The organism is Streptomyces sp. NPDC060232 (genome assembly GCF_042726555.1).
Lineage (GTDB): Bacteria > Actinomycetota > Actinomycetes > Streptomycetales > Streptomycetaceae > Streptomyces.
The window spans coordinates 1-57,671 of record NZ_JBHXAG010000031.1 but is presented as its reverse complement, the minus strand read 5'-3'; the positions used below and the strand labels follow the sequence as shown (position 1 = coordinate 57,671).

Below are 57,671 nucleotides of genomic sequence, written 5' to 3'. Positions count from 1 at the left end.
TGGCGCGGCTGGCGGACGCGGACCACCTCGGGGCGGACGGACACCTTGAGGTGTACGAGGATGTGCACCGGGGGCTGCGTGAGACGCTGACGGCGCTGGACGCACCGCCCGTCCCCGGACCGTACGAAAACAGGAGCTGAACCGAACGTGGCAGGAGTGGCACGCCGCCGCCTGGACGCCGAACTGGTACGCCGCAGCATGGCCCGCTCGCGCGAGCACGCCGCGCAGCTGATCGCCGCGGGCCGGGTGACCGTGGGCGGCACCACCGCGACCAAGGCCGCCACCCAGGTCGAGACCAGTGCGGCCCTCGTGGTCCTCAAGGACGACGCCGACCCCGACTACGTCTCCCGCGGCGGGCACAAGCTCGCGGGCGCCCTCGCGGCCTTCCAGCCCCAGGGGCTGCGGGTCGAGGGCCGCCGGGCGCTGGACGCGGGCGCCTCCACCGGCGGCTTCACCGACGTACTGCTGCGCGCGGGCGTGGCCCACGTCATGGCGGTCGACGTCGGCTACGGGCAGCTCGCCTGGTCGCTGCAGAGCGACGACCGGGTGACCGTGAAGGACCGCACGAACGTGCGGGAGCTGACGGTCGAGCAGATCGACGGCGTCCCGGTGGACCTCGTCGTCGGCGACCTGTCCTTCATCTCCATCGGCCTGGTGCTGCCCGCGCTGGTGAGGTGCACGGCGCCGGACGCCGATCTGGTGCTGATGGTCAAGCCGCAGTTCGAGGTGGGCAAGGACCGGCTGGGCAGCGGCGGCGTCGTGCGCAGCCCGGAGCTGCGGGCGGAGGCCGTGCGCGAGGTCGCGGCCCAGGCCGCGCGCCTGGGACTGGGGGTCCTCGGAGTGACCGCCAGTCCGCTGCCGGGGCCGTCCGGGAACGTGGAGTACTTTCTGTGGCTGAGGGCGGGGGCACCGGCGCTCGACCCGGCGGATGTTGACCGTGCAGTGGCGGAGGGGCCGCAGTGACAGATTCTTCGGGGGAACGGACCGTATTCCTGCTCGCGCACACCGGGCGGCCTGCGGCCATCCGCAGCGCCGAGCTGGTCGTCAAGGGACTGCTGCGCTGCGGGCTGGGCGTACGGGTCTTCGACCACGAGGCGGTGGACCTGCCGCTGCCGCCGGAGGTGGAGCTCGTCACCGAGTCCACGCCGGGGGTGCTCGACGGGTGCGAGCTGCTGGTGGTGCTGGGCGGTGACGGCACCCTGCTGCGGGGCGCCGAGTTCGCGCGCGCCTCGGGCGTGCCGATGCTCGGCGTCAACCTGGGCCGGGTCGGCTTCCTCGCCGAGGCCGAGCGTGACGACCTGGACAAGGTCGTGGACCGGGTCGTATCGCGCTCGTACGAGGTCGAGGAGCGGATGACCCTCGACGTGATCGTGCGCACGAACGGCGACGTCGTCCACCGGGACTGGGCGCTGAACGAGGCCGCGGTCCAGAAGGTGTCCCCGGAGCGGATGCTGGAGGTGGTCCTGGAGATCGACGGACGCCCCGTGACCGGCTTCGGCTGTGACGGCATCGTCTGCGCGACTCCGACGGGCTCGACGGCCTACGCCTTCTCCGCGGGCGGGCCGGTGGTCTGGCCGGAGGTGGAGGCGCTGCTGATGGTGCCGATCAGTGCGCACGCGCTGTTCGCGAAGCCGCTGGTGACCTCGCCGAACTCGGTGCTGGCGGTGGAGGTGCAGAACGGCACCCCGCACGGAGTGCTGTGGTGCGACGGCCGGCGCATGCTGGAGCTGCCGGCCGGGGCCCGTGTGGAGGTCCGGCGCGGTGCGGTGCCCGTGCGGCTCGCCAGGCTGCACCACGCGTCCTTCACGGACCGGCTCGTCGCGAAGTTCGCGCTGCCGGTGTCGGGCTGGCGCGGCGCGCCCCACTGAGGGACGTACCTCACCGAAGGACCCGGCCGGCGGCGGGCGTCCACGGGACCTCGCCGCCAGCAAGCCCGGCTGCGGTCAACGGTGTTGCTGCTCCCGGCCCGCCGCGACAGCACTAATAGCACATGCGTTCGGAAAACTCGGGGCGGGTGACGTCACATGGCACCGGGGAAACCTCGGTATCGTCGTCCCGTGCTTGAGGAGATGCGGATACGGTCGCTCGGGGTCATCGACGACGCGGTGGTCGAGCTGTCGCCCGGTTTCACCGCGGTGACCGGCGAGACCGGCGCGGGCAAGACGATGGTCGTCACCAGCCTCGGGCTGCTGCTCGGCGGTCGCGCCGACCCGGCCCTGGTGCGGATCGGGGCCAAGGCGGCGGTGGTCGAGGGCCGCATCGTCATGCGCCCGGACGCCCCTGCCGCGGTACGCGCCGAGGAGGCCGGAGCCGAGCTCGACGACGGCGCCCTGCTGATCAGCCGGACCGTGTCCGCCGAGGGGCGTTCGCGCGCCCACGTCGGCGGCCGCTCCGTACCCGTCGGGCTGCTCGGCGAACTCGCCGACGACCTGGTCGCCGTACACGGACAGACCGACCAGCAGGGCCTGCTCCGGCCGGCCCGGCAGCGGCAGGCGCTCGACCGGTACGCCGGGGACGCCGTCGCCGTCCCGCTGGAGAAGTACGGCTCGGCCTACCGCAGGCTCCGCGCGGTCGCCGTGGAGCTCGACGAGATCACCACCCGGGCCCGGGAGCGGGCCCAGGAGGCGGATCTGCTCCGCTTCGGGCTGGACGAGATCGCGGCCGTGGAGCCGGTGGCCGGCGAGGACGCCGAGCTGGCGGCCGAGGCGGAGCGGCTCGGGCACGCCGAAGCACTGGCCTCGGCGGCCCAGGCGGCGCACGCCGCGCTCGCGGGCAACCCCGAGGACCCCGAGGCCATCGACGCGAACATGCTCGTCGCCGGAGCCCACCGGGCACTGGAATCCGTACGGTCCCACGACCCGGCTCTCGGCGCGCTCGCCGAGCGGATCGGGGAACTGGGCATCCTGCTCTCCGATGTCGCCGGGGAACTGGCGGGCTACGCCGACGACCTCGACGCCGATCCGCTGCGGCTGGCCGCGGTGGAGGAGCGCCGGGCCGCTCTCACCCAGCTGACCCGCAAGTACGGCTCCGAGGGCACCGTGGACGCCGTGCTGGAGTGGGCCGAACAGGGCGCCGCCCGGCTGCTGGAACTGGACGGCGACGACGAGCGGATCACCGAGCTGACCGCGGAGCGGGACGGGCTGCGGGCCGAACTGTCGCTGCTGGCACAGGCGCTGACCGACGCACGGGTGGAGGCGGCGACGCGCTTCGCCTCCGCGGTGACGCAGGAGCTGGCGTCGCTGGCGATGCCGCACGCCCGGGTGACCATCGACATCCGGCAGACCGAGGACCCCGAAGGAGTGGACGTGGACGGCCGCCCGGTCGCCTACGGACCCTCCGGCACCGACGAGGTCGAACTGCTGCTCGCCCCGCACCCGGGAGCCCAGCCGCGGCCGATCGCCAAGGGCGCCTCCGGCGGTGAGCTCTCCCGGGTGATGCTCGCGGTGGAGGTCGTCTTCGCGGGCACCGACCCGGTGCCCACCTACCTCTTCGACGAGGTCGACGCGGGCGTCGGCGGCAAGGCCGCGGTCGAGATCGGCCGGCGCCTGGCGAAGCTCGCCCGGTCGGCGCAGGTCGTCGTCGTCACCCACCTGCCGCAGGTCGCGGCCTTCGCCGACCGGCAGCTGCTGGTGGAGAAGACCAACGACGGCTCGGTCACCCGCAGCGGCGTCACCGTCCTGGAGGGCGAGGACCGCATCCGCGAGCTCTCGCGCATGCTCGCCGGGCACGAGGACTCCGTCTCCGCGCGGGCGCACGCCGAGGAACTGCTGGCGGCGGCGCGCGCCGACGCGTGAACCCGCACACCGTTCGGAGGGCCCGGAACGCATGACGTTCCGGGCCCTCCGCTTGTCCGCGAACGACCGGTTCGGACCTGAAACAGACCGATCGGCACGTCACTCTTCGGATTCCACTTAAGCCGCGTGGGTGAGGCTGGGGGGTGTCCGGCCGTATCTCGCACAGGATCCGCACCCATATGGTCCCGGAACGCGCGTACGGACTGGCATCCTTGGCGAAGTCTCTGACTCCCCTCACCCTGGAGCTTCGGCCCGTGAGCAGCTCCCCGGTCTCCACCTCCGTCGCGGCACAGCCCTACGGGCGCCAGCCGCTGCGCACCGTCCACGTGCTCGGCGGCGGCGCGGGCGCGGGCAGTTGCGCGCACGTCCGATCGCTCGCCACCGGGCTCGCCGCGCGCGGGGTGCGGGTCACCGTGTGCGCGCCCGTCCAGGCGGAGGGGGAGTACGACTTCACCGGCGCCGGGGCGGAGTTCGCGCCCGACGCCGTGAGCGTGCTGCGGGCGGCGTGCGCCGGCGCGGACGTCGTGCACGCGCACGGCGTGCGGGCCGGGTTGCGGGCCGCGCTGGCCATACGCGGGCGGCGGGTGCCGCTGGTGGTGAGCTGGCACGGCGACGGCCCGACGGCGCCCGGCGCGCTCGGGCGGCTGAGCCGGATACTGGAACGGCGCGTGGCGCGGGCCGCCGCGGTGGTCCTCGGAGCCTCCTCGGACCTCGTGGACCTCGCGCGGCAGCGGGGCGCCAGGGACGCGCGGCTGGCTCCCGTGGCGGTCCCCGCCGCCCCGGAGGGGGCGTCGGACCCGGGCAAGCTGCGGGCGGAACTCGGCGTCGTCGAACGGCCGTTGCTCATCGCGGTCGGCAGCCTGGCGGCGCACCGCGGGTACTCGGTCCTCCTCGACGCGGCGCGGGAGTGGCGGGCCCTGGAGCCCGTACCGCTGCTGGTGATCGCGGGAGAGGGGCCGCTACGGGCCGAACTGGCCCGGCGGATCGCAGCGGAGGGGCTCCCGGTCCGGCTGCTCGGACGCCGCCGGGATACGGCGCAGCTGCTGGCGGCGGCGGACCTGGCGGTGCTGCCGAGCCGTTGGGAGGCGCAGGCACTGCCGGCGCAGGAGGCGCTGCGGGCGGGCGTGCCGCTGGTCGCCACGGCGGTGGGCGGTGTGCCGGAGCTGGTGGGGGAGGGCGCGGTGCTCGTCCCGCCGGGGGAGGCGCACGCCCTCGCCTCGGCCGTGGCGGGCCTCCTGGCCGATCCGGCCCGCCGGGCCGACCTGGCCGCCGCGGGGCGCCTACAGGCCGCGACGTGGCCCTCCGAGGACGACACGGTGGCCCAGGTCCTGTCCGTCTACGACGAACTGACGGAACGCCACCGCTAGGGCCTGTATCGAGTTGCCCCGTCGCGGCGTCCGGCACGCACTCCCGCCGCACCGGCCGAAAGCCACGTACGTCCCGTACGAGCGCTTCCGGCCGGCACGCCGAGAGCACGCACCGAACGCCGCTCCTGACGGGCAGCAGTCCCCGGGCCACAGCCCTGCTCCCCCAGCCCTTCAGGCGCGGGTCCGGGCGGAGCCCGGGGAACGGTGGAAGGGCGGGGAGGGGGACAAGCCCCGCAGGGCCACCCCGCCGCTTCCGGGCGCGCCACCGCTACGGGGCTCCGCCCCGCGCCCCGCGCCTCACATGCCGGCGGGGCTGGATGGGCGGGGCTACCCCGCGCTGGGCGAGGGCGGGGTCGCCCGCGGGATCGACGGACGGAGTCCGGCGCAGCGGGCCGAAGCCCGCGAGGGGCGCGTCAGGAAGGGCTGGCGTGGCGGCGGGCGCGGAGAGCCAGGCTCAGGGAGAGGACCGTCTCCGGGTCGTCCAGGTCCGTGCCCAGCAGCTCCGAGATGCGCGCCAGCCGGTTGTAGAGGGTCTGCCGGTTCAGGTGGAGTTCACGGGCCGTCTCCGCCTTGCGCCCCGCATGGGCCAGATACGTCTCCAGCGTCGGCAGCAGCGGCGGCCGCGACGTCGCGTCGTGCGCCCGCAGCGGACCGATCGCCCGGTCCACGAAGGCCGCCAGGTCGGGGTGTTCGCGCAGCCGCCACAGCAGCAGGTCGATGTCGAGGCGGCGGGCGTCGTACCAGGGGCGGGCCGGCAGGCCGTGGGCCGCCGTCGCCGTCTCCGCCGCGTGCCGCAGACCCGCCGAGGCGGCCGCCCAGCCGCCCGCGACGCCGACGACGACGGCCGGCGGGGCGGTGGCCCGGTCCAGGCCGGCCCGTTCGACACCGGCCCGCAGCGCCGCCGCGACCCGGTCGGCGACCGCCGTGCGTTCGGACTCCGCCCGCAGCGACACCAGCAGCGGCACCCGGCCCTCGACCGGGCGGACGCCCAGCAGGACCGGGACCCCGACGGACGACAGCTCCTCCAGGACCGCCCGGGCCAGAACGGCCCAGTTGCCGGACGGGCCGAGGTCCGAGAGCCGCATGACCACCGGCAGCAGCGGCCCGGCGCCCGGCTTGAAGCCCAGCACACGGGCCTGCGCCGGCGCGTCCTCCGCCGAGATGCGGCCCTCCGCGAGGTCCGTGAGGAAGTCGCCGCGGCCGCGCGCCGCCAGCTCCTCCTCCTGCCGCGCCTGCATGAGGACCACGGCCAGCACGCCGGCCGTACGCTCCGCCGCCATCCGGTGCACCGGGAGCAGCGGGCCGGAGACCCCGACCAGGACCACCCGGGCCCGTACCGAGCCCGTGCCGTGGCCGCCGCCCGGTACGTCGACCACCACCGTGTTCGCGGACGGTTCGGCCTCGCGCTGGCCGCGCAGCCCCTCCCACACCTGGAGCGGGTCCGCGCCCGGGTCCCCGGCCGAGCTGGCCGCCGCGTACAGCAACTGCCCGTCCGGGGTCTCCAGGAAGACCGGGTTCCGCGTGAAGTCGGCGAGGATGCGCAGCACCTGCGGGATGCCCCCGCCGCCCAACAGGGCCTCCGTACAGCGCCGGTGGACCTCCTCGGCCCGCTGGAGCAGGGCGTAGTGGCCGTTGACGATCTCGGTGTGGACCTCTTCGGTGACCGTGACGAAGGGGACCTCCCGGTGGAGCTGGACCAGGGGCAGTCCCGCCGCGCGCGCCGTCTCCACGAGCGTCGCGGGCAGCCGGGTGAAGCGCGGTCCCAGCTCGACGACCAGCGCGGCGATGCCCCGGTCCGCGAGGCGGTGTACGAAGGCCCGCTGCTCGGCGGGGCGGGTGCCCAGGCCCAGCCCCGTGGTCAGCAGCAGCTCGCCGCCCTTGAGCAGGGAGGCGATGTTCGGCACCTCGCCCGCGTGCACCCAGCGGACGGTGCGGCCCAGGCGGTCGGCGCACGCCACGACCTCCGGCAGGCCGCTGCGCAGCCCCGGAAGCTCCAGCGCCCGCTGAACCGTGATCCCGCCCTGGTCGTCCATGTCGCGGGACGCTACCAGGGGTCAGGCCGGCCGGATGTTGTGGTTGAAGCGGAAGACGTTGTCCGGGTCGTACTGCCGCTTCAGGGCGCCCAGCCGCTGCATGTTCTCGCTGCCCAGCCCGGAGACCACCCGGTCCGTGCCCTCGTTCCCGGTGAAGTTCAGGTAGACCGCTCCGGTGCTCCAGGGCTCGGAGTCGGACCGGACGTCCTTGACCCACTGCCGGCACCTCTCGTCGTCCGCCGGGTCCTCCCACACCCCGAACGGGTGTACCGCCCAGGGCGCGCCGCGGTACGGCACCGGATAGTCGTCCGGGCCGGAGGCGATGGCTCCGCCCTGCGGGAAGACCAGGTGCTGGGTGCCGGTCGGGACCGGCATCGACTCCGCGCGGGCGCAGAAGACGTCGACGAACTCGTCGGGCAGGCCGGTGAGGTACTCCGCCGACCAGTAGTTCCGCATGCCCGGCGGGTCGTCGATCATGCACTGGAGGTCGGCGTACGGGATGGCGGTGACGATCTCGGACTCGTGGGGGATCGCCAGCAGCGGCTGCGCCAGCCTGCGCATCTCCTCCTCCGGGCCCGCGTAGGTCAGCAGGACCCCGGCCAGGAGCCGGCCGACCAGGTGCGGCGGCACGAACTCCTCGGGCGGCCCGGTGATGTAGAGGGCGGCGCCGGACGCCTCCGGCGGCGCGGCCTCGATCAGGTCCCGGTAGGCGCGGACCGCTTCGGGCCCGCGCTCGGGCAGGTACAGCACGAACGCGATCGACATGTGCGGCAGTTCGTGCAGACGCAGCGTCAGCGAGGTGGCGACGCCGAAGTTCCCGCCGCCACCGTGCAGCCCCCAGAACAGCTCGGGGTGGTCCTCAGCGGTCGCGTGGACCAGCTCGCCCTCGGCGGTGACCAGGTCCACGCCCAGCAGGTTGTCGACGGCCAGGCCGAACTTCCGGTCCAGCCAGCCGGTGCCGCCGCCCAGGACGAAGCCGCCGACCCCGGTGGTGGAGGCCCGGCCGCCGGTGGTCGCGAGATCGTACGGCTGGCAGGCGCGGTCCAGGTGGCTCATCGTGGCGCCGCCCCCGACGTACGCGGCACCGGCCGCCGGGTGGACGGTCACCTCGTGCATCCGCCGCAGGTCCACCACGAGGCCGCCGTCGTTGAGGGCCATGCCGGCGACGCTGTGCCCGCCGCCGCGCACGGCGATGTGCAGGTCCAGCTCCCTCGCGAAGCGGACGGCGGTGACCACGTCCTCCGCGCTCTCGCACTGGGCGATCACGGCGGGCCTGCGGTCGATCATCGCGTTGAAGACGGTCCGGGCCTCGTCGTAGCCCGGATCCTCCGGCGCGAACACCTCGCCGGACAGATCCTCGCGGAGCGCGGTCAGGGCCGCGCCCGCCTTCGAGAGGGGAGCCATGGCTGCCCCCTTCCAACGGACGGAGGGCATAAGACCCTTCCAGCCTAGGCCCGGAGGATCACCGTGGCGCGGTGAGCACCGCGCCCCGCCGTCCCGCCGAGCGCCTCAGCCGCCGTACGCCCCGCTCGCGGTCAGCCGCAGCGCCGTGTCGATCAGCGGAACGTGGCTGAAGGCCTGCGGGAAGTTCCCCACCTGCCGCTGGAGCCGCGGATCCCACTCCTCAGCCAGCAGGCCCAGGTCGTTGCGCAGCGCCAGCAGCCGCTCGAACAGCCGCCGCGCCTCGTCCACCCGGCCGATCATCGCCAGGTCGTCCGCCATCCAGAACGAGCAGGCGAGGAAGGCCCCCTCGTCGCCCTCCAGGCCGTCCACACCGGCCTCCTCGCCCGCCGTCGGGTAGCGCAGGATGAAACCGTCGGGCGTGGACAGCTCGCGCTGGATCGCCTCGATGGTGCCGATGACCCGCTTGTCGTCCGGCGGCAGGAAGCCCATCTGCGGAATCAGCAGCAGGGAGGCGTCCAGCTCCTTCGACCCGTACGACTGGGTGAAGGTGTTGCGCTCCTTGTCGTAGCCCTTCTCGCACACGTCCTGGTGGATCTCGTCGCGCAGTTCCCGCCAGCGTTCCAGCGGGCCGTCCGCGTCCCCGCTCTCGATCAGCTTGATCGTGCGGTCCACGGCCACCCAGGCCATCACCTTGGAGTGCACGAAGTGCCGGCGCGGGCCGCGCACCTCCCAGATGCCCTCGTCCGGTTCGGACCAGTGCGTCTCCAGGTAGCGGATCAGCTTGAGCTGGAGGAGGGAGGCGTAGTCGCTGCGGGCCAGGCCCGTCATGTGGCCCAGGTGCAGGGCCTCGGTGACCTCGCCGTACACGTCCAGCTGGAGCTGGCCGGCGGCGCCGTTGCCGACGCGCACCGGGCGCGAGCCCTCGTAGCCGGGCAGCCAGTCCAGCTCGGTCTCGCCGAGCTCCCGTTCGCCCGCGATCCCGTACATGATCTGCAGGTTCTCCGGGTCGCCGGCCACGGCGCGCAGCAGCCACTCGCGCCAGGCGCGGGCCTCCTCGCGGTAGCCGGTGCGCAGCAGCGAGGAGAGGGTGATGGCCGCGTCCCGCAGCCAGGTGTAGCGGTAGTCCCAGTTGCGGACCCCGCCGATCTCCTCCGGCAGGGACGTGGTCGGCGCGGCGACGATCCCGCCGGTGGGGCCGTACGTGAGGGCCTTGAGGGTGATCAGGGAGCGGACCACGGCCTCCCGGTAGGGCCCGTGGTACGTGCACTGCTCGACCCACTCGCGCCAGAAGTCGGCGGTCGACTCCAGGGCCGCCTCGGCGTCCGGGGCCTCGGGCGCGCCACGGTGCGAGGGCTGCCAGCTGATGCTGAAGGCGATCCGGTCGCCGGGCCCGACGGTGAAGTCGGAGTACGTCGTCAGGTCCTTGCCGTACGTCTGCGCGTCGGTGTCCAGCCAGACCGAGTCGGGGCCGGCGACGGCGACGGTACGCCCGTCGACCTTGTGCACCCACGGCACCACCCGGCCGTAGCTGAAGCGCATCCGCAGGGTGGAGCGCATGGGGACGCGCCCGCTGACGCCCTCCACGATGCGGATCAGCTGCGGCGCGTGGTGCTCACGCGGCGGCATGAAGTCGATGACGCGGACGTTGCCCCGGGGCGTGTCCCACTCGGACTCCAGCACCAGCGAATCGCCGCGGTAGCGGCGGCGGGTGGCACGCGGGGCCTCGGAGCCGGCCGGGAACGCCGGCCCGATCCGCCAGAACCCGTGATCCTCGGTGCCGAGAATGCTCGCGAACACGGCATGGGAGTCGAAGCGGGGCAGGCACAGCCAGTCCACCGCCCCGTCCCGGCAGACCAGTGCCGCGGTCTGCATGTCCCCGATCAGTGCGTAATCCTCGATGCGCCCGGACACGTGCATCTCCAGTCGAACGGCCACGTCCGCCCCGAAGGGCGCTTGCATTGCGCGTTTGCGCGGTCTCCTGTGTGCAGGTATCGCCGCGTGAGCCCATGATTCCGTATATCGGCTCGGTTAGGCCGTCTGACGGACTGCCCGGCGGTGATGTGTGCAATATCCGAGCAGGATATGACGGCACCCTAGTGATCTTCTCCAGGCCGCGGGGAATGCCGTTCGGCCGAACGGGTGAACGGCGGGTTCCGTGCCCCGGCGCACTTCGGCGCTCTGCTACGAGCCGTTGACGGGGCGTGGCCGGAGGCGGACCGGCGCGGGCGCTGATAGGCTGGTACCCCGTGGACCGGTGGTCTGCCTGTGCGAATCAGGGGCCCCGAAACCGCAGCTTCGGCGCCCCCTGAGACCCTTCCGGATCGACGGTGGCCGGCGCCGGACGCACCTCACCTCGCGACCACGGGAGCCCCCTCTTGGCGACGCCGCCCGCTGCTTTTCGAAACAGCACAGCCATGACGACCAAGCACATCTTCGTCACCGGAGGTGTCGCTTCCTCCCTCGGCAAGGGCCTGACGGCCTCCAGCCTGGGGGCGCTCCTGAAGGCGCGCGGGCTGCGGGTCACGATGCAGAAGCTCGACCCGTACCTCAACGTCGACCCGGGCACGATGAACCCGTTCCAGCACGGCGAGGTGTTCGTCACCAACGACGGCGCCGAGACCGACCTGGACATCGGCCACTACGAGCGCTTCCTCGACGTCGACCTCGACGGCTCGGCCAACGTCACCACCGGCCAGGTCTACAGCACGGTCATCGCCAAGGAGCGGCGCGGCGAGTACCTCGGTGACACCGTGCAGGTCATCCCGCACATCACCAACGAGATCAAGCACCGCATCCGCCGCATGGCGACCGAGGACGTCGACGTCGTCATCACCGAGGTCGGCGGCACCGTCGGCGACATCGAGTCCCTGCCCTTCCTGGAGACCGTCCGCCAGATCCGCCACGAGGTCGGCCGCGACAACGTCTTCGTCGTGCACATCTCGCTGCTGCCCTACATCGGCCCCTCCGGCGAGCTGAAGACCAAGCCGACCCAGCACTCCGTGGCCGCCCTGCGCAACATCGGCATCCAGCCCGACGCCATCGTGCTGCGCGCCGACCGCGACGTCCCCACCTCGATCAAGCGCAAGATCTCGCTGATGTGCGACGTGGACGAGGCGGCCGTGGTCGCGGCCATCGACGCGAAGTCGATCTACGACATCCCCAAGGTCCTGCACACCGAGGGCCTGGACGCCTACGTCGTGCGCAAGCTCGACCTGCCCTTCCGGGACGTCGACTGGACCGTCTGGGAGGACCTCCTGGACCGGGTCCACCACCCCGACCACGAGGTCAAGGTCGCGCTCGTCGGCAAGTACATCGACCTGCCCGACGCCTACCTGTCGGTGACCGAGGCGCTGCGCGCCGGCGGCTTCGCCAACAAGGCCCGCGTCCAGATCAAGTGGGTCACCTCCGACGACTGCAAGACCCCGGCCGGCGCCGCGGCCCAGCTGTCCGACGTGGACGCGATCTGCGTGCCCGGCGGCTTCGGCGACCGCGGTGTCAACGGCAAGGTCGGCGCGATCACCTACGCCCGTGAGAACAAGATCCCGCTGCTCGGCCTCTGCCTGGGCCTGCAGTGCGTGGTCATCGAGGCCGCGCGCAACCTCGCGGGCATCGAGGACGCCAACTCCACCGAGTTCGACGCTTCCACCGCGCACCCGGTCATCTCGACCATGGAGGAGCAGCTGGCCTTCGTCGAGGGCGCGGGCGACCTGGGCGGCACCATGCGCCTGGGCCTGTACCCGGCGAAGCTCGCCGAGGGCTCCATCGTGCGCGAGGTCTACGGCGACCAGGCGTACGTCGAAGAGCGCCACCGCCACCGCTACGAGGTCAACAACGCCTACCGCGGCGAGCTGGAGAAGAAGGCGGGCCTCGTCTTCTCCGGCACCTCCCCGGACAACAAGCTCGTCGAGTACGTCGAGTACCCGCGCGAGGTCCACCCCTACCTGGTGGCCACGCAGGCCCACCCGGAGCTGCGCTCGCGCCCGACGCGCCCGCACCCGCTGTTCGCGGGTCTGGTCAAGGCGGCCGTGGAGCGGCAGCAGTCCGCGAAGTGAGCGCCTGACCGCATAACGTAGACGGCCGGGGTACGGAAGATCCGTATCCCGGCTGTCGCGCGTTGTGGAGGGCTTCGGGGCATGAACATCAAGGACACGTCGGAATCCTGGGAGACGCTGTCGAGCCGGCGGCCGTTCCAGGGCGCGAAGACGGCGGTGGACTCCGACGAGGTCCGGATGCCGGACGGCTCCACGGCCCGCCGCGACTACCAGGTGCACCCCGGCTCCGTGTGCGTGCTCGCGCTGGACGAGGAGGGGCGGGTGCTGGTCCTCAGCCAGTACCGCCACCCGGTGCGCCGGCGGCTGTGGGAGCTGCCGGCCGGGCTGCTGGACGTCCCCGGCGAGAACCCGCTGCTCGGTGCGCAGCGCGAGCTCTACGAGGAGGCGCACGCCAAGGCGGACGACTGGCGGGTGCTCGTCGACTTCTACGCCTCCCCGGGCGGGTCGGACGAGGCGATCCGGGTCTTCCTCGCACGGGGCGTCTCGGAGGCGGACGGCGAACGGTACGCCGAGACCGGCTCGGAGGAGGCGGACATGGAGGTGGCATGGGTGCCGCTGGCCGAGCTGGTACGGGGAGTCCTGGCGGGCGAACTCGGCAACCCCGGGCTGGTCACGGGCGTGCTCGCGCTCTCCGCGGCCCTGGCGGCCGGAGACGGCGTCGACTCGCTGCGCCCGGCGCTCGCCCCCTGGCCGGCCCGCCCGTACGAGGCATAGCCGCGGGTGGGAGGGAGCCCGCCCGCTGCGGGGAAAAAGCCGACCATCCGCTGATCCGATTGGGGGATTTACCCGCCGCGCTCCACACGGACCGTCGCTCTGCGTGAACTACGCTCGCCATCCGAAGGCAGGGAGAGGAGCGGATCCGTGACGGATTTCGTCGGGCGGCGGCGTGAGCTCAAGGAGCTGCGCGAGGACATCGCGCGGACCGGGCTCGACACCCTCTCGGGCCGCAAGGCCAAGGCTCCCCGGGCGCGGGTGCTGCTCGTCGCCGGACGCCCGGGATCGGGCCGGACCGCCCTCGCCGAGACGTTCGTCCGCGAGGTCGCCGACCAGTACCCCGACGGCGTGCTGCGCACCCGGCTCACCGCCCCCGGCGGGCAGACCGTCGCGACCGAGCGGGTCCTGCGCGGTCTGCTCGCGGCACTGGGACGGCCCACCCCGCCCGGCGCCGGCGAGGAGGAGCTCAGCTCCGTCCTGCGCACCGCCCTCCAGGACCGGCGGGCGATCGTCCTGATCGACGACGCGGCCGATCCGCACCAGGTCGACGCCCTGCTCCCGGACACCCCCGACTGCCTGGTCGTGGTCACCGCCGAGGGCCCGCTCACCGGCATCCCCGACGTGCGCCCCTGCACCCTCGGCGGGCTGGACACCGTCTCCGCCGTCGGGATGCTCGCCCGCCGCATCGGCGACACCCGCGTCACCGCCGACCCGCGGGCCGCGGAAACCCTCGCCGAGGCCTGCGGAGGCCAGCCCGCCGCCCTCGAACTCGTCGGCGGCTGGCTCGCGGCCCGCCCCAAGGCCGCCGTCGCCGACGTGGCCAAGCAGCTCCACGACATGCCCGCCGGCGCCGGCGGGCCGCTCGGCCGTGCCTTCCGGCTCGTCTACGACGCCCTGTCGCAGCCCGCCCAGCGCACCCTGCGCCTGCTGCCGCTGGCCCCCGCCGGCCTCGTCGACTCGCACACCGCCTCCGCGCTGGCCGGCTGCTCCGTGGCCGCCGCCCAGTCCACGCTCGACGACTTTGCCGGGCTGGGACTGGTCCGGCACGCCCCCGACGGCCTGTTCCTGCTGCCCGGCTGCCTCGCGCCGATGCTCCAGGCCCTGCTGGAGACCAAGGAGCGCCCCGCCGAGGTCCAGCTGGCCCGCGCCCGGATGCTGGAGCGGACCGTTCGGCTGCTGCACTCCTGCCGGGCCATGGCGGCCGCCGAGGGCGACGAGCTCGACACCGACCTCCAGGAGCTGATGGACGGCCTGCCGCGTGCTCTGAGGTTCCCCGACCGGCGGGCCGCCGCCCTCTGGCTGGACACCCGGCTGCCGGCCCTCTCCGCAGCCGCCTCCCTGGCGGTGGCCGACGGCGAGCTGGACACCCTGGCCCGCCGCCTCGTCGCGGCCCTGGTACGGGCCCTCGCGGACCACCGGGGCACGGCCGAGGCCGCCCCCGAGCTCTACGGGCTGCACCGCCTGGTCCTCGGCGTGGCCGAGCGCCGCGGCCTGCACCGGGAGCAGGCCGCCGCACTGCTGAACCTGGCCGACCTGGACGCGGAGACCGGCCGCACCCAGGAGGCCCTGGAGCGCTACCGGGCCGCGCTGGACGCAGGGAGGGCCGCGGGCGACCCGTACGCGACGGGCCGCGCGATGGAATCCGTAGGCGGCGCCTACCAGGAGCTGGGGGACTGGCATCGGGCCGCCGACTGGTTCGGCCGGGCGCTCGCCCAGGCCCTCTCGCGGGGGGAGCGGGCCGACGAGGCCCGGCTGTACGGACGGCTCGGCAACGTCCACACGTACGCGGGCCGGTACGGGGACGCGCTGCGCAGCTGGCGGGCGGCCGCCGCGGGCTACCGGAAACTGGCCGATGTCCCGGGGCAGGCCAAGGCGTTGAGCGAGATGGCACGGGTCCAGGAGTACGCCGGCCGGCCCGAGGAATCCCTGCACACCTGCCGCGAGGCGGTGGAGCTGGCGCGCAGGGCCGGCGACCAGCGGCTTCAGGCCGCGCTGCAGGTCCGGCTGGCCGACACGCTGGACCGTCTCGGGGACCCCGCGGCCGCGCGCCTGCACCGCTCCGCAGCAGACAGATTGCTGGGAGACGACCCCGCAGCCTGCGAAATCCGCAGTGGATCCGACTGAGATTATTCGTTTGCAAGGCTAGACAGCGACTCATCCTTCATTAAACTGGGTTCACCACGTCATCCTGTGGTGCATCCCGTTGCGCACTCTTGTGGGCGGGTATGTATGGAAGTGCCCCGTTATTTCCCCCTGAGTCAAGGACCGTGATCGACGATGAAGGTCGGCATCCCCCGCGAGGTCAAGAACAACGAGTTCCGGGTCGCCATCACGCCCGCCGGCGTGCATGAGCTGGTCCGAGGTGGCCACCAGGTCTTCATCGAGCAGAACGCCGGCGTCGGCTCCTCGATCACGGACGCCGAGTACGTCTCGGCCGGCGCCGAGATCCTCGGCACCGCCGACGAGGTGTGGGCCACCGCCGACCTGCTGCTCAAGGTCAAGGAGCCGATCGCGGAGGAGTACCACCGCCTCCGCAAGGACCAGACCCTCTTCACCTACCTGCACCTGGCGGCCTCCCGCGAGTGCACGGACGCCCTGCTGGAGTCCGGCACCACCGCCATCGCGTACGAGACGGTCGAGCTCGCCAACCGCGCGCTCCCGCTGCTCGCCCCGATGTCCGAGGTCGCGGGCCGCCTGGCCCCGCAGGTCGGCGCCTACCACCTGATGCGCTCGGCCGGCGGCCGCGGCGTCCTCCCGGGCGGTGTCCCCGGCACCCACGCCGGCGAGTGCGTCGTCATCGGCGGCGGCGTCTCCGGCTGGAACGCCGCGCAGATCGCCATCGGCATGGGCTTCCACGTGACCCTGCTCGACCGCGACATCAACAAGCTCCGCGAGGCCGACAAGATCTTCGGCACGAAGATCAAGACGATCGTCTCCAACGCCTACGAGCTGGAGAAGGCCGTCGTCGAGGCCGACCTCGTCATCGGCGCCGTTCTGATCCCGGGTGCGAAGGCCCCGAAGCTGGTCACCAACGAGCTCGTCGCCAAGATGAAGCCCGGAAGTGTACTTGTCGACATCGCCATCGACCAGGGCGGCTGCTTCGAGGACTCCCGTCCGACCACCCACGCCGAGCCGACCTTCCAGGTCCACAACTCGGTCTTCTACTGCGTCGCCAACATGCCGGGCGCGGTGCCGAACACCTCCACCTACGCGCTGACCAACGCCACGCTGCCCTACATCGTGCAGCTCGCGAACCTCGGCTGGGTCGAGGCGCTGCGTCGTGACCCCGCGCTCGCGCTGGGCCTCAACACGCATGACGGCCAGGTCGTTTACGGTCCGGTCGCCGAGGCCCACGGCCTTGAGACCCTTGAGCTCAGCACGCTGCTCGGCTGACACGTCAACGACTGACGTCAATCTCACGTATCCGGCCGGACCTTGCCCGCAAGGTCCGGCCGGACGTGTATGCGGAGCGCCCCGCGATCCCACTCAACTCGCCTCGAACGTAACCCTTTAACCCTTTCGCGCACCCGCGAAACTTCGCAGCGACAGCTCGGACGCCCTTGACAGAGTGGTGTTCGGTTGCCGACACATCGTGCCGGGTCCGGCGGATTGTGTTGCCGCTGAGTGGTGACACGCCATAGAGTCGCCAACCGTCGGCATGGTGCCACGCTGACCTATCGATAAGTGTCCTGGTCACGTCCGAGGAGGTAAGACGACTTGTGAATGAGTCGACATTTACTCCTGGGGGTGGTGGAGCAGGAGTCCCTGAGCGGGGCCAGAGTCCTGCCGGGCTCGAAGCTGTCGGCTCCGTCGCAGTACGCACCTTCGCAAACCACCAGCACATGACGACGCCCCAAAAGAGCATGGACGGCCTAGACGTGAACTCCAGGGCCGGCGACCTGAGCGGCGACAAGCCCACGGGATTCGCCGACTACGACAATGTGCCCGAGGGGCACTTCTACGACCCCGACGCGGAGTACGAACCGGACCCCGAGTACGCGGCCACCCTCGCCCCCGACGCTGCCCGCCAGCGCCGTGAGCGGATCGGCCCGACCGGACGCCCGCTCCCGTACTTCCCGATCCCGGGTCCGCTGACCGACCACGGTCCGGCGAAGATCATCGCGATGTGCAACCAGAAGGGCGGCGTGGGCAAGACGACGTCGACCATCAACCTGGGTGCCGCGCTCGCCGAGTACGGGCGCCGCGTGCTGCTCGTCGACTTCGACCCGCAGGGCGCGCTGTCCGTGGGCCTCGGCGTGAACCCGATGGAACTCGACCTGACGGTCTACAACCTGCTCATGGAGCGGGGCATGTCGGCCGACGAGGTGCTGCTCAAGACGGCGGTCCCCAACATGGACCTGCTGCCGAGCAACATCGACCTGTCCGCTGCGGAAGTGCAGTTGGTCAGCGAGGTCGCGCGCGAGTCCACCTTGCAGCGGGCCCTGAAGCCCCTGATGGCCGACTACGACTACATCGTGATCGACTGTCAGCCCTCGCTCGGTCTGCTGACCGTGAACGCCCTGACGGCGGCTCACAAGGTCATCGTCCCGCTGGAGTGCGAGTTCTTCGCGCTGCGCGGCGTGGCGCTGCTGACCGAGACCATCGAGAAGGTGCAGGAGCGGCTCAACCCCGAGCTGGAGCTCGACGGCATCCTCGCCACCATGTACGACTCCCGCACGGTGCACAGCCGCGAGGTGCTGGCGCGCGTCGTCGAGGCCTTCGACGACCACGTCTACCACACGGTCATCGGCCGGACGGTGCGCTTCCCGGAGACCACGGTCGCCGGCGAGCCGATCACGACGTACGCCTCCAACTCCGTCGGCGCCGCCGCCTACCGCCAGCTCGCCAGGGAGGTGCTCGCCCGGTGTCACGCCGAGTGAGTCTGCCCGGAGCCGACGAACTGTTCCGTACGACCGGTGGGATGGCGCTCCAGTCGTCCTCGCCGCGCCGCGGGGCCGAGGAGGCGCCCGCCGCGGAACACTCGGCCACTCCGGCCGGGGGCACGGCGGGAGGGGGCCGCAGCCGGGAGGCTGAGGCCGGTACGGATGCGGGCGGCCCCGTGGTGGGGCAGCCGCGGCGACCGCAGGAAGGTTCTGTCAGCCCGGTCGGGCCGACCGCCGGGGCGGCTTCCGCCCCGGCCGGGGCGACCCGGCGGGGCAAGGGCCAGGGCCGCGGCGCGAACCGGCGGCCCAGCGGCCGCGAACGGCACGACGAGAAGATCACGGTCTACGTCTCCGCCGAGGAGCTGATGGACCTGGAGCACGCACGGCTGGTGCTGCGCGGTGAGCACGGCCTGGCCGTCGACCGCGGCCGCATCGTCCGCGAGGCGGTGGCGGTCGTCCTCGCCGACCTGGAGTCCCGCGGCGACGCCAGCATCCTGGTCCGCCGCCTCCGCGGCCGCTGACCTTCCGCCTGCCCGCCTGCGGCACCGCCGCGTCCGACGCTCCACCGAGAGGCCGCCGACCCACCGTTGGCGGCCTCTCGCGTGTCACGGTTGCCTCGCCTGCGGCGCGCCCGCGCGGAGGTGGCGCTGTGCGGCGGATGCCGGGTGCGGCCCCGCCGCCGGCGCGGGCCACGGGGCGTCCCCTGCCGGCCGGGCCGGCCCCGCGCTGTGCGGGGCGCTCGGCGAGGTCGGCGGTGGCGCCGCGCAGGAGGAATCGTTCGGGCAGGGCCCAAGGGCTGTCCCGCCCTCCCCGGCGTGCACGCGACGCCGGCTACGGCGCCTCGCCGCGTCGTCGGAAACGCCCGCATACGCCCGGTGCGAGGACGCTCCTGCACCGTGCGACGCGCCGCATCCGAGGCCGCGCGCTGATCCACCAGGGACTACGGGACAGCCTTTAGGCTTTCCGTGGCCGACCTGCCGTTTCCTTACCCACCTGGACCGCCATGCCCCCCGATCACGACGCCGCCCGTCCGGTCCGCCGGAGCCTGGGGCGCGGGCCGGGGGCGGCCGCCGAGGCCGGGGATCCCGCCGGGCCCGCATCCGGGAGCCCGACCGCCGCCGACGCGGCCGAGGCGCCCGGCACCGAGCCGGCAGAGCCCGCCGAGCCGGCCCCGGACCCCGGGCCGGCGGGGCCTGGGGAAGAACCGGTGGCGGTCTCCGTCCCCGGGACGGGAGGCGGTACCGGGGCCCACGCCGGGGGCGACGGCCGGTTCACGCTGCGGCTCGACAACTTCGAGGGGCCGTTCGACCTGCTGCTCCAGCTGATCTCACGGCACAAGCTTGATGTCACCGAGGTCGCGCTGTCCAAGGTCACCGACGAGTTCATGGCGCACATCCGGGCCATGGGCCCCGACTGGGACCTCGACCAGACCACCGAGTTCCTCGTCGTCGCCGCGACCCTGCTCGACCTGAAGGCCGCCCGGCTGCTGCCGGTCGCCGAGGTCGAGGACGAGGCCGACCTCGCTCTTCTGGAGGCCCGGGACCTGCTCTTCGCGCGCCTGCTCCAATACCGCGCGTACAAGCAGATCGCCGACATCTTCGAGCGCCGCGCGCAGAGCGAGGGCAGGCGCTACCCCCGGACGGTGGGGCTGGAGCCGCACCACGCGGACCTGCTGCCCGACGTCGTCATCAGCATCGGCGCCGAAGGGTTCGCCCGGCTCGCCGTGAAGGCCATGCAGCCCAAGGCCAAGCCCCAGGTGTACGTGGACCACATCCACGCGCCCCTCGTCAGCGTGCGCGAGCAGGCCGGGCTCGTGGTGCGGATGCTGAAGGCACGCGGGGAGGCCACCTTCCAGGAGCTCACCGAGGACGCCGAGGACACCCTCACCGTCGTGGCGCGCTTCCTGGCCCTCCTGGAGCTCTACCGGGAGAAGGCGGTCGTCCTCGACCAGGAGGAGGCCCTGCGGACCCTCACGGTGCGCTGGAGCGGCGGGGACGGCGACGGCATGCCGACCGTGACCGACGAGTTCGACCAGATCGTGGAGGCGAAGGATTGAGCAGCGACGGCAGCGACGGCAGTGACGGCAGCGGCAGCGCGGTGGCCGCGCTGGAACTGAAGCCCGCCCTGGAGGCCGTCCTCATGGTCGTCGACGAGCCCGCGACCGAGGCGCACCTGGCCAAGGTGCTGGAGCGCACCCCGCGCGAGGTCGCGGACGCGCTGCGGGAGCTCGCCGACGAGTACACGGCCGCGCGCAGGGGCTTCGAGCTGCGGCTCGTCGCGGGCGGATGGCGGTTCTACACCCGGGCGGAGTACGCCCCGGCCGTCGAGGGCTTCGTCCTGGACGGCCAGCAGGCCCGGCTCACGCAGGCGGCGCTGGAGACCCTGGCGGTCGTCGCGTACCGCCAGCCGGTGAGCCGCTCGCGGGTCTCCGCCGTGCGCGGAGTCAACTGCGACGGGGTCATGCGGACCCTCCTCCAGCGCGGTCTGGTGGAGGAGGCGGGGACGGAACCCGAAACAGGTGCGATCCTATACAGGACGACGAACTACTTTCTGGAGCGGATGGGCCTGCGCGGCCTGGACGAGCTCCCGGAGCTCGCGCCCTTCCTCCCCGAGGCGGACGCGATCGAAGCCGAGACGCAAGAAGGTGTGCCGTCGTTCGATCCGGACGCACCGGACACCGATGAAGACGACAAGACGACGGAACTTTGATGCGAAGCAGCGGCAACGGCAACGGTGGCAACAGGAACAGCGGCGGCGGTGGCGGCGGCGGGCGCGGTAGCGCCCGTGGCGGCGGCTCCGGCGGCGGCGGTGGCTACCGCGGCGGCGGCTCCGGAAGCGGCGGCGGCTACCGGGGCGGCTCCGGCGGCGGTTCCGGCAGTGGCGGCTACCGCGGCGGCCAGGGCGGCGCCCAGGGCGGTCAGGGCGGCTCGCGCGACCGTGACCGCGACCAGGCGCCCCAGCGTCCGCGCAACCCCCGCCCGGAGGAGCGCCGCTACGACGTCGGCCCCGAGGGCGAGCGCAGTGGACGCAGCGGCCCCAAGGCGGGCGGCGGCGGTGCCCGCGGCGCCGCGGCGCGCGGTGGCGCCAAGGGCGGTCCCCGGACCTCCCGGACCCCCGGCATCGGCGGCGCGGGCGGCCCGCGCAGCGGCCCGGGCAGCCGTAGCGGCCAGTCCCGTCCGCGTGAGCTGGACGCGCGCATCGAGGAGCGCGTGCGCGACCGGTACGCCGACAAGCCCGTGATCCGGACCCCGAAGACCTTCCCGGGCGCCGAGCAGGAGGGCGAGCGGCTGCAGAAGGTCCTCGCCCGCGCCGGCATGGGCTCGCGCCGCGCCTGTGAGGAGCTCATCGAGCAGGCCCGCGTCGAGGTCAACGGCGAGATCGTCACCGAGCAGGGCAAGCGCGTCCAGCCGAAGGACGAGATCAAGGTGGACGGCCTGACCGTCGCCACCCAGTCGTACCTGTTCTTCGCGCTGAACAAGCCGGCCGGTGTCGTGTCCACCATGGAGGACCCGGACGGCCGCCAGTGCCTGGGCGACTACGTCACCAACCGCGAGACGCGGCTGTTCCACGTCGGCCGGCTGGACACCGAGACCGAGGGCATCATCCTGCTCACGAACCACGGCGAGCTGGCCCACCGCCTCACGCACCCGAAGTACGGCGTGAAGAAGACCTACGTCGCCGCCATCACCGGCTCGCTGCCGCGTGACATCGGCAAGCGCCTCAAGGACGGCATCGAGCTGGAGGACGGCTGGGCGCGCGCCGACAACTTCCGCGTCCTGGACCAGGTCGGCAAGAACTACATGGTCGAGGTGACCCTCCACGAGGGCCGCAAGCACATCGTCCGCCGCATGCTGTCCGAGGCGGGCTTCCCCGTCGACAAGCTCGTGCGGACCTCCTTCGGCCCCATCGAGCTGGGCGACCAGAAGTCCGGCTGGCTGCGCCGCCTGACCAACACCGAGGTCGGCATGCTGATGCGCGAGGTCGGTCTGTAGGACCGTCCGGCAGGACCCCGCTCCACGGGGAGAGCCCGCAGTGCCCACGGCACTGCGGGCTTTTTCCTTGCCCCGACCCCCCACCCCTGTTTATAGTCACAGTGACTATTAAGGAAGTGGGGCTCGGCATGAACTGGACCTTGAGCTGGACCGAGGTGCTCGGCTTCGCCACAGGCGCCCTGTGCGTCTGGCTGGTGGCCCGTCAGCACATCGCCAACTGGCCGATCGGCATCGCCAACAACGTCTTCTTCATCGTGCTCTTCACCCAGGCCGGCCTGTACGCCGACGCCGGGCTCCAGATCGTCTTCATCGCCCTGGCCGCGTACGGCTGGTGGTCCTGGACCCACGGGGGTGGACCGGGAACCACCGCAGCCCTGCCGGTGCGCCGCACCACGCGCACCGAATGGGCCTGGCTGGCCGCGGCCGGGGCGGTGGCGACGCTCGGCCTGACCCTGCTCCTCGCCCGGGCCACCGACTCCACCGTCCCCTTCTGGGACGCGGCCACAACCGTGCTCTCCCTCGCGGCCACCTACGGCCAGTGCCGCAAGCTCGTCGAGTCCTGGTGGCTGTGGATCGCCGCCGACCTCGTCTACATCCCCCTGTACGTCCACAAGGGGCTCCACCTCACCGCCCTGCTCTACGCCGGCTTCCTCGGGCTGTGCGTCGTGGGCCTGCTCGGCTGGCGGCGGACGCTCACGGAGCGCACCGCACCCACGGCGGCCGCGGAGGCGACGGCATGAGGCGCTTCGGCCACGGCCTGGTCCTCGGCAAGTTCTACCCGCCGCACGCCGGCCACCACCACCTGGTGCGCACCGCCCAGGACCGCTGCGAGCGGCTGACCGTCCTGGTCTGCGCGGCCTCCGTGGAATCGGTGCCGCTCGCCGACCGCGTCGCCTGGATGCGGGAGGCCCACCCGGACGCCGACGTCGTCGGAGCCGTCGACGACATCCCCGTCGACCTGCACGACCCGGCGGTCTGGGAGGCCCACATGGCGATCTTCCGGGCCGCGGTCGGCCGGCCCGTGGACGCCGTCTTCACCTCCGAGGAGTACGGAGCCGAACTCGCCCGCAGGTTCGGCGCCGAGGAGGTCTGCGTGGACCCCGCGCGAACCCTCTTCCCGGTGTCCGGGACGGCCGTCCGGGCCGACCCCGCCGCCTGCTGGGACTTCCTGGGACCCGCCGTACGGGCCCGCCTCGCGCGCCGCGTCGTCGTACTCGGCGCCGAGTCCACCGGGACGACGACCCTGTCCCGGGACCTGGCCGCGCAACTCCGGGCGCGCGGCGGGGTCTGGGCGGCCACCGGCTGGGTCGCCGAGTACGGCCGCCGCTACAGCGAGGACAAGCTCGCCGCGGCCAGGGCCGCCGCCCCGGGCGCCACGTGGACGGACGTCTCCTTCACCTCGGAGGAGTTCCCGCTGATCGCCCGCCGCCAGGACGCGGAGGAGGAGCTGGCGGCCCGCCAGGGCTCCCCGGTGCTGATCTGCGACACCGACTCCTTCGCCACCGGCATCTGGCACGAGCGGTACATGGGCGCCCGCAACGCCGAGGTCGAGCGGATCGCCTCCCTCACGCACCGGGACCTCTACCTGCTCACCGAGGACGTCGACGTGCCCTTCGAGGACGACGGACTGCGCGACGGCCCTGAGCTCAGACCCTGGATGACCCGGCGGTTCCGCGAGGAGCTGGAGGCGACCGGACGGCGCTTCCTGTCCCTGCGCGGAGACCGGCGGGAGCGGCTGGCCACGGCCGTTGCGGCCGTGGACGAACTGCTTGCCGAAGGCTGGCACTTCGCCGACCCGCTCCCGGAGAACCGATGAACGGCGCGCCGGAGCCGGGCTATGACCCGCACGCCTTCGAGCCGTTCGCGGTGACCGTCGACCTCGCCGTGTTCACCGTGCGCGGCGGCGAACTGCACGTCCTGCTGATCCGGCGCGGCCAGGAGCCGTACGCGGGCGCCTGGGCGCTGCCCGGCGGGTTCGTCCTGCCCAGGGAGTCCGCCGAGACGGCCGCCCGGCGCGAACTGGCCGAGGAGACCGGCCTGCCGCAGCAGGTCGTGGCCGACCTGCACCTGGAGCAGCTGCGCACCTACAGCGAGCCGGACCGCGATCCCCGGATGCGGGTCGTCTCGGTGGCCTTCACCGCCCTCGTCCCGGACCTGCCGGAGCCGGCGGCGGAAGGCGGCGGGGACGCGGCGCAGGCCCGCTGGCTGCCCCTGGACGAGGCCCCGGACCTGGCCTTCGACCACGCGGTGATCCTGGCCGACGCAACGGTACGGATCCGCTCGAAGCTGGAGTACACCTGCCTGGCCACCGCGTTCTGCCCGCCCGAGTTCACCCTCGGGGAACTCCTGGCCGTGTACGAGACCGTCTGGGACACCGTCCTGGACCGCCCCAACTTCCGCCGCAAGGTCCTGACGACGCCCGGCTTCGTCGAAGCCGTACCGGGAGCCGCCCGGCTCACCGGGGGCCGCGGCAAACCGGCCGCCCTCTACCGGGCCGGCCCGGCGACCGCCCTCCACCCACCTCTGCTCCGACCGGAAGGACCCACCCGATGACGAAGCGAGCCGCGACCGGCGCGCTGGTCGGCCTGGCCCTGGGCGACGCCCTGGGCTTCCCGACCGAGTTCCACGACGTGCCCTCGATCCTCGCCAAGACGGGCCCGTGGCGCGAGATGCGCCTGCCCGACCCGGCGATCGTCACGGACGACACCCAGATGACGCTCGCCCTCGCGCGCGGCATACGGACCGCGGCCGACCGCGGCCCGGTGGGCCCGCTGCGCCTGACCCGCCCGGTCCGGGAGGAGTTCGTCGACTGGTACCACTCCCCGGAGAACAACCGCGCGCCCGGCGACACCTGCCTGCGGGCCTGCAACCTGCTGAACGACCCGCAGCGGGACTGGCGCGACGCCAGCCAGCTCGGCTCCAAGGGCTGCGGGGCGAACATGCGCGTGGCCCCCGTCGGACTGGTCCCCGGCTGGACCGACGAGGAACGGGCCGGAGCGGCCCAGCTCCAGTCCGCCCTCACCCACGGCCACCCGACGGCGCTCGCCGCCTCCGACCTGACCGCGCGGGCGGTGCACCTGCTGGCCTCCGGCACCGAGGTCACCGGCCTCGTCGGACGGCTGCGCTCGTATGCCCTGGAGAACCGCACCCGCTACCACGAGCGCTGGCTCGGAGACCTCTGGATGCGGACCGCCTCCGACGCCACGCCGGAGTCCTTCATCGCGCGCGGCTGGGACGAGTGCCTGGAGGTGCTGGACCGGCTCGCGGCAGCCCTGCGCTCCCCGTCCCCGGAGACCGACCCCTGCCTGACCACCGGCGACGGCTGGATCGCCGAGGAGGCCCTCGCCACCGCCCTGCAGTGCTTCCTGCTCTTCCCGGACGAACCCCTGACGGCCCTGCGCCGCGCCGCCTGCACCAGGGGCGACTCCGACTCCATCGCCTGCCTCGCCGGCGCCTTCGCCGGAGCCCACCTCGGAGCGGACGTCTGGCCGAGGGCATGGGAGGGCCGCATCGAGTACCGGGACGAACTCCTGGCCTTCGGCGCCCTCTGGGATGCCTGATCCATGCCGGACGCCGTCGTCGTACGGCGGCGCCCCCGGGGGGACTGGGCGGACACGGTCTACGCGGCTGACGCGCGCCGGGTGCGGACGAGGAAGTCCTCCACCCGGGCCCGGTCCGGGTCCTCCGGCAGGGGAGTGCCGGCCAGGGCCCTGTCCGTCTCCTCCTGCAGGCCCGTCGTCCAGGCGTCGACCTCGTCCCAGCTGAGCTCCCCCCGGCGCACGGCGAGGAGCCGGTCGCGGTACGGGCCCGCGTCGATGGTCAGGACGCCGGTGCGCAGCAGGTCGCGGCAGGACAGCAGCAGGCGCAGCAGGTGCATGGCGTGCTTCCAGCGCGGCGCGCCGTGGACGCGGACGTCCGCGAGGAGTTTGCCGTGCTGGGAGGCCGCATACCGGCTGAAGCTGGTGTGGGCGCGGCGGGAGAGGAAGGCCGCGCGCAGCGAGAGCAGCTCCGCGCCGACCGGACCGACGTGCTCCACCAGGGGTGAGTGCAGGCACTCCAGGATGTTCGGGTTGGCGCGCAGGGCGAGTTCGCAGAAGCGCTCCAACTCCCAGGAGAACTCCTCGTCCCGGGGGCCCTCCACGTGCGTGGGGGGCTTGTCGAACCCCCAGAACAGCGGTGTCGGGGCGAGGTAGACGCCACGCCGGTCGGTGTCGCTGGTCTGCGTGGCCAGCCCGAAGGCCCGGGAGCCCATCACGCACCGGTAGACCGTGTGGTCCCGTACCAGCGTCAGATCGTCCATCCCGGGAGCCTACGCCAGGACGCGCCCGCCCTGCCGGGCCGTTTCCACGGGCCGGCAGGGCGGTGAGCGCTCCGCTGGGGGAGTGTCGCTACGCGAGCGTGATGTTGCCGTCCGCCGCGACCGTGATCTTCTTCTCGGCCAGGCCCTTGGTGGCCGGGCCGCCCAGGACCGATCCGTCCGCGGGGTCGAACTTGCTGTTGTGGCAGAGGCAGACGATCTCCTTCTTCTCCACCTTGCTCACCAGGCAGCCCTGGTGCGGGCAGACCGCTGTGAAGCAGCGGAAGGATCCGGCCGTGGGCTGGGTGACCACGATCTTCTCCTCCTTGAGGATCTTGCCGCCGCCCACGGGCACGTCCGCCGCCTTGGCGACGACCTTCGCGCTGCCCGCGGCCGGGTCCGCACCAGCCGGAGCGGGGGCGGAGCCGGCCGGTGTGGCCGCGTCCTGCTCGCCCTGTGAAGTCTTGTCGCCGTCACCGCCGCCGCAGGCGGTGAGCGCACCGCCGGCCAGGGCGGCCGCGCCGATCACCAGTACCTTGCGCCGGACGGTTTGCGTGGGGTCGCTCATCAGTCTCTCCTCGCTCTGTGGCCGGATCGGCGTGCAGCATCCTGGCCTGCGGCGGGCCTCGGGTGAAGCCTGCCGCGCCGTTTTACGAGCCCGGCTGCCACGGTGCCAGTGAGGCAGGTGCGCCGGGTGTGCGTACGACCTCCCACACGTGGACCACGGCGTCCCGGTTCAACGGACCGAAAACATGTGGGAATCGGCCACCGGAATCACCCTCCCGGCGGACCTCCGCGGTCAGCGCGTCCTCGTCGAGCTCGACCGCGAGCAGCGTTCCCGGCTGCGCGCGGTAGTGCCTGTCGGCGATGCCGAGCGCCGTCGTACGGTCCGCGCAGCAGTGCACGAATCCCTCGGATTCCAGCGAGGGCGGGGCGTACGGCAGGTCGGGCGCGGCGGTCCAGTCGGCGAGCGGGACGATGTGGAGGATCATGCCGATCGTTCTACCGCAGTGGGGGCGGAACCGGTGCCAGGCGGAGAGATCTCCTTCGGTTCGCCGGAGGACGTCATCAGGCAGCAGAAGCTCTGACAGGTTCCGCACACGAGGATCCGGCCGCCGTCCCACAGGGCGGGCGGCCGGGCCCTCACGGCGTACCGTCTGGCTACCCTGAGTCAGAACCTGTCGTCACGCACCTGTGGAGCGCCCCGTGAGAACCGCCGTCGTCATCGGAACCGGACTGATCGGCACCTCCGCGGCGCTCGCCCTGACAGCCCGCGGGATCACCGTGCACCTCGCCGACCACGACCCCGACCGGGCCCGCACGGCCGCCGCCCTCGGGGCCGGCACCGACGAGCCCCCGCAGGAGCAGGTCGACCTCGCCATCGTCGCCGTACCGCCGGCCCATGTGGCGGCGACCCTGGCCGACCTGATCGGACGCGGAGCGGCGCGCGCCTACGTCGACGTGGCCAGCGTCAAGGGCGGGCCGCGGCGGGAACTGGCCGCGCTCGGCGTCGACGCCACCGCCTACGTCGGCACGCACCCGATGGCGGGCAAGGAGCAGTCGGGGCCGCTCGCCGCGACCGCCGACCTCTTCGAGGGCCGCCCCTGGGTGCTCACCCCCAGCCGGGACACCGACCACGAGGTGCTCAACCTCGCGCTGGAACTCGTCGCCCTGTCCCGGGCCGTGCCGGTGGTGATGGACGCCGACGCGCACGACCGGGCCGTGGCGCTCGTCTCGCACACCCCGCAGCTCGTCTCCAGCATGGTCGCCGCCCGGCTGGAGGAGGCCGACGAGACGGCCGTCCGGCTGTGCGGGCAGGGCATCCGCGACGTGACCCGGATCGCGGCCTCCGACCCGCGGATGTGGGTGGAGATCCTCTCGGCCAACCCGGGACCGGTCGCCGACGTCCTCGCCGGGATCGCCGCCGACCTGCAGGAGACCGTGGACGCGCTGCGCAGCCTCCAGTCCGCCGACGTCGAGAAGCGACGCGGCGGAGCCGCGGGCATCGAGGACGTACTGCGCCGCGGGAACGCGGGCCGGGTGCGGGTCCCGGGCAAGCACGGAGCGGCGCCCGCGGTCTACGAGACGGTGGCCGTGCTCATCAGCGACCAGCCGGGCGAGCTGGCACGGATCTTCGCCGACGCGGGCCGCGCCGGGGTCAACATCGAGGACGTGCGGATCGAGCACGCCACGGGCCAGCAGGCCGGTCTGGTACAGCTCATGGTGGAGCCGAGGTCCGTGGCCGGGCTCACCGCCGAGCTGCGGGAACGGGGCTGGGCGCTGCGCAGCCGGTAACCGCGGAAGCGCGGGCGGAGCCGGGGGCGAGTGAGCCGAAGGGGCGCGCCGGGGAGTGAGGGCGGGCGCGCGGAGGAAACCGCGAGGCACGAGCGGTTCACGAGCACGCACGCCCTCACGAGCCGGCAACAGGCGCCCCGGAGGTGAACCGAGCCCGCGGGTGTCCGGCCTGACCGGCAGGACACCTCCTGGGGCCCGGTAACCTTGCAGAGGGGCGCTTTGCCGCGCCCGGACACGTACGCGCAACCAGGAAGGTGCCCGCACCGTGGAAACCGCCGCTCCGTCCGCCGTGATCGTCGCCATCGACGGTCCCTCCGGCACGGGCAAGTCCAGCACCTCCAAGGCCGTGGCCGCCAAGCTCGGGCTGCGCTACCTGGACACCGGTGCCCAGTACCGGGCCATCACCTGGTGGATGATCTCCAACGGGGTCGACACCGACGACGCGCAGGCCGTGGCGGTCGCCGCCGGCAAGCCCTCCATCGTGTCCGGCACCGACCCGGCCGCGCCCACCATCACCGTGGACGGCCTCGACGCCGCCGGCCCCATCCGGACCCAGGAGGTCACCTCCAAGGTCAGCGCCGTCAGCGCGGTCCCCGAGGTGCGCACGCTCATCACCGAGCTGCAGCGCTCCATCGCCGCCGACGCGGCCCGGGAGGCGGACGGGATCGTCGTCGAGGGCCGGGACATCGGCACCACCGTCCTGCCCGACGCCGACCTCAAGGTCTTCCTCACGGCCTCCGCCGAGGCGCGCGCCGCCCGGCGCAGCGGAGAACTCCGCGGCAAGGAGGCCGCCGACCTCGCGGCCACCAAGGCGGCGCTGATCAAGCGCGACGCCGCCGACTCCGGCCGCAAGACCTCCCCGCTGGCCAAGGCCGACGACGCCGTCGAGGTGGACACCACCGAACTCACGCTCGACCAGGTGATCGAGTGCGTCGTGACGCTCGTCGAAGAGAAGCGGGCGGTCCGCACGTGAGCCGAACGCCCTCCCTCAAGGGTGCGGCGGTCGGCAGGCGCATCGGCATCGGCCTCATGTACGGGCTGTGGAAGCCGCGCGTACTGGGCGCCTGGAAAGTCCCCGCCTCGGGCCCCGTCATCCTCGCCGTGAACCACACCCACAACATAGACGGCCCCATGGTGATGGGCACCGCGCCCCGCCCCCTGCACTTCCTGATCAAGAAGGAAGCGTACGTGGGCCCGCTCGGCCCGTTCCTGGACGGCATCGGGCAGGTCAAGGTCGACCGCTCCGGCGCCGACCGGGAGGCGGTCGGCCGCGCCCTCGCCGTGCTCGACCAGGGCGGGGCCCTGGGGATATTCCCCGAGGGCAGCCGGGGCGAGGGCGACTTCGCCTCGCTGCGCGCGGGACTGGCGTACTTCGCGGTCCGTAGCGGCGCGCCCATCGTGCCCGTCGCGGTCCTCGGCAGCGCCGAGGACCGCGGCAGGCTCATCCCCGGGCTGCCGCCCTTCAAGAGCCGGGTCGACGTCGTCTTCGGCTCGGCCTTCGACGCCCGGGACGGCAGTGGCCGCCGCACCCGTACCGCGCTGGACCAGGCCACCGTACGCATCCAGGACCGGCTGACCGCCCACCTGGCCGACGCCAAGCGCCTGACCGGGCGCTGAGCGAGACTTGAACCCAGTAGTGGAACCGCGCTGCGCGGGCACCACCGATCACCACGAACGACGAGGAACGGACTTCATGAACGACCAGCACGACCACGGAGCACTTGGCGATGCCGAGTACGCGGAGTTCATGGAGCTCGCCGCGGAAGAGGGCTTCGACCTCGAAGACGTCGAAGGCGCCATCGAGGAGGCGGGCCACGGCCCGCTGCCCGTCCTCGCCGTCGTGGGCCGGCCCAACGTCGGCAAGTCGACCCTGGTGAACCGCATCATCGGCCGCCGCGAGGCGGTCGTCGAGGACAAGCCCGGCGTCACCCGCGACCGCGTCACCTACGAGGCCGAGTGGGCCGGCCGGCGCTTCAAGGTCGTCGACACCGGCGGCTGGGAGCAGGACGTCCTCGGCATCGACGCGGCCGTCGCCGCCCAGGCCGAGTACGCCATCGAGACCGCCGACGCGGTCGTCTTCGTCGTCGACGCCAAGGTCGGCGCCACCGACAGCGACGAGGCCGTCGTCAGGCTGCTCCGCAAGGCCAAGAAGCCCGTCGTCCTGTGCGCCAACAAGGTCGACGGCCAGAGCGGCGAGTCCGACGCGGCGTCCCTGTGGTCGCTGGGCCTCGGCGTGCCGCACCCCGTCTCCTCGCTGCACGGCCGCGGCACCGGCGACATGCTCGACGCCGTCCTCGACGTCCTCCCGGAGGCCCCGGAGCAGACCTTCGGCGGCGTCGCGCCCGGCGGCCCCCGCCGCATCGCGCTGATCGGCCGCCCGAACGTCGGCAAGTCCTCGCTGCTGAACAAGGTCGCGAAGGAGAACCGGGTCGTCGTCAACGAGCTGGCCGGCACCACCCGCGACCCGGTCGACGAGCTCATCGAGCTCGGCGGCGTCACCTGGAAGTTCGTCGACACCGCCGGCATCCGCAAGAAGGTCCACCTCCAGCAGGGCGCCGACTACTACGCCTCGCTGCGCACCGCCGCGGCCGTCGAGAAGGCGGAGGTGGCGGTCATCCTGATCGACACCACCGAGACCATCAGCGTCCAGGACCAGCGCATCATCACCATGGCCGTCGAGGCCGGCCGCGCGATCGTGATCGCCTACAACAAGTGGGACGAGCTCGACGAGGAGCGCCGCTACTACCTCGAGCGCGAGATCGAGACCGAGATGCAGCAGGTCTCCTGGGCGCCCCGGGTGAACGTCTCGGCGCTCACCGGCCGTCACATGGAGAAGCTGGTCCCGGCGATCGAGACCGCCCTGGCGGGCTGGGAGACGCGCGTTCCCACCGGCCGGCTGAACGCCTTCCTCGGTGAGGTCGTCGCCGCCCACCCGCACCCGATCCGCGGCGGCAAGCAGCCCCGCATCCTGTTCGGTACCCAGGCGGGGAGCAAGCCGCCGCGGTTCGTCCTCTTCGCCTCCGGCTTCCTGGAGCACGGCTACCGGCGCTTCATCGAGCGCCGCCTGCGCGAGGAGTTCGGCTTCGAGGGCACCCCGATCCACATCTCGGTGCGGGTGCGCGAGAAGCGCGGCGCCCAGTACAAGAAGAAGAAGTAGTACGGCGGCCCGGGGTCAGTAGCCCCGGCGCGGAGCGGGCGGCAGGGCCGCCGGGATGTGCGTCATCCCGGTCTGGTGCTGCCGCCCGTCGGCGTATCCGGGGCTGCCCGCGTACGAGTAGGCGGGCTGGGTCTGCGGCTGCGCCTGCGACGAGGAGTGCGTCTGCGACGGGGGCTGCGGGTTGTAGGAGGGCTGCCAGCCGTCGATCCGCTGCCACGCGGAACCGCTCCAGCCGCCGCTGCCGTACGAGCCGACCGTGTAGCCGCCGCCGTACGAGAAGGCCGTGAACCCGAGGTCCTCCTCACCCGTACGGTCGCCCGGCAGCGCCCGGAAGGCGCGCAGGTACTCCGAGTACAGCGTGTCGTAGATCGGGGTGTGCGAGACGGCCGGAGAGCTGTCCCGGTCCCGTACGGGACGCACGGCGGGGACGGTGCTCGGATAGGACGGGGCGCGGGAGGAGTCGTATGGATGCACGTATCAGCCAACGAAACCGGCGCTCTGCGGATGCGGGGTGGCGGGGGAGGAAACACAGATCGCCGGGGGTGCGCGGGACGGACCGCACACCCCCGGCGCACGCCGCCCGGCCCCCTTTCGCAGGGGGTCGGGCGGCCGTTCGGTACCGGCTGGGATCAGGCGCCGGGCGTGCCTGCCAGGGGCATCGCGGCGGCCACGAGCTTGCCCGCGGCGGCGGCCTTGTCCAGCGCGTCGCGCAGCAGGTCCTCGCGGGGCTGCTGGCCGATGGAGCCGACCGGGGCGGCGTAGACGAGCACGCGCTGGGTCTTCTGGACGGCGGCCCGCCAGCCGTCGGTGACCGACAGCGCCTGGTGCGCCTGCCACCAGGCGACCTGGCCGCAGCCCTCGGCTCCCGGCTGGAGCACGGCGTGCAGCTGCCCGGCCGCGAGCAGCACCGACCAGCCGCCGAGGAGGGTGGGGAGCTCGGCCGTGTCGGTCACCGGGATGAAGCCCTGCTCGATCAGGAGCGGCAGGAAGTCGTCGCCGGGGCCGTCGCTGCCCGGGCGGGCGATGGGCGCGGTCGGCTCGACGACCAGCGCGGGGTGCAGCTCGCCGCCGATCAGCACGAGGCCGCTGGTGATGCCGAGGACGGCCTGCCCGCCGGGCACGTTCTGCGGCGCGGCCACGCCCGCGTCCTGCGCGGAGGCCGGGCTGTCGCCGGTGATGCTGCGGACCGCGCCCTGGAGCTGCTCTTCGGAGACGGAGACGACCTGCGAGGGGATGCAGGTGGCGTGGGCGAAGGCGAGGACGGCGGTCTCCTCGCCGACGAACAGCACCGTGCTGGTGCGGTCGTTCTCGGGGTCGCCCGGGGTGCGGCAGGAGGTGCAGTCGTAACTGCGCGGCGCGTCGTCGCCGACGAGCAGCCTGTCGGCTTCTTCGTCGCCGATCTCGGCACGTACCTCATCACTGACGTCGAGCATGCGCGGCACGGGGTGCTCCTCGGCATAGGTGCGGGTCCGGGAGGCTCCCGGCTCGCCGGGCACAACGCGGGAGCGGCGGCCGGGGTCACGCCATTGGAGGGAACGGATTCGAACCGGCCGCCCGGAAGGGTGAACCGTGCGACCGCAGCTTCGGTTTTGTGCCAACTGTTTTTTGGTTGTGCGCAGTTGCCGGCCGGGTGTGGCCGCTTTGGGGGCGGGGGAGGTCGGCCGACCGGGTGGGGTGCGGTGCCCGCCGCGTGGCGGGCCGTGGAGCGCCGTGGAGTGCTGCGTAGCGTGACCCGATGCCCAACCTCCGGACCGCCCGGGCCGCCCGCACCGCCGTCGCGGCCGTCGTGCTGGCGCTCGCGGCACCCCAGGGCGCGGCGGACGCGGCACCGCCGCCGCCCGCGCCGGGTCCGGCCGGGGCCGCGCATCCTGGGTCGCCGGGCGTGATCGGGAGCGGCCCCGGGGACTGCGGACCGGGCGGGGAATGGCCCTGGGACTGCGTGGCCGACTGCGAGAGCGGTGGGCGGTGGGCGGTCAACACCGGCAACGGCTTCTACGGCGGGCTGCAGTTCTGGCAGCCGACGTGGGAGGAGTACGGCGGCCTGGCGTTCGCGCCGCGGGCCGACCTGGCGGACCGCGTGCAGCAGATCCGGGTGGCGCAGGAGGTCCTCGCCGCGCAGGGGTGGAGCGCGTGGCCGGTCTGCTCGAAGCGGTACGGGCTCGCGGGGCGGATGCACACCGTACGGGGTGGGGACACCCTCGTCACGATCGCCCGCGAGCGCCGGGTGGAGGGCGGGTGGCAGGCGCTGTACGAGGCCAACCGGGAGGCGATCGGGCCGAAGCCGGCGGTGATCGCCGTGGGCATGCTGCTGGTCCTCCCGGATGCGAAGCCGAGTCCCGCGCCGGTGGCGAAGCCGAGTCCCGCGCCGGTGGCGAAGCCGAGTCCCGCGCCGGTGGCGGAGCCGAACCCCGAGGCCTTGCCCAGGCCCCTGCCCGCGGCGGAGCCGAAGCCTGCGGCCGCGGCGAAGCCGGGTCCCGTGCCTGCGGCCACGCGCGAGCCCGTGACGGCGGCGGGGCCGAAGCCCCTGGCTGAGCCCGAGCCGGCGCCTACGGACGTGCCGTAGCCCGTGCCCGCGGCCAGACGCGAGCCCGTGACCGCGGCGGGGCCGAAGCCCCTGGCTGAGCCCGAGCCGGCGCCTACGGACGTGCCGTAGCCCGTGCCCGCGGCCACGCGCGAGCCCGTGACCGCGGCGGGGCCGAAGCCCCGGCCGAAGCATGCGGCCGAGCCGGGGGCGACGGGCGGCGGTGGTCCCCGTTCCACGGGGGTGGAGCCTGCCGGGGTCCCCCTGCCCGCTCCCCCCTGAACGGCGCCCGCCCGCTGGCAGACTCGGGGAATGCTTGAGACCTCCGCACGGCTGCTGCGCCTGCTCTCCCTGCTCCAGGCCCACCGCGAATGGACCGGCGCCGACCTCGCCGACCGCCTCGGCGTCACCGCCCGCACGGTCCGGCGCGACGTGGACCGGCTGCGGGAGTTGGGGTACCCGGTGAACGCCAGTCCCGGGACCGGTGGCGGCTACCAGCTGGGCGCCGGGGCCGAGCTGCCGCCGCTGCTGCTGGACGACGACGAGGCCGTGGCCGTCGCCGTCGGGCTGCGGACCGCCGCGGGCAACGGGGTCGAGGGGATCGGGGAGGCCTCCGTGCGGGCCCTCGCGAAGCTGGAGCAGGTCCTGCCGTCGCGCCTGCGCCGGAGGGTGTCCGCGCTCAACGAGTTCACCGTGCCGATGCTGCGCGGGGCCCAGCGCTCCACCGTGGACGCCTCGGTGCTGACCGAGCTGGCCTCGGTCTGCCGGGACGCCGAGCGGCTGCGCTTCGGATACCGCGACCACGGCGGCAGCGTCAGCCGCCGCACGGTCGAACCGCACCGGCTCGTCTGCACGGAGCGGCGCTGGTACCTGGTCGCCTGGGATCTCGACCGTGAGGCGTGGCGGACCTTCCGTGCGGACCGCATCGAGCCCAGACCGCCCCACGGGCCGCGGTTCACACCGCGCCCGCCCCCCGCCGACGATCTCGCCGCATATGTCTCCGAAGGCGTGTCCCAGCGGGTCTACGCCGCCCGCGCGGTGGTGCGGCTGAAGCTCTCCGAGCAGGAGGCGGCGCAGCTCATCGGGCCGAGCGACGGAGTCCTGGAACCGGTCGACGCGCAGACCTGCCTGCTGCGCACCGGAGCCGTGAACCTGGACGTTCTGGTGATTCACATCATGCTGCTCGGCTGTGAGTTCGAAGTGGTCGAGCCGCCCGCGCTCACGGATCGGATGAGGGCCCTGAGAGATCTGCTGGGGCGGGCCGTGGGGCCGGAGAAGTGAAGGAAACGCAGCGGACCTGAGGGGGATTCAGCTGGTTCTGTCCCAGGTGTCCGTGGAAATGCACGGCGGCAATTCTGGGCTTCTCGACGGGAATTCGAATACGTCCCAGCTCCGGGCGTGTCGCGCTTCGGAGGGCAATTGGCGACTGTAGATATTCTGTGACACAAGCGTGACCCGGGACGGACGAACGTCCGGGCGCGGCGCTGACGAACGCCGAAGGCGGGCCGGGTCGATGACCCGGCCCGCCTTCGCTGTGCGGGGGTGGGTGGTGCGTACCGCCCCCGCCGCGGCCGTCAGCCGCCGGCGACCGGACGGGCCGCGGTGCCCCGCGTGCCGGCCCGCTCGGTGTGCGGAGGGCGGCGGCTGCCGACCGGGGTGACCGGGGTCCGCTCGGAGCGGATCAGGTGCGGCCGGTTGCCCGGGTGCACGGCCGGGCGGTGCGCCGGGGAGTGTCCCGTGACGGCGCCCGCCGCCGCGGCCGTAGCGGGCACCGCGGCCGGTTCCTCGGTGGTCCGCGTGACGGGGCTCAGCTGCCACTTGCCGCCCGCGGAGAGCAGCGGGGTGAGCGCGGAGACGACCGGGGCGGGCATCCGCCCGGTCTCGGCCCGTCGGCGCAGCATCTCGCGCAGCTCGAAGACGTAGGCCTCGGTCCGTGCGATGAGCGGCTCGAACCAGGGGAGGGCCAGCAGGATCAGCAGACCCGCGGACCAGCCCAGCAGGACGTCGCTGACCCAGTGCGTGCCGAGGTACACGGTGGTGGCGCCGACGCTCAGCGAGACGACCGCGGACACCACGGACAGCACCCGCCGGGTGACCACGGTGGAGGCCAGGTAGGCCAGGATCCCCCAGGTCACGACGGCGTTGGCGGTGTGGCCGGAAGGGAATATATCGCCGCCCGCGAAGAGTTCGGCCGAGCCGATCTCGGTGGCGTAGTGCGGGCCGAGCCGCCCCAGGCCCAGCTTCACCGACCCGACGGTGACGTTGAGCAGCAGCAGCGCCACGCCGAGGGTGATCAGCGGGCGGAGGGTGTGCTGCCGCCAGGAGCGCCAGCCGAGCCACGCGGCGACCATGACCGCGGTGGGCCCGCGCTGGCCGAGGACGACCAGGTAGTCGAGGAAGGCGTGCAGCTGCGGCCACTGCTCGTAGGGCCGGAAGAACATGATCTGCCAGTCGAGGCGGACCAGCCAGGACGTGGTCAGCACGGCCACCACGATGGCGAGGTAGAACGCGAGGGTTGAGCCCAGGAGTACGACGCGGTGCCGGCTCATCTGCGGGGTCTGCAGATGAGCCGGTCGCTCTGGTTCCCGGTCCAGCCGGGCGAAGACCCGCTCCAGACGGGTCAGGATTTGGTCGGTACGCACTCAATCGACGTTACCGCGCGGCGATGGTCAGCCCGGGCGAATCGCGGGCTTTGTGATGACCATGTGATGTGGAGTTGGTCTCACGCGGGTCCTAATTCCCGGTATTCCGGCAGGGGTTGGATCCTTCTCGATCCGGTGTCCGATAATTGTCGCGGCTGCTTATTCGGGCTTTATTACCGCAGGTCGATTCCCGATCCGGCCCGACCGGCCGGGCACCCGCTACGGAGGGCCCGAGCCGTTCAGCCAGAACGCCCCGTACACCGCCGAGGCCAGGGCGGCCGCGCCCAGCACCAGGACCGCCCGCCGGGTCCGCCACCGGGCCAACGCCACCGCCGGCACCAGCATCAGCGGGAACGCCGGCAGCAACAGCCGCGGCTTGGAGCCGAAGTACCCGGACGCGCACAGCGCGAGCGCCACGACGATCCCGCAGTACACGAGAAGCGGCGCCGGCTGCCGCTGCCGTACGCACGCCCCGTACAGCCACAGCACCAGGACGACCCCGGTGGTCAGCCCCAGCCCGGCCGGCCAGGCGGACGAGGCCAGCTTCGCCCCGACGAAGCGGGCGAAGGCCCAGCCGCCGTCGAAGCCGTTGCCCCAGCCGGCCTGCACGTCCAGGTACCCGAGCAGACCGCCGCCGGTGTGCGCACCCACCCACAGCACGTACGCGGCCGCGCCCGCCGGAGCCAGCAGCGCCCCGACGAGGGCGCGCCCTCCAGACCAGGCCGGGCTCGCGGCGTCCTGAACCGGGCCGGTCTGCAGGGGGAGCCCTGCCTGACGCGACCGCTCCCCGCTCCGCCAGGCCAGTACGGCGGCCACCCACACCGCCGCGACGACCGCCGCGCCGACCGGGCGGGTCAGCCCGGCCCCGGCGGCGAGCAGGCCCGCCGTCAGCCACCGGCCGCGCAGGGCCCCGTACAGCGCCCACGCCGCCAGCGCCGTGAACAGCGCCTCGCTGTACGCCATGGACTGCACGATCCCGACGGGCAGCGCCGCCCAGAGGGCGACGGCGAACACCGCCGTCCGGCGGCCGTGGAGCAGGTCGGCCACCGCGAAGATCCCCCACGCCGCCGCGAGCCCGGCGAGCACCGACACCACCAGGCCCGCCGAGCCGTACGAGAGCCCGGTCACCGCCGAGACCCCCCGTTCCAGCCACGGCAGCAGCGGGAAGAACGCCAGGTTCGAGTGAACGTCCCCGTCGGGCAGGACGATCTCGTAGCCGTACCCCTCGGCGGCGATGCGGGCGTACCAGAGCGAGTCCCATCGGGCCGACAGCAGGGTGTGCGGGCTGCTGCCCGCCACCGCGCCCCACACGGCGAGCACGGTCAGCCCGAGCAGCCGGACCGCCGCGAAGACGGCCAGCGCGGGCGCGGCCCGGCGAAATCCAAGATCTTTCACGGGCATGATTATCGGTGGCGCCCGACCGGGGCCGGCGCCGAGCACGACGGAGCGTGAGCGGGCGCGTACGCGGGGGAGGATTCCGGGGAGGAGGAGTGGCGCACGCCACACGGGGGTCGCCGCCGGGATGAGAGCTTGGCCACGTGACGGGCACACGAACTCGCGTACGCTGACCGTTCACTCGCGTGTCGATGCCGGACCCCGTTGGACGCCGCACAGCGCACCACCCTTCGCGGCTCCACCAAGACGCTGGTCCACCGAGCGCGAGGGATCACCTGGGAGGTACATGCATGGCGGGGACGAACGCGGCCACGGCCGGGACCCCTTCGCCCTGGCAGCGGCTGGGCGCGGTCTCCGGCGGTGCCAACCGCTGGGTCGTCCTGGCGGTTCTCTGCGTCAGCCTGGTCCTCGTCGCGCTCGACGCGACGATCCTGCACGTCGCTGTCCCGTCCGTCACCGAGGACCTGCGGCCCGGCCCGATCGAGCTCCTCTGGATCGTCGACGCCTATCCGCTGGTCTGCGCCTCGCTGCTGATCCTCTTCGGCACCCTCGGGGACCGGGTCGGCCGTCGCCGCGTCCTCCTCCTCGGCTACGGACTCTTCGGCGCGGCCTCCGCGACGGCCGCTTTCGCCGACAGCGCCCAGGTCCTCATCGCCGCGCGCGCCCTGCTCGGCATCGGCGGCGCGATGATCATGCCGGCCACCCTGTCGATCCTGCGCCAGGTCTTCCCCGACCGGCGCGAGCGGGCCCTCGCCATCGGCATCTGGACCGCCGTCGCCGCGATCGGCGCGGCCAGCGGTCCGGTCCTCGGCGGCTTCCTGATCGAGCACTTCTGGTGGGGCTCGGTCTTCCTCATCAACATCCCGCTCATGGCGCTGATCCTGCCCCTCGGACGCTGGCTGCTGCCGGAGTCGCGCGGCTCCGCGGACGGGCCGTGGGACGTGCTCGGCGCGCTGATGGCCGCCGCCGGCGTCCTCGGCTCGGTCCTCGGGATCAAGCGGATCGGCGCCGAACGGCACCTCCTCGACGCCGGGGCGCTGGTCCCGCTGCTGCTCGGCGCGGCGCTCCTCGTGCTGTTCGTACGCCGCCAGAAGCGGCGCGAGCACCCGCTGATCGACATGCGGATGTTCTCGCGGGCCGCCTTCTCCACCTCGGTCGCCTGCATCGTGCTCGCCATGCTCGCGCTGGTGGGGCTGGAGCTGATCGCCGTCCAGTACCTGCAGCTGGTGCTGCACCTCAGCCCGCTGGAGACCGGCCTGCGGCTGCTGCCGCTGACCTTCGCCGCCATGGCAGCGGGCGCCACCGGCTCCTACACCCTGGCCCGGGTCGGGCCGCGCACCATGGTGTCGCTGGGCTTCGTGCTGACGGCCCTCGCCGTGCTGCTGCTGACGCTGATGGGCCAGCAGGACCGGCCGGTGCTGCTGACCGTCGGCTTCATCCTGCTCGGCTTCGGACTGCAGACCACGCTGTTCGCCGCCTACGAGTCGATGCTGAGCGAGGCCCCGGCCGAGACCGCGGGCGGTGCGGCCTCGATCGGCGAGACCTCCTACCAGCTGGGCGCGGGCATCGGCATCGCGCTGCTGGGCAGCGTGATGAACGCGGCGTACCGGCCGGGGCTGGAGTCGGTGCCGGGGGTTTCGGCGGCGGACTCGGCGGGCGCGGCGAACTCCCTGGGCGAGGCCTACCAGATCGCGGCGGGCCTCGGCGGCCCGGCCGGGGAATCGCTGTACGCGGCGGCACGGCACGCCTTCGTGCACGGGCTGCACGTCACGCTGCTGGTGAGCGCGGCGCTGCTGTTCGCGGGGGCGCTGATGGCGCTGAAGCTGCCGCGGGGGATGGACTGCGGGGTGTCCGGCGACGCCGACCCGGTGCGGTTGCCCGCGCAGGCGAAGGGCGAGGCCGTGCGGCCGGCCGCGGTGGAGCAGGCCGGCGCCGGAAAGTAGGGCTGGATTTGCCCGCCGCAGGCCAATAGCTTCGGGTGGGCGCAAAACTTGCGCCGCCAGTGCTGTGACCCGGTGAACCTTCGCGGTCACAGCACCAGGTTCCGCTCAGGCCGCCGGGAGGCCCCGTGTCCTTCGTACCCACCGATCCGCTCGGGCTCGACGAGCTTCTCGGGCCCGAGGACCTCGCCGTCCGGGACACCGTCCGCGGCTGGGCCGCGGACCGGGTGCTGCCGAACATCGCCCAGTGGTACGAGAGCGGCGAGCTGCCCGCGATCCGGGAACTGGCGCGGGAACTCGGCGCCATCGGGGCGCTCGGGATGTCCCTGGAGGGATACGGCTGCGCCGGTGCCAGCGCCGTGCAGTACGGCCTGGCCTGCCTGGAGCTGGAGGCCGCCGACTCCGGGATCCGGTCGCTGGTGTCGGTGCAGGGCTCGCTCGCCATGTACGCGATCTGGAAGTACGGCTCGGAGGAGCAGAAGCAGCGCTGGCTGCCCGGCATGGCCGCGGGCGAGCTGATCGGCTGCTTCGGGCTGACCGAGCCCGATGTGGGGTCGGACCCGGCGGCGATGCGGACCTACGCCAAGCGCGACGGCACGGACTGGGTGCTGAACGGCCGCAAGATGTGGATCACCAACGGCTCCGTCGCGGCGGTGGCCGTGGTGTGGGCGCAGACCGACGACGGGATCCGCGGCTTCGCCGTGCCCACCGACACGCCCGGCTTCTCCGCGCCGGAGATCAAGCACAAGTGGTCGCTGCGGGCCAGCGTCACCAGCGAGCTGGTCATGGACGACGTACGGCTGCCCGCCGACGCGGTGCTGCCGCTCGTCACCGGGCTCAAGGGACCGCTCGGCTGTCTCAGCCACGCGCGGTACGGGATCATCTGGGGGTCCATGGGCGCGGCGCGGGCCAGTTTCGAGGCCGCACTCGACTACGCCAGGACGCGGGAGCAGTTCGGCAAGCCGATCGGCGGCTTCCAGCTCACCCAGGCCAAGCTGGCGGACATGGCCCTCGAACTCCACAAGGGCATCCTGCTCGCCCACCACCTGGGCCGGCGGATGGACGCGGGCACCCTGCGGCCGGAACAGATCAGTTTCGGCAAGCTCAACAACGTCCGCGAGGCCATCGAGATCTGCCGCACCGCGCGGACCATCCTCGGCGCCAACGGGATCTCTCTCGAATACCCCGTCATGCGGCACGCCACCAACCTCGAATCGGTCCTCACCTACGAGGGCACCGTCGAGATGCACCAGCTGGTGCTGGGCAAGGCGCTCACCGGGCTGGACGCCTTCCGGTGAGAGCCCTGCTCAGCTCTGGTTGAAGAAGTCGCGCGAGCGGCCGCCGGGCTCGCCGCTCACGATCTGGGTGTCGGCCGGGGTCAGCAGGAAGACCCTGGTCGCCACCCGCTCGATCGAACCGCGCAGCCCGAAGGTCAGCCCGGCCGCGAAGTCGACGACGCGCTTCGCGTCGGTCGGGTCCATCGACGACAGGTTCACGATCACCGGGACACCGTCGCGGAACAGCTCGCCGATGCCGCGCGCGTCACGGAATCCGTCCGGGGTGACCGTCGCGATCCGGCGGCCGTGCTCGTTGGCCGACTCGGAGGCCACCTTGACGCGGGGGTCGGTCACCCACTGGTCACCGGGGCCCGCGACGGAACCGTGGGCGGCCTCCGCGTAGTCGTCGTCGTAGTAGCGCTCGTCGTCGCTGTCCTCCACGAGACCCAGCCAGGCACTCGCCTTGCGCACCGAACCCATGGACTGCCTCCTTTCACCGCGGTCAGTCTGTCTTCTCTCCGCTGCCCCTATGCTCGTCCATGATGCTGACAACGCGCCAAGTGGATAGTCGCCGCGCAGGGGTTTCGTGACGGTACTGGTGCAGAACATCCGTTGCACGGTCAAGGATCCTGGTCCCTACCGCTGCTGACTGAGTGAAAATACGACCGCCGCCGCCGTACGGGTGGGCGGCGGGGGCGTACGGGTGAAGGAGACGGGTCGATACGATGCCGGGCAGGCACGCGTACGACACACGGGGGCAGCAGCTTGTTCGGCATAGTCAGACCTTGCACGCACCGGCTCGGAGAGCGGTTCAAGGCGGAGTGGATGGCCCATCTGTGCGGGCTGTGCCTGGCACTTCGGGGGGATCACGGGCAGTTCGCCCGGATCGTCACGAACTATGACGGTCTGCTCGTCTCCGTTCTGACGGAGGCTCAGTCCGGTCCCGCACCCGGCTCCCGGCGCACCGCCGGCCCCTGCCCGCTGCGCGGGATGCGCACCGCCGCCGTCGCCAAGGGCGAGGGCGCCAGGCTCGCGGCCGCCGTCTCCCTCGTCCTGGCCTCCGCGAAGGTGCGCGACCACGTGGCGGACCGGGACGGCCTGTTGGCCCGCGCCCCCATCGCCCTCGCCGCGCGCAAGGTGGCCCGCGGCTGGGACCGGGCCGGTGCACGCACCGGCGCCTCGCTCGGCTTCGACACCGCGGTGCTCGTGGACGCGGTGGACCGGCAGGCGGGCATCGAGACACTGGCCGGCCTCGGCACCTCGGTGCTCGTGGTGACCGAGCCGACGGAGACCGCGACGGCCGCCGCCTTCGCGCATACCGCGCATCTGGCCGGACGGCCGGGAAACGCCGCCGCGCTGGCCGAGGCCGGCCGCTACTTCGGGCGGCTCGCGCACCTGCTGGACGCGGTCGAGGACCAGGGCGCCGACGCGGAGGCGGGCGCCTGGAACCCGCTCACCGCCACCGGCACCTCGCGCGCCGAGGCCCGCAGGCTCTGCGACGACGCCCTGCACGGCATCAGGCTGGCTCTGGGCGAGGTCGAGTTCGCCGACGCGGGGCTGGCCCACCAACTGCTCGTGCACGAACTGCGCACCTCGGTCGACCGGGCCTTCGGGACCATGAGCTGCGGCCACACGGCCACCGTGTCGGCCGGGCAGGGCCCGAGCCCGTACGGTTCGAACCCGTACGGCGGGAACGGCGGCAACCCCTACGGTGGCGCTCCGTACGGCGCGAACCCCTACGGCCCGAACAGCCCCCAGGCACCGGGCGGCCCGCCGCCCGCGAGGTCCGGCGGGTACGGCAGCGGTGGCGGCGGGCTCGGCGGCGACGGCTTCGGCGGTGGCGGAGGCGGCGGTTTCAGCGGTGGCGGTCAGCACCCGCAGCGGCCCCGCCGCGGCCTGCTGGCCGGCTGCGCCGTGGCCATCGGGCTCTTCTGCACCTGCCAGATCTGCTGTACCGAACACGAGGGCCCCTGGTCGCGCAAGAAGCGGGACCCGTGGTGCGACGCCTGCGAGTGCTGCGACTGCTGCCGGCCGAACTCCTCGGCGACCGGCGGTTCCGAGGGTGGCTCCGGCGGCGGCGGCGGGGGCGGCGGCTGCTGCGACTGCAACTGCGGCTGCTGCTGCGACTGAGCCCGCGTCAGTTCCGCGCGCCCGGACGGCGTATGCGGGGATTCCCGCCCGGACGTGCGTGGAAGGGCTGAGCGGGATGAGCGATGACGCAGACGATCCGCACGCGGCCCGGCGGACACGGCGCGAGCACAGGGCCGCGACCGTGTCCGCCCCGTGCGGTCTGTGCGTGCCGGGAGGCGGCCCCCGGCCCGCCACCGACCCGGAAGGTCGAATTCCGGCCGTTCCGGGCCCGCACGGCCCCACCTGCCCGGCGGCACCTGGCACCGCAGCCGGCTGCGTACCCGGGGAAGCCCGAGCACGTCCGGTACGCGGGCGGCCCTCCGCCGCACCGGCCTGGGGAGACCCCGTGGCGCGGGACGCGGCGGGGCCCGCGCTGGAGGCGGCCGGTGCTGTTTCGCGGACATGCCGCGGGCGCGCCCGCGGCGGCGGCGCCCTCCGGACCGCCAGCGCCGGGGACCGTCCACAGGTCGTCGGGCGCAGCCTCCCGGGCGCCGGCCATGGGCGCGCCCGGCACGGCCGACGCCCCCTCCGCCGCCCGCAGGCCGGCATATCCCAGGCGCGGGGCGCGATCACCGTGGACCCCGACCGGGATCCGCCGCGCCGTCCGACCGCGCCCTCGCGGGCCCCTTCCCCCGGCCTCCGCCACCGCCCCGGAACACACCGCACCCCACGGTGAAGCGCGGCACGCGGAGGCCGAAAGCCGCTCTTGCGACCGGTATCCGACGACAGGACACTCCCGACAGCGCTTGTCAGGGACACGGCCAAAGTTCATGCGCCCCCCGTGCCCCCGGCTGCGCCTCACGGGCTCTGGCACCCCCACAACCGCCGGGCCCCCGAACCTCTCCAGGAGGACGAGAAGTGAGGATCAAGCGCACCACCCGTAACAGGCTGCTCGCGGTGGCCACCGGCCTGGCCGCCGCCGCAGCGCTCGCCGCACCCACGGCGGCGAGCGCGGACCCACAGGACGGCGGATTCAGCGCCGACCGGCTCGCCTCGGCCGGCGCCTCCGTCCTGCGCGCCGACATCGCGGGCACCGCCTGGCACGCCGACCCCGCCACCGGGACCCTCGTGGTCTCCGCCGACTCCACCGTCTCCGCCGCGGCCATCGCGAGAATCAAGCGCGAGGCCGGAACCGAGGCGGGGGCGCTGCGCATCGAGCGCATCCCCGGCAAGCTCACCAAGCTGGCCTCCGGCGGCGACGCCATCTACGCCAACAGCTGGCGCTGCTCGCTCGGCTTCAACGTCCGCAGCGGCGCCAACTACTACGCCCTGACCGCCGGGCACTGCACCGACGGCGCCGGCACCTGGTGGACGAACTCCGCCCGTACGAACGTCCTCGGCTCCACGGCCGGGTCCAGCTTCCCCAACAACGACTACGGCCTCATCAAGTACGCCAGCAACACGCCCGCGCCCCCGGGGACCGTCGGCAGCCAGGACATCACCAGCGCCGTCAACGCGACGGTCAACATGTCCGTGACCCGGCGCGGCTCCACCACCGGCATCCACAGCGGCCGGGTCACCGGCCTCAACGCCACCGTCAACTACGGCGGCGGCGACGTCGTCTACGGCATGATCCGCACCAACGTGTGCGCCGAGCCCGGCGACAGCGGCGGCCCGCTCTACTCCGGCACCCGTGCCGTCGGCCTCACCTCCGGTGGCAGCGGCAACTGCTCCTCGGGCGGCACCACCTTCTTCCAGCCCGTGGTCGAGGCCCTCAACGCCTACGGGGTCAGCGTCTACTGACCTGTATCCCGTGCGCCCCTGCCGGCACCCTGGACGTCCTCCCGCCTTCTGGGAGGATGTCCAGGGCGGCCGTGTCCCCGGGGGAAGCAGGTTCCTGCATGAAACGCATCGGCGTGACCGGGCACCGGTCCCTCCCCGACGCGGTGCTCGGCCATGTGGAGAGCGGCCTGCGGGCCGTACTGGGCGGCCGTGAAGGGCCGCTGGAGGCCCTCTCCAGCCTCGCCGACGGCGCGGACCAGCTGTTCGCGGCCGTCGCACTCGAATGCGGCGCCGACCTGACCGTCGTGATCCCCAGCGAGGACTACGAAGAGGCCTTCGAGGGCACCGAGGCGCTCGACCGCTACCAGCGCCTCAGGCGCCGGGCCACCCAGGAGATCCGGATGGGCTTCGCCCGCTCCACGGACGAGGCCTACTACGCCGCGGGCACCTACATCGCCGACTCCTGCGACCGGCTCGTCGCCGTCTGGGACGGCCGGCCCGCCCGCGGGCACGGCGGCACCGCCGAGATCGTCGCCTACGCCCGGTCCCTGGGCAAGCCGGTCACCGTCCTGTGGCGCGAGGGCGTGTCCCGGGACTGACCCACGCCCTCGCGCCACCGGCACGTCTCACTTCGGCCGTCGCCTCAACTGCTGTGCCGGGCAAGCCAGTCCGTGTGCTGCGGCGAGACGTACCGCTCGGTCTCGTACACCGACGACGGCCACTGCGACTCGGTGATGGTCGTCTGCATCACGACCATCATCGCCGCCAGGTCCTGCTCGATCAGGGTGTGCGCCTCGATCAGCGGGTGGTGGCGGCGCACCTCGTTCCAGGCGATACCGGCCGCCGCCGCCGTGCTCAGCAGCCCCGTCAGGCCCGTCCCCGGACCCGAACCGAACGCCCTCAGCACGGCGAACAGCAGCGCCAGACAGGTCAGCAGGACGATCGTCCACGACCACAGGTACGTCGCCCGCCGGGACACCTCCGTCCGCCGCCGGTACCAGTTGCGCTGCTCGATCAGCCTGTCCCGGACGTACGTCTCCCGCCGCACGTGGTAGTCCCTGCCGCGCAGCCGCTGCATCGCCCCGGTGATCTCCGCGCCCTCCGGCACGGCACCGGACGTCCGCGGATCCTCCCAGCCCATCTTCCGCAGCTCGGCCAGACCCGCCTCCAGCCGTGTCCGGTACGTCTCCCCGGGATCGGCCACGTCGCTGCCGAACGGCGCCCCGTGCACCGCGTACCGCCAGGCCAAGGACTTGATGAACTCCGCCGCACTGCGGTTGAGCTGCCACTGCGGGCGGGCCCGGCGCCGGGTCGCCCGCATGCCCACGCCCAGCACCCCCGCGTAGCCGAGCACGCTCAGCAGCCCGAAGAGGTGCAGCGGGCCGAGTTCCGGCCCCGGCGGCAGGGCCGCCGCCCCCGCGGCCACGACGAGCAGCAGCAGCTGGGTCCTCGTCGCCTGCGTGGACTCCCGCTGCCGGGAGATCGCCGCCTGGTCCGTGTGGTGGAAGAGGGCCGGCAGGTCCTCGTTTCGAAAGGTCATGCTGTCGGTCACAACGCCCCCCAGGAGTCGGGTGGCGGGCGGCGGGCACCGGAGCCCCGCCGCCCTCCGTCGGATCACACGGCCAGAGGCTCCAGATCCCGGTGGACCCGCCGCTCGTCACGGGCGTACCGGGTGAGGCTGTGCTCCTCGCCGAGCAGCCGGGTCAGTTCGACCACCGCCTCGTTCCGCACCCGGGCCGCCTCCTCCTTGCGGCCCATCGAGTCCAGGCTGACCGCCATGTTGGAGCCGCTCGCCAAGGTCTCGGGATGATGCGCCCCGAGCACCTCGCGCAGCCGCATCACCGCGAGCCGCTCCAGTTCCAGGGCCCCCTCCGGGTCACCCTGATCGGCCCGTGCGTTCGCCAGGTTGAGCGTGGCGAAGACCGTGTGCGGGTGGTTGTCGCCCAGCACGTCCCGCATCAGCCGGATCGTGTGCCGCAGCATCGCCTCCGCCGGCTCCGCCGCGCCCGTGCCCCAGTGGAAGACCGCCAGGTTGTTCACGGCCGCCAGGGTGTACGGGTGCCGCTCGCCCGGGACCTTCATGTACTCGTCCACCACCTCCTGCGCCAGGTCCCGCGCCCGTCCCGGGTCCCCGGTCGCGAACAGGTCCGAGGCCAGGTTCAGTTCGCAGGAGAGCAGGTCCGGGTTGACCGAGGTGTACTTGGCCCGGTAGCGGGCCCGGGTGGCCGTGGTCAGCCGCAGCGCGTCCTCCAGCTGGCCGGCCCGGCGCAGCGACACCGCCAGGTTCTTCGCGGCCGACAGGGTGCCCGGGAAGGCCCGGCCCAGCGTCCGCTTGTAGATCTCGTACGTCCGGCTCAGCAGCTGCACCGAGTCCTCGTACCGGCCCACCTCGCGCAGGTCGCGGGCCAGGTTCTGCGCCGAGGACAGGGTGTACGGGTGCTCCGGCCCGAGCACCTCCGTGCGCAGGTCGTACACCTCGGTGTCGATCTCACGGGCTCTGGTGTACTGGCCCACCAGCCGCAGGTTCAGCGCCAGGTTGTTCGCCGCCGCCAGCGTGCGCGGGTGCGCCTCGTGGAAGATCTGGCTGAACCCGTCGTGCGCGTCGGTCGCCAGCTCCATCGCCTGCCCGTACTGGCCCAGCGCGCCCAGCGTGTTGGCCAGACCGCTCGTGGTCATGTACGTGTGCGGGTGCGAGGGCCCCAGCACCGCCTTCTGCCGTTCCAGCGTGACCTCGTCCAGCTCCTTCGCCTCCACGAACCGGCCCTGCGAGCGCAGGATGTTCGACAGGTGGAAGCGCAGGTACAGGTACTGGAGGTCGTCGTTGCCCAGCATCTCCTTCCAGGCCTCGCGCAGCTCCTCGCCGAGCTGGTAGGCGGCCTTGAAGTCGCCGCGCTTCCACAGGTAGCGCACCCGGTCGATCAGCAGCCTGCGCGTCTCCGGCTCCTTGCAGTACCGGGCCTCGGACGGCGAGAGGTGCGACCAGATGGTGTTGAACCGCGGCCACGTCTCCGGGTTGTCGATCGGCTCGTCGTCGTCCGGCCGGGCCCCGGCCAGGATCCGGTGGACGGCGTGCCGGGCCTCCCGCTGGTCCTCCTCCGGCATCTGCGAGCGGATCACCGCCTGCACCAGCCGGTGCACCTGGATGCTGTTGCTGACCTGGTCGACCTTGGCCAGCGCGAACCGGCCGATCTCCCGGATCACCCGCCCCAGCACCAGCTTCTCCTGGAGCGAGGCGTCGTACGGCTTCAGGGCGTCGATCATCTCCTTGCTGTACAGCAGGTTCGCCGAGATCGGCTCGGGCGCCAGGAACGCGCACAGCTGGAGCAGCCGCACGGCGGCCGGGGAACGCGACTGGAGCCGCTCTATGGAGATGTTCCAGGTGGCGGCCACCGGCTCCGGATATCCGGGCGGCTGGTTCAGCCCCAGGACGCTCGCCGCCTGCTGGGCCAGCTGCTCGATGTACACGGCCACCGGCGTCGCGGTCTCCGCGATCCAGGCGCCCGCCTGCTCGACGGCCAGCGGCAGGTCGCCCACCGCGACCGCGACCTGCTCGGCGTCCTCCTTGCTGAGCCCGGGGGCCCGGCGCTGGAGGTGCTCGATGGACTCCTCGCGCAGGAACACGTCCACCGGGAGCGCGTCACCGTACTGGGACCAGGACTGGTTGCGGGAGGTCACCAGCACATGGCCCGGACCCCCCGGCGGGAAGAACCGCTTGAGGGCCTCGGGATCGTCGGCGTTGTCGAAGACCAGCAGCCAGCGGGAGGACGGCACCCCGCGCCGCAGCAGGTCGATCGCCTCCTGGGAGGCGGCCGCCATGTCCTCGCCCGTCTGCGCGCCCAGCCGTACGGCCAGCTCCGCGAGGGCCGCGACCACGTCGTCGGTCTGCTCCGAGGAGATCCACCACACCAGGTCGTAGTCGGCCATGAACCGGTGCACGTACTCCAGCGCCACCTGGGTCTTGCCGACGCCGCCGAGGCCGAACAGGGTCTGCGGCTGCGGCAGCACCACGGCCATCCCGCCGCCGAGCTGGTCGCGCATCCGCTCCAGCACCATGCTGCGGCCGGTGAACCCCGGGTTGCGGGGCGGCGCGTTCCAGATCTTCGGGACGGTCCCCGGGAAGCGCGGGCCGGGCTGCGAGGCGCTCGCCACGCTGTCGGGCAGGGCCATCGGCCGCTCCACCGCGCGCAGCAGCGCGGCCGTGGCGTGCACCTCGTCGAGCCGGAAGAGGTCCACCGGGTTGCGGTCGATGTACGGCGTGGCGAGCCGCACGTCACCCACCCTCAGCGGCACCAGCTGGCGCCGCCCGCCCGTCGGGTCCTCGGCTGCCGCCCGCTCCCACACGTCCACGGCCCGGGCGGACTTCAGGTACGCCGTGGACAGCAGCACCACGGTCCGGGCCGCGGTGTCGATGCTGATGCCCGTGCCGCCGCCCAGCGTGTCACCGCCGGCGGAGGCCGGGGCGCCCGCCGGCGGCCGCTCGGCCGAGACGTCCTTGGGCACCACCCGGAAGCCGGCCCGGGTCAGCACCGACTCGATCCAGTCGGCCCACATCCGGTTCTCGGCGACGTAGGACAGGAACAGGTCCGCCGGCAGCGCCGGGCGGCGCCGGGTGAACGCGTCCCTGATGCGCAGCCGGACCTCCTCGCCGATGGCCGGCATGGAGGTGATCTCCCCCTCGGTGACCACGGCGGTCAGCCGCTCGAAGGCCGAGAGCAGCGAGTTGGTCAGCCCCGCCTCGTCGCCGAAGGTGGCCAGCGTCTCCTCGTAGGCGTAGTAGGGCCGGTACGGGATCTCCACCGCGCCCCAGTAGGAGGTGAGCTCGTCCCCGACCAGGCCGCCCGGGAACCGGTCGAACTTGATCCTGGCCAGCGCCCGGCCCGCGTCGGCCTTCTCCTTCTCGCCCTCGTCGATCCGCATCGGGACCGGGTAGATCTTGATGCCGCGGTCGTTGAACCGCTCGTCGATCTGGCGGGCGACCGACGCGGCACCGTCGATGGACTGGTCGGACAGGGTGAAGCAGTCCACCAGGATGTCCGGCAGGTGCACGGTGCAGATGTCCGCGATGTCGGACAGACCGGTGCGGCTGTCGATCAGGACGTAGTCGTAGTTGCTCTTCATGTCCGCGCGTAAGGCGTCGAAGAAGAGCCCGCCGCCGAGCCGGTCGTAGAAGTTGTCCCAGTCGAAGGTGGACACGGTCGCGGAGTACTCGCGGTTCTGCCGGCCCGCCGAGACGAAGTCCAGGGTGCCGCCGTCCGGGAACTCCCAGCCCAGCGTCTCCGGCGTGAGCGAGACGGCGTGCGGCTGTATCCGCGCGTAGTCCTTGTGCCAGTCGTCCGCGCGCGCCACCGGACTGGTGGCGGCCCACGCGTACTCGCTGATCAGGTCGATGACCCCGGTGGTGGCCCCGAGCGTGGACGGGTCCAGGAAGGGGTGGAAGAAGCGGTGCAGGCCCGGAGCCTCCAGGTCCCAGTCCACGGCCAGGACCCGCTTGCCGTTGGCCGCCAGGATCCAGGCGGTGTTGGCCAGCGCCATGGTGCGGCCCGTGCCGCCCTTGTACGAGTAGAAGGTGACGATGCGTCCGTCACGGCCGTCCCTGCTGTCACGACTCGCTGTCATCCGCGTCCCCCCGGTCGGTGTCGTTGCTGTCGTTGCCGTCGTTGTGGCCGCTGGGCGTGTCGGGCGGGAAGGGCGCCCGCGGCGGGGCCGGAGGCCCGCTCATCCCCATCGGCCCCAGCAGCCGCGGGCGTTCGGTGTGGGAGTTGCCGGCCGGCAGGTAGACCTGGGCGTGTCTGAGGAACTGCTGCGCCGCGGCCTCGACCACCTGCGGCAGGATCTGGCCGAGGGTCTCCATGTTCGCCACCCCGTTGGCGGCGGCCCGGCAGGCCGCCCGGCCCTGGCCCATCTTGACCGGCAGGGTCTCCTCCAGCCGCCGCGCCAGCTCCAGCTCCTTCGCACGGCTCTGGTGGTCGTAGCGGTTCCACGGCACGACCACGTGGACCCACGGGCGGGACTCCTGGTCGAAGGCGGCCAGGCGCTGGCGGCGGTGCTCGTCCTCCACCACCCAGCGGTCCACGATCAGGATCTCCGGCCGGGTCGGCGGCTGCTTGCTGTCGTAGTGCCCGGCCTCGTCGTCGAAGGAGCCGATGCTGGTCTGGTAGTTGAGGTTCTTGACCAGGTCCTCGGCGACGTAGGCGATGGGCCGCTGCGCCGCCGGGTGGTACGGGTTCCACTCCAGCGCGCTGTCCCCGTAGTACTCCGGGCTGCGGCCGTCCGGCAGGTCGTGCCGGGAGGCGGCGGCCACGGTCACGTGCAGGGTGCGGGCGGGGCTGCCGCTGCCCGCGGGGCCGAAGGCGCTCGGCACGCCCCGGTAGTCCAGCGGCCGGACGGGTTCGAGGCGGACTGTCTCGGCGACCCGGACGATGCGCTTGGCCAGCTCGTACACCGCCCGCTCGTACTGCTCGGCGTAGCCGCGCAGTTTGATCAGCCCGTACAGCCCGTCGGTGACGTACCGCTCGCCGAAGGTGTTGTGGTTGAACTGCAACCGCTCTGCGGGGCCCGGGAGTTGCGAAGGGGGGACCGGCACCCATAGCGCCGGCACGATGGCCTCGGCCGGCTGGTTGCTCAATGCCCCCTGATGGATCGCCCGCTGCGCGAAGGCGTACCACTCCTTGCCGCACATCTCACTGGCGAAGTACCGCGGCGAGAACAGCGGCACGAAGACCCGGCAGGTGGCGAGCGCCGCCCCGAGCCGCTCCGACCAGCCCTCGCCGCTGCGTATCTCCCGGTCCATGAAACCGGCCTCGGCCCCGGCGGGCAGATCCGTCAGCGCCATGACATGGCTGCAGAGATCACGGAACAGGCGCTCGACCCACATGTCGGGGTCGGGCCCCCCGGCCCCGAATCTCGGTGTATGCGCATAACTGAGAAAAAAATACGGCTGCACTGATGCGGGCACACGCCCCCCGTCCCGAAGCTGCGAGCGAAGAAACATCATTCCGGAGCTGCTTCGCCACATCCCCTCATCGTTCAGTCAATCAGCGTCTGTTTTCGGTCATCCACTCAAGGGCGTGGTCCACGGCGTCCGGGACGGAGAAGAGCATGGCCGACGCCCCTGCGACCCGTCCCCTGCGCACCCGCGAATCCGGGAACGCCCTGCCGATCTCCGCGAAATCGCCGTCGTCCAGCGCGACGTCCTCGTATGCGGTCCACTCCCCCTCCTGGCGGGACCCCTGACGCCCCTCCGGAAGGTTCACCTTCACCACACACTCGTACATGCGCAAGGGGGGCTTGGGAATTCGATACTCGGCGAGATGGAAAGCGGTGCAGACAGCAAACCCCACATTGATCATGAGCACCTGTCCGCCCTCCCAGCACAGCTTTCCCAGGGGCGACTCCTCGCCGAGGTGGCATTCAAGGCGGTGACCGGCGCAAAGCCGCTGCGCGTCCGCGCCGAGCGCGGCGAAGGACGTCTGAGGGTGGGAACTGCGCGCGGCCCCCGGCGCCGTGCGGACGGCCTCCGCGAGGGAGCCCATGCCGTGGCTGGGGGTGCTCGCCGGATCGAAGGCCGGCATCCGGTCGACGAACGCCCGCACCTCCGCCTCGTCCATTCCGGCGATCCGCTCCAGGTGGGCGCTGGACGTCCTGGAGTTCTCCGGGGTGAACGCGGGCGCCACCAGGGTGCCGCGCGGGCCCAGGACGCCCCTCAGGGCGTCGCGCAGCTGCTCCGCGCGCAGCCCGGTCCCGCGCAGGGAGGCGTGTACCAACAGCCGCATCCCCGGCCGGACCCCGAGCAGCCGCAGCTGCACCGCGAGCTGCAGGGCGCCCGTGGCCCGGCGGCCCCGGCCCGGGCCCGCCGGGGCGGGGGCCGGGGAGGGGGAGTGGGAGGGGGAGTGGACGCCGCTCACGCGTCGACCGCCTTCAGCTCGTAGCGCAGCTCCGCCACCAGGCGCTTGCCGGTGACCGTCAGCTCCGCCGCCCCCGACAGCCGGTCCAGGGCCTCGTGGATGCGCTCCGAGCCGCCCGGCTCGTGCCCCGCCGTCGCCCGCCGGTACGCCTCCACCGCCACCCGCTCGTGCACGTCGGCCAGCAGCCGCGACACCGGCACCGGGCGCGACCGCCACGGCGACGGGTGCTGCCACTCACCGTCCAGCGCGTACAGGTCGGTCACCTCGGTCAGGGCCCGCAGCCGGGTCCGCCGCCGCCCGGTCAGCAGCGCCAGCGCGGTCTCCCGTACGCCCGCCGCGTACGGCACCCCGAGCGCACCCGGCCCGCTCCGGCCCGCCTCGCCCCAGCCGCCGGCCCGCGGGCCGCCCGCGAGGGGCGTCAGGGTGGTCAGCCCGGCCTCGGCCGTCCGGGCGAACCCGGGCACCGCCTTGTGCAGCAGCGCCCAGGCCCGGTCGAGCCTGCCCCGCCACTCCTCGGCCTCGCCGGCGCCGAGCCGGAGCCTGGGAGGGCGGGGGAAGCAGTTGCGGTACGGGTCGAGGTCCTCCAGGGCCACCGGCGCCGTGTCCGGGCCCGGCGACCAGGTGCGGACGGGCTGCCAGCGGGCGTCGCCCGCCGCCGGCCCGAAGCGGTGCTCGGAGCGGCCGTCCCGGACGGCGTACCCCTCGTCGGTGACGCGTAGCGAGGCCCGGCCCTCCGTGCCCGGCTCCCCGAGCCGCAGCAGTCCGAGCGTCGGCAGGTACACCTCGCCGTCCCGGTAGGCCACCTCGGCCGGCAGGTCCAGCCCGCCGCGCAGCACGGCCGCCGCGGCCAGCGCGGTGAGCCTGCGGGCCGCCTCCGCGCCGCCGGTGCGGCCCTCCCGCCCGGCGTCCAGGGCCGCCAGGACCCAGGTCCGGGTGAACGGGTGGTCCAGTACGGCGTCCAGCGCGTCGGCGCCGGCCTCACCGGCCCGCTCCACCGCGGCCACCAGCTCCCAGGCGCGCGCCCAGTCGGGGTCGTCGGCCAGGTCCGCGTTCAGCCGGGCCAGCAGGATCCGGGTCAGCTCCTCCTGGGAGCGGGCCAGTTCGGCCGGGTCCGACAGCTGCGGAGCGGTCTCCCGGTGCGCGGTGCGGCCCTCGACCCCGTCCACGAGTTCGCGCAGGTCGGTGCAGTACACGGAGGGGTTGTCGAAGCCGTTGCGGTCGCGGTAGCGGTGGGTGTAGAGACCGCCCCCGCACGAACGTACGACGGGGCAGCGGCGGCACGTATCGCTGACGCCCGCCAGGCCCAGCTGGCGGGCCCGGACCCCGGGGTGGGCCGCGACCTGGTCGAAGGCGTGGTCGAAGACGTTGAACCCGGTGGCCGCGGCCCCCTCGAAGGCACTCTTGAGGGAGTCCACCTGCTCCAGGGTCCCGTCGGTCTCGACGACGACGAGGTCGGTGGGCGCGAGGCCGAGCGACTCGGTGAGGCTGGGACCGCCGCGCAGGGTGGACAGCAGTGACTCGAAGAGCCGTACGGGCACCGGGCGGCCCAGCCGCTCCCAGTGGTCGAAGATCCGCAGGAGCCAGCGGGCATACGCGTCGGGGGCGCCGTCCGGCCGGACGGGGGGCGTCTCCCAGGTGGCGTGCGGGAGGAGGAAGTCCACCCGCGGTGGGTCGAGTTCGACGAGCGCGTCGAGCACGGCGACGGGATCGTTGGCCACGTCCACGGTGCAGAGCAGGCCCTGGTAGAGGTGGCGGTAGGGCGGGGAGCGCAACAGCGCGACGGCGGCGAGGACCAGCGGGTGGCTCGTACGGCCGTCCGCGAAGCGGCGGTGGCGGTCGTTCGCGGCACGGTCCCCGTCGAGGGAGACGCCGACGCGGACGCCGAACTCCGCGAAGAGGTCGAGGTAACGGCTGCTGAGCTGGAGCCCGTTGGTGTGGATCCGCAGGTCGAGGGCGGCGATGCCGGTGAGCGCCCGGCTGAACTCCTCGCAGACGAGTCGGAGCCGGGCCGTGCCCGCCAACAGGGGTTCCCCTCCGTGGAGAATCACCGTGACGGAGGGGAGTGCATGGTCACGGGCATGTTCGGCGAGCCTGGACGCGGTCCGTGAAATAACCTCGGGGGAGATCACTTTCGGCCGGGCTCGCCAGCTCTGATCTGCGTGTTCGTAGACATAGCAATGATCACAAGCCAGATCGCATCTGCTGTGGACTTTCAGGACGATCTCGCGAAATGCGATCAGGCCGGTCATTCCGCCAGTCTAGAGCGCCTACTGCGTGTCAGAGCGCGGAGTTGAAGATCGGTGCCTGAACCGGACGGCCGGATTCGGCGGGCAGCACGCGGCCGAGCGTCGCGGCCGCGGCGGCGGTCTCGACGTCGATCTTGGCGAGCGGGACCCGGCGGGCCTTGACCGTGCTGGTCGGGGGGGTTGCGGAAGTGTTCACGACACCGTCCTCGGGGAAGCCATGTGGAATGGGCATGTGAATGACGACAGCGACGGCTGCCGTCAAGCGTGGACTTTACTCGGCCACACCCCATTGGCAACCGAGACATGACGCCTGGTCAACCGTTCTATAGCGAGTGCGGCGTATTTCTCGACGTGGCGTATTCGGCCGTTCGCCGGACGGCAAGATCCATTTCTCCTGGTGCCGGACCCGGTCGGGGATCGCGCCGGGCCGGGCAGGGGGGTCCGGGCGGGGACGGTACGGGGCGGGAACCGCCCGTGACCTGCGCCTCCGCCCACCCGGCGGCCGGTCGGCGCCGAGGCCGCGCCGCGCACGGCCGGGCTGCACGGGGTCCATGGCCGCGGAGGGGGCCTGCGCGCGGATCCCGGTGGCCGGGAGCGCGGTCGTCCCGGACGGCGCACCGGACTCAGAGGGCGGCCGGCGGCCTTCCTCCCCGCCGGGCAGCGGGTAGAGGGCGGTTGCACGGGCCGTGGCCGGGGCCAAGTCGCGCTGGTAGGCGCACATGTGACGTCTATTCAGCGGCACGGAGGGGGCGGGTGCGGCTCCCCCCGACCCCGAACGGCCTTCACGCCGGCTGTTGTTCGCTGAGGGGCGGGGTGGGGAGGTCGCGCAGCAGCCAGTTCAGTACGTCGGGCAGCGCGCGCAGGGCGGCGAAGTGCGCGGCGGCCGGCTCGATCGTGGTGGTGGCCCCCGGGATCCGGCGGGCCAGCCAACGGGAGTGGCCCACGGGGGAGAACACGTCGAGCTCCCCGTGCCAGATCATCACCGGGCAGCGGATGTCGGCGGGGTCGAAGCCCCAGGGGCGGCTGAAGGCGAGGACGTCGTCGATCCATCCGTACGCCGAACGGCGCAGCCCCTCGCGGTAGTTCCGCAACAGCATCGACCGCAGCCCGGCATCGGAGACGATCATGCGGTCGTTGTCGGTCAGTTCCCGGCGCAGCTCGTCCAGCAGCCGCCCCGGGTCCTTGCGGATGCCGTCGGCGCGCGGGATCAGCCGGGCGGCCAGTTCCTCGGGATCGGTGGAGGCGGTGGTGTACTCCTTGACGTTCGACGCGGCCATCCCGGCGAACCAGTCCAGGTCCTCCGCGTCCCTGGGGGCCAGCCCGACCATCGCCGCGGTACGGGTGACCCGGTCCGGCAGCAGGGCGGCGCAGGCGAGGGCGCCGGCGGCGCCTCCGGAGCGGCCGGCCACCGCGAACCTGTCCAGGCCGAGGGCGTCGGCCACGGCGGCCACGTCATGGGCCACGTCCGCGACGGTGCGGCCCGGATGGCGGTCGGAGTCGCCGTAGCCGGGTCTGTCGTAGGCGATGAGCTGCATCCGGCGCTGGTAGAGGACCATGCCCCGGGGGGCCGGGCCCAGGCGGCTGCCGGGCATGCCGTGGAGCAGGAAGACGGGCTTGCCGTCCGGATCGCCCCAGCGCTCCACGGTCAGAGCGCGCCCGTCCGCTGTGCGCACCTGATCGCGCACGCGCTCCCTCCCTCACGATCGATGTGAGTCGTCACGGCGATTGTGCTCGCTGGGGGAGGAGTGCGGTAGGGCGCACTTGGGGCGTGTCCTGAGCCGACGCCGAGCGTGCCCACCAGCGCTTGGGCCCGCCCGTGCCCTGCGGTTCGGCTGCCGTCGGTGTTTCGGCTGCGGGCCGGTGGCTGCTGGGGCTCTGCCCCAGGCCCCGCGCCTCAATCGCCGGC

47 protein-coding genes (1 of these 47 running past the window's edge) are annotated in these 57,671 nt (G+C 73.1%); 29 read left to right on the top strand and 18 right to left on the bottom strand.

What is annotated here, in order from left to right; all coding sequences use genetic code 11:
- The 5 genes from ACFWFZ_RS31140 to ACFWFZ_RS31120 form a co-directional block, all read left to right on the top strand.
- Positions 1 to 140: the 3' end of a hypothetical protein gene (locus ACFWFZ_RS31140; protein ID WP_387126768.1), read on the top strand. The gene continues 190 nt to the left of window position 1, outside the view; only the last 140 of its 330 coding nucleotides appear in the window; the start codon falls outside the window, past its left edge; the stop codon is at positions 138 to 140.
- Positions 141 to 147: 7 nt separating this feature from the next.
- The gene (locus ACFWFZ_RS31135) at positions 148 to 963 is read left to right on the top strand and encodes a TlyA family RNA methyltransferase (protein ID WP_387126766.1); all 816 of its coding nucleotides are present in this window, start codon (positions 148 to 150) and stop codon (positions 961 to 963) included.
- Entirely contained in the window at positions 960 to 1,868 is a 909-nt protein-coding gene (locus ACFWFZ_RS31130; protein ID WP_387126764.1) for an NAD kinase, read from the top strand. Before ACFWFZ_RS31135 ends, ACFWFZ_RS31130 begins: the two co-directional genes overlap by 4 nt.
- Before the next feature lie 201 nt (positions 1,869 to 2,069).
- Positions 2,070 to 3,794 carry a DNA repair protein RecN gene (gene recN / locus ACFWFZ_RS31125; protein ID WP_387126790.1) on the top strand — a complete coding sequence of 575 codons (1,725 nt, stop codon included), beginning with the start codon at positions 2,070 to 2,072 and terminating at the stop codon, positions 3,792 to 3,794.
- A gap of 254 nt (positions 3,795 to 4,048) precedes the next feature.
- Entirely contained in the window at positions 4,049 to 5,161 is a 1,113-nt protein-coding gene (locus ACFWFZ_RS31120; protein ID WP_387126762.1) for a glycosyltransferase family 4 protein, read from the top strand.
- A gap of 413 nt (positions 5,162 to 5,574) precedes the next feature.
- On the opposite strand, the gene ACFWFZ_RS31115 is transcribed toward ACFWFZ_RS31120, so the two are convergent.
- The 3 genes from ACFWFZ_RS31115 to ACFWFZ_RS31105 form a co-directional block, all read right to left on the bottom strand.
- Positions 5,575 to 7,194 (bottom strand): PucR family transcriptional regulator, encoded by a 1,620-nt coding sequence (locus tag ACFWFZ_RS31115; RefSeq protein ID WP_387126760.1) that lies wholly within the window; start codon positions 7,192 to 7,194, stop codon positions 5,575 to 5,577.
- Positions 7,195 to 7,215: 21 nt separating this feature from the next.
- Positions 7,216 to 8,598 (bottom strand): FAD-binding protein, encoded by a 1,383-nt coding sequence (locus ACFWFZ_RS31110; protein WP_387126758.1) that lies wholly within the window; start codon positions 8,596 to 8,598, stop codon positions 7,216 to 7,218.
- Between the two features lie 105 nt (positions 8,599 to 8,703).
- The gene (locus tag ACFWFZ_RS31105) at positions 8,704 to 10,515 is read right to left on the bottom strand and encodes a glycoside hydrolase family 15 protein (protein ID WP_387126788.1); all 1,812 of its coding nucleotides are present in this window, start codon (positions 10,513 to 10,515) and stop codon (positions 8,704 to 8,706) included.
- A gap of 497 nt (positions 10,516 to 11,012) precedes the next feature.
- On the opposite strand from ACFWFZ_RS31105, the gene ACFWFZ_RS31100 reads away from it, so the two are divergent.
- The 13 genes from ACFWFZ_RS31100 (at position 11,013) to ACFWFZ_RS31040 (ending at position 25,799) form a co-directional block, all read left to right on the top strand.
- Positions 11,013 to 12,650, top strand: coding sequence for a CTP synthase (locus ACFWFZ_RS31100; RefSeq protein WP_387126756.1), 1,638 nt, complete (start codon positions 11,013 to 11,015; stop codon positions 12,648 to 12,650).
- Positions 12,651 to 12,731: 81 nt separating this feature from the next.
- A complete protein-coding gene (locus tag ACFWFZ_RS31095; RefSeq protein WP_387126754.1) occupies positions 12,732 to 13,364 on the top strand; it encodes an NUDIX domain-containing protein in 633 nt (210 codons plus the stop codon).
- Between the two features lie 147 nt (positions 13,365 to 13,511).
- Complete coding sequence (locus ACFWFZ_RS31090) at positions 13,512 to 15,488, top strand: tetratricopeptide repeat protein (protein ID WP_387126752.1); 1,977 nt, start codon at positions 13,512 to 13,514, stop codon at positions 15,486 to 15,488.
- Positions 15,489 to 15,641: 153 nt separating this feature from the next.
- Entirely contained in the window at positions 15,642 to 16,757 is a 1,116-nt protein-coding gene (ald, locus tag ACFWFZ_RS31085) for an alanine dehydrogenase (RefSeq protein ID WP_266598142.1), read from the top strand.
- A gap of 449 nt (positions 16,758 to 17,206) precedes the next feature.
- Positions 17,207 to 18,244, top strand: a complete 1,038-nt coding sequence (locus ACFWFZ_RS31080) for a ParA family protein (RefSeq protein WP_234363422.1) — start codon at positions 17,207 to 17,209, stop codon at positions 18,242 to 18,244.
- Positions 18,229 to 18,768: a hypothetical protein gene (locus tag ACFWFZ_RS31075; RefSeq protein ID WP_387126749.1), complete on the top strand. Its 540-nt coding sequence runs from the start codon at positions 18,229 to 18,231 to the stop codon at positions 18,766 to 18,768. The genes ACFWFZ_RS31080 and ACFWFZ_RS31075 overlap by 16 nt, the downstream gene beginning before the upstream one ends.
- A gap of 482 nt (positions 18,769 to 19,250) precedes the next feature.
- On the top strand, positions 19,251 to 20,303 hold the full coding sequence (locus ACFWFZ_RS31070; protein ID WP_387126747.1) for a segregation and condensation protein A: 1,053 nt from the start codon (positions 19,251 to 19,253) through the stop codon (positions 20,301 to 20,303).
- Positions 20,300 to 20,956: an SMC-Scp complex subunit ScpB gene (gene scpB / locus ACFWFZ_RS31065; RefSeq protein WP_387126745.1), complete on the top strand. Its 657-nt coding sequence runs from the start codon at positions 20,300 to 20,302 to the stop codon at positions 20,954 to 20,956. Before ACFWFZ_RS31070 ends, scpB begins: the two co-directional genes overlap by 4 nt.
- A complete protein-coding gene (locus tag ACFWFZ_RS31060; RefSeq protein ID WP_387126743.1) occupies positions 20,956 to 22,239 on the top strand; it encodes a pseudouridine synthase in 1,284 nt (427 codons plus the stop codon). Before scpB ends, ACFWFZ_RS31060 begins: the two co-directional genes overlap by 1 nt.
- A 128-nt stretch (positions 22,240 to 22,367) precedes the next feature.
- Positions 22,368 to 22,979, top strand: coding sequence for a nicotinamide riboside transporter PnuC (pnuC, locus tag ACFWFZ_RS31055; protein WP_387126741.1), 612 nt, complete (start codon positions 22,368 to 22,370; stop codon positions 22,977 to 22,979).
- Positions 22,976 to 24,055, top strand: coding sequence for an AAA family ATPase (locus ACFWFZ_RS31050; protein ID WP_387126739.1), 1,080 nt, complete (start codon positions 22,976 to 22,978; stop codon positions 24,053 to 24,055). The genes pnuC and ACFWFZ_RS31050 overlap by 4 nt, the downstream gene beginning before the upstream one ends.
- Complete coding sequence (locus ACFWFZ_RS31045; RefSeq protein WP_387126737.1) at positions 24,052 to 24,792, top strand: NUDIX domain-containing protein; 741 nt, start codon at positions 24,052 to 24,054, stop codon at positions 24,790 to 24,792. Before ACFWFZ_RS31050 ends, ACFWFZ_RS31045 begins: the two co-directional genes overlap by 4 nt.
- On the top strand, positions 24,789 to 25,799 hold the full coding sequence (locus ACFWFZ_RS31040) for an ADP-ribosylglycohydrolase family protein (RefSeq protein WP_387126735.1): 1,011 nt from the start codon (positions 24,789 to 24,791) through the stop codon (positions 25,797 to 25,799). The genes ACFWFZ_RS31045 and ACFWFZ_RS31040 overlap by 4 nt, the downstream gene beginning before the upstream one ends.
- Before the next feature lie 59 nt (positions 25,800 to 25,858).
- Here ACFWFZ_RS31040 and ACFWFZ_RS31035 read toward each other — a convergent pair whose 3' ends face one another.
- The 3 genes from ACFWFZ_RS31035 to ACFWFZ_RS31025 all read right to left on the bottom strand — a co-directional run bounded on the left by ACFWFZ_RS31035 (position 25,859) and on the right by ACFWFZ_RS31025 (position 27,528).
- Positions 25,859 to 26,539, bottom strand: a complete 681-nt coding sequence (locus ACFWFZ_RS31035; protein WP_387126732.1) for a DNA polymerase beta superfamily protein — start codon at positions 26,537 to 26,539, stop codon at positions 25,859 to 25,861.
- 88 nt (positions 26,540 to 26,627) lie between these two features.
- Positions 26,628 to 27,104: a Rieske (2Fe-2S) protein gene (locus ACFWFZ_RS31030; protein WP_387126730.1), complete on the bottom strand. Its 477-nt coding sequence runs from the start codon at positions 27,102 to 27,104 to the stop codon at positions 26,628 to 26,630.
- An 82-nt stretch (positions 27,105 to 27,186) separates the two neighbouring features.
- The gene (locus ACFWFZ_RS31025) at positions 27,187 to 27,528 is read right to left on the bottom strand and encodes a DUF952 domain-containing protein (RefSeq protein ID WP_387126728.1); all 342 of its coding nucleotides are present in this window, start codon (positions 27,526 to 27,528) and stop codon (positions 27,187 to 27,189) included.
- A gap of 214 nt (positions 27,529 to 27,742) precedes the next feature.
- Here ACFWFZ_RS31025 and ACFWFZ_RS31020 point away from each other — a divergent pair, with 214 nt between their 5' ends.
- The 4 genes from ACFWFZ_RS31020 (at position 27,743) to der (ending at position 31,988) form a co-directional block, all read left to right on the top strand.
- Positions 27,743 to 28,831, top strand: a complete 1,089-nt coding sequence (locus ACFWFZ_RS31020) for a prephenate dehydrogenase (protein ID WP_387126726.1) — start codon at positions 27,743 to 27,745, stop codon at positions 28,829 to 28,831.
- 265 nt (positions 28,832 to 29,096) lie between these two features.
- A complete protein-coding gene (gene cmk, locus ACFWFZ_RS31015) occupies positions 29,097 to 29,804 on the top strand; it encodes a (d)CMP kinase (RefSeq protein ID WP_387126724.1) in 708 nt (235 codons plus the stop codon).
- Between the two features lie 56 nt (positions 29,805 to 29,860).
- Positions 29,861 to 30,448 carry a lysophospholipid acyltransferase family protein gene (locus ACFWFZ_RS31010; RefSeq protein WP_387126786.1) on the top strand — a complete coding sequence of 196 codons (588 nt, stop codon included), beginning with the start codon at positions 29,861 to 29,863 and terminating at the stop codon, positions 30,446 to 30,448.
- A 76-nt stretch (positions 30,449 to 30,524) separates the two neighbouring features.
- On the top strand, positions 30,525 to 31,988 hold the full coding sequence (der, locus tag ACFWFZ_RS31005; RefSeq protein WP_387126722.1) for a ribosome biogenesis GTPase Der: 1,464 nt from the start codon (positions 30,525 to 30,527) through the stop codon (positions 31,986 to 31,988).
- Between the two features lie 15 nt (positions 31,989 to 32,003).
- On the opposite strand, the gene ACFWFZ_RS31000 is transcribed toward der, so the two are convergent.
- Together ACFWFZ_RS31000 and ACFWFZ_RS30995 are read right to left on the bottom strand one after the other, a co-directional pair.
- Entirely contained in the window at positions 32,004 to 32,408 is a 405-nt protein-coding gene (locus tag ACFWFZ_RS31000) for a hypothetical protein (RefSeq protein ID WP_387126720.1), read from the bottom strand.
- Between the two features lie 209 nt (positions 32,409 to 32,617).
- Entirely contained in the window at positions 32,618 to 33,430 is an 813-nt protein-coding gene (locus ACFWFZ_RS30995; RefSeq protein WP_387126718.1) for a hypothetical protein, read from the bottom strand.
- Positions 33,431 to 33,723: 293 nt separating this feature from the next.
- Between ACFWFZ_RS30995 and ACFWFZ_RS30990 the strand changes: the two genes are divergently transcribed.
- Both ACFWFZ_RS30990 and ACFWFZ_RS30985 read left to right on the top strand, forming a co-directional pair.
- On the top strand, positions 33,724 to 34,551 hold the full coding sequence (locus ACFWFZ_RS30990) for a transglycosylase family protein (protein WP_387126716.1): 828 nt from the start codon (positions 33,724 to 33,726) through the stop codon (positions 34,549 to 34,551).
- 270 nt (positions 34,552 to 34,821) lie between these two features.
- Positions 34,822 to 35,790, top strand: coding sequence for a helix-turn-helix transcriptional regulator (locus ACFWFZ_RS30985; protein WP_387126714.1), 969 nt, complete (start codon positions 34,822 to 34,824; stop codon positions 35,788 to 35,790).
- Positions 35,791 to 36,083: 293 nt separating this feature from the next.
- Here ACFWFZ_RS30985 and ACFWFZ_RS30980 read toward each other — a convergent pair whose 3' ends face one another.
- Both ACFWFZ_RS30980 and ACFWFZ_RS30975 read right to left on the bottom strand, forming a co-directional pair.
- Complete coding sequence (locus ACFWFZ_RS30980; RefSeq protein ID WP_387126712.1) at positions 36,084 to 37,151, bottom strand: phosphatase PAP2 family protein; 1,068 nt, start codon at positions 37,149 to 37,151, stop codon at positions 36,084 to 36,086.
- A 219-nt stretch (positions 37,152 to 37,370) separates the two neighbouring features.
- Positions 37,371 to 38,552, bottom strand: coding sequence for a glycosyltransferase family 39 protein (locus tag ACFWFZ_RS30975; protein WP_387126710.1), 1,182 nt, complete (start codon positions 38,550 to 38,552; stop codon positions 37,371 to 37,373).
- 284 nt (positions 38,553 to 38,836) lie between these two features.
- Here ACFWFZ_RS30975 and ACFWFZ_RS30970 point away from each other — a divergent pair, with 284 nt between their 5' ends.
- Both ACFWFZ_RS30970 and ACFWFZ_RS30965 read left to right on the top strand, forming a co-directional pair.
- Complete coding sequence (locus ACFWFZ_RS30970) at positions 38,837 to 40,489, top strand: MFS transporter (protein WP_387126708.1); 1,653 nt, start codon at positions 38,837 to 38,839, stop codon at positions 40,487 to 40,489.
- Positions 40,490 to 40,614: 125 nt separating this feature from the next.
- Positions 40,615 to 41,784: an acyl-CoA dehydrogenase family protein gene (locus ACFWFZ_RS30965; RefSeq protein ID WP_030831123.1), complete on the top strand. Its 1,170-nt coding sequence runs from the start codon at positions 40,615 to 40,617 to the stop codon at positions 41,782 to 41,784.
- Between the two features lie 9 nt (positions 41,785 to 41,793).
- Here the strand turns inward: ACFWFZ_RS30965 and ACFWFZ_RS30960 are convergent, their stop codons facing one another.
- On the bottom strand, positions 41,794 to 42,243 hold the full coding sequence (locus ACFWFZ_RS30960) for a cell division protein SepF (RefSeq protein WP_387126706.1): 450 nt from the start codon (positions 42,241 to 42,243) through the stop codon (positions 41,794 to 41,796).
- 285 nt (positions 42,244 to 42,528) lie between these two features.
- Between ACFWFZ_RS30960 and ACFWFZ_RS30955 the strand changes: the two genes are divergently transcribed.
- From ACFWFZ_RS30955 to ACFWFZ_RS30945, 3 genes are all read left to right on the top strand, one after another.
- Positions 42,529 to 43,893 (top strand): DUF5685 family protein, encoded by a 1,365-nt coding sequence (locus ACFWFZ_RS30955; RefSeq protein ID WP_387126704.1) that lies wholly within the window; start codon positions 42,529 to 42,531, stop codon positions 43,891 to 43,893.
- Positions 43,894 to 44,751: 858 nt separating this feature from the next.
- Positions 44,752 to 45,636 (top strand): S1 family peptidase, encoded by an 885-nt coding sequence (locus tag ACFWFZ_RS30950; protein ID WP_387126702.1) that lies wholly within the window; start codon positions 44,752 to 44,754, stop codon positions 45,634 to 45,636.
- 98 nt (positions 45,637 to 45,734) lie between these two features.
- Entirely contained in the window at positions 45,735 to 46,214 is a 480-nt protein-coding gene (locus ACFWFZ_RS30945) for a hypothetical protein (protein WP_387126700.1), read from the top strand.
- 44 nt (positions 46,215 to 46,258) lie between these two features.
- Here ACFWFZ_RS30945 and ACFWFZ_RS30940 read toward each other — a convergent pair whose 3' ends face one another.
- The 7 genes from ACFWFZ_RS30940 to ACFWFZ_RS30910 all read right to left on the bottom strand — a co-directional run bounded on the left by ACFWFZ_RS30940 (position 46,259) and on the right by ACFWFZ_RS30910 (position 57,450).
- Positions 46,259 to 47,155: a DUF4231 domain-containing protein gene (locus ACFWFZ_RS30940; RefSeq protein ID WP_387126698.1), complete on the bottom strand. Its 897-nt coding sequence runs from the start codon at positions 47,153 to 47,155 to the stop codon at positions 46,259 to 46,261.
- 74 nt (positions 47,156 to 47,229) lie between these two features.
- Complete coding sequence (gene fxsT, locus ACFWFZ_RS30935; RefSeq protein ID WP_387126696.1) at positions 47,230 to 51,231, bottom strand: FxSxx-COOH system tetratricopeptide repeat protein; 4,002 nt, start codon at positions 51,229 to 51,231, stop codon at positions 47,230 to 47,232.
- On the bottom strand, positions 51,215 to 52,606 hold the full coding sequence (locus ACFWFZ_RS30930) for a TIR-like protein FxsC (protein ID WP_387126784.1): 1,392 nt from the start codon (positions 52,604 to 52,606) through the stop codon (positions 51,215 to 51,217). The genes fxsT and ACFWFZ_RS30930 overlap by 17 nt, the downstream gene beginning before the upstream one ends.
- Before the next feature lie 43 nt (positions 52,607 to 52,649).
- Positions 52,650 to 53,519 carry an aminoglycoside N(3)-acetyltransferase gene (locus ACFWFZ_RS30925; RefSeq protein ID WP_387126694.1) on the bottom strand — a complete coding sequence of 290 codons (870 nt, stop codon included), beginning with the start codon at positions 53,517 to 53,519 and terminating at the stop codon, positions 52,650 to 52,652.
- Positions 53,516 to 55,768: a radical SAM/SPASM protein FxsBH, inactivated beta-hydroxylase extension form gene (fxsBH, locus tag ACFWFZ_RS30920; protein ID WP_387126692.1), complete on the bottom strand. Its 2,253-nt coding sequence runs from the start codon at positions 55,766 to 55,768 to the stop codon at positions 53,516 to 53,518. The genes ACFWFZ_RS30925 and fxsBH overlap by 4 nt, the downstream gene beginning before the upstream one ends.
- Positions 55,769 to 55,796: 28 nt before the next feature.
- Complete coding sequence (gene fxsA, locus ACFWFZ_RS30915) at positions 55,797 to 55,961, bottom strand: FxSxx-COOH cyclophane-containing RiPP peptide (RefSeq protein ID WP_075970048.1); 165 nt, start codon at positions 55,959 to 55,961, stop codon at positions 55,797 to 55,799.
- A gap of 586 nt (positions 55,962 to 56,547) precedes the next feature.
- Entirely contained in the window at positions 56,548 to 57,450 is a 903-nt protein-coding gene (locus ACFWFZ_RS30910; protein WP_030661366.1) for an alpha/beta fold hydrolase, read from the bottom strand.
- Between the last annotated feature and the right edge of the window lie 221 nt (positions 57,451 to 57,671).

Coding starts and splice junctions, on each gene's coding strand:
- ACFWFZ_RS30970 (WP_387126708.1), top strand. CDS start 38,837: ATGGCGGGGACGAACGCGGCCACGGCCGGGACCCCTTCGCCCTGGCAG.
- der (WP_387126722.1), top strand. CDS start 30,525: ATGAACGACCAGCACGACCACGGAGCACTTGGCGATGCCGAGTACGCG.
- ACFWFZ_RS30930 (WP_387126784.1), bottom strand. CDS start 52,606: ATGTTTCTTCGCTCGCAGCTTCGGGACGGGGGGCGTGTGCCCGCATCA.
- ACFWFZ_RS30945 (WP_387126700.1), top strand. CDS start 45,735: ATGAAACGCATCGGCGTGACCGGGCACCGGTCCCTCCCCGACGCGGTG.
- ACFWFZ_RS30975 (WP_387126710.1), bottom strand. CDS start 38,552: ATGCCCGTGAAAGATCTTGGATTTCGCCGGGCCGCGCCCGCGCTGGCC.
- ACFWFZ_RS30990 (WP_387126716.1), top strand. CDS start 33,724: ATGCCCAACCTCCGGACCGCCCGGGCCGCCCGCACCGCCGTCGCGGCC.
- ACFWFZ_RS31045 (WP_387126737.1), top strand. CDS start 24,052: ATGAACGGCGCGCCGGAGCCGGGCTATGACCCGCACGCCTTCGAGCCG.
- ACFWFZ_RS31115 (WP_387126760.1), bottom strand. CDS start 7,194: ATGGACGACCAGGGCGGGATCACGGTTCAGCGGGCGCTGGAGCTTCCG.
- ACFWFZ_RS31060 (WP_387126743.1), top strand. CDS start 20,956: ATGCGAAGCAGCGGCAACGGCAACGGTGGCAACAGGAACAGCGGCGGC.
- ACFWFZ_RS31095 (WP_387126754.1), top strand. CDS start 12,732: ATGAACATCAAGGACACGTCGGAATCCTGGGAGACGCTGTCGAGCCGG.
- ACFWFZ_RS31100 (WP_387126756.1), top strand. CDS start 11,013: ATGACGACCAAGCACATCTTCGTCACCGGAGGTGTCGCTTCCTCCCTC.
- pnuC (WP_387126741.1), top strand. CDS start 22,368: ATGAACTGGACCTTGAGCTGGACCGAGGTGCTCGGCTTCGCCACAGGC.
- ACFWFZ_RS31080 (WP_234363422.1), top strand. CDS start 17,207: ATGACGACGCCCCAAAAGAGCATGGACGGCCTAGACGTGAACTCCAGG.
- fxsBH (WP_387126692.1), bottom strand. CDS start 55,768: ATGACCGGCCTGATCGCATTTCGCGAGATCGTCCTGAAAGTCCACAGC.
- fxsT (WP_387126696.1), bottom strand. CDS start 51,231: ATGACAGCGAGTCGTGACAGCAGGGACGGCCGTGACGGACGCATCGTC.
- ACFWFZ_RS31105 (WP_387126788.1), bottom strand. CDS start 10,515: ATGCACGTGTCCGGGCGCATCGAGGATTACGCACTGATCGGGGACATG.
- ACFWFZ_RS30985 (WP_387126714.1), top strand. CDS start 34,822: ATGCTTGAGACCTCCGCACGGCTGCTGCGCCTGCTCTCCCTGCTCCAG.
- ACFWFZ_RS31040 (WP_387126735.1), top strand. CDS start 24,789: ATGACGAAGCGAGCCGCGACCGGCGCGCTGGTCGGCCTGGCCCTGGGC.
- ACFWFZ_RS31010 (WP_387126786.1), top strand. CDS start 29,861: ATGTACGGGCTGTGGAAGCCGCGCGTACTGGGCGCCTGGAAAGTCCCC.
- ACFWFZ_RS31025 (WP_387126728.1), bottom strand. CDS start 27,528: ATGATCCTCCACATCGTCCCGCTCGCCGACTGGACCGCCGCGCCCGAC.
- ACFWFZ_RS31070 (WP_387126747.1), top strand. CDS start 19,251: ATGCCCCCCGATCACGACGCCGCCCGTCCGGTCCGCCGGAGCCTGGGG.
- ACFWFZ_RS31035 (WP_387126732.1), bottom strand. CDS start 26,539: ATGGACGATCTGACGCTGGTACGGGACCACACGGTCTACCGGTGCGTG.
- ACFWFZ_RS31030 (WP_387126730.1), bottom strand. CDS start 27,104: ATGAGCGACCCCACGCAAACCGTCCGGCGCAAGGTACTGGTGATCGGC.
- ACFWFZ_RS30940 (WP_387126698.1), bottom strand. CDS start 47,155: ATGACCTTTCGAAACGAGGACCTGCCGGCCCTCTTCCACCACACGGAC.
- ald (WP_266598142.1), top strand. CDS start 15,642: ATGAAGGTCGGCATCCCCCGCGAGGTCAAGAACAACGAGTTCCGGGTC.
- ACFWFZ_RS31050 (WP_387126739.1), top strand. CDS start 22,976: ATGAGGCGCTTCGGCCACGGCCTGGTCCTCGGCAAGTTCTACCCGCCG.
- recN (WP_387126790.1), top strand. CDS start 2,070: ATGCGGATACGGTCGCTCGGGGTCATCGACGACGCGGTGGTCGAGCTG.
- ACFWFZ_RS30960 (WP_387126706.1), bottom strand. CDS start 42,243: ATGGGTTCGGTGCGCAAGGCGAGTGCCTGGCTGGGTCTCGTGGAGGAC.
- ACFWFZ_RS31110 (WP_387126758.1), bottom strand. CDS start 8,598: ATGGCTCCCCTCTCGAAGGCGGGCGCGGCCCTGACCGCGCTCCGCGAG.